This is a genomic window from Chryseobacterium gregarium DSM 19109 (genome assembly GCF_000430845.1).
Taxonomy (GTDB): Bacteria; Bacteroidota; Bacteroidia; order Flavobacteriales; family Weeksellaceae; genus Chryseobacterium; species Chryseobacterium gregarium.
The window spans coordinates 173,014-230,684 of the sequence record NZ_AUMU01000007.1 but is presented as its reverse complement, the minus strand read 5'-3'; the positions used below and the strand labels follow the sequence as shown (position 1 = coordinate 230,684).

At 38.8% G+C, this 57,671-nt stretch carries 52 protein-coding genes, 1 tRNA gene and 1 pseudogene (2 of these 54 only partly in view); 6 read left to right on the top strand and 48 right to left on the bottom strand.

Annotated features, from left to right (window positions below; genetic code table 11):
• Window positions 1-3,427 carry the 5' portion of a metallophosphoesterase gene (locus H561_RS0109500; RefSeq protein ID WP_027386775.1) on the bottom strand. 287 nt of this gene lie to the left of the window's left edge, so only the first 3,427 of its 3,714 coding nucleotides appear in the window; it begins with the start codon at window positions 3,425-3,427; its stop codon lies beyond the left edge, outside the window.
• 26 nt (window positions 3,428-3,453) lie between these two features.
• On the opposite strand from H561_RS0109500, the gene H561_RS0109495 reads away from it, so the two are divergent.
• Window positions 3,454-4,629, top strand: a complete 1,176-nt coding sequence (locus H561_RS0109495) for a Pycsar system effector family protein (RefSeq protein WP_027386774.1) — start codon at window positions 3,454-3,456, stop codon at window positions 4,627-4,629.
• A gap of 55 nt (window positions 4,630-4,684) precedes the next feature.
• On the opposite strand, the gene H561_RS0109490 is transcribed toward H561_RS0109495, so the two are convergent.
• The 18 genes from H561_RS0109490 to H561_RS0109405 all read right to left on the bottom strand — a co-directional run bounded on the left by H561_RS0109490 (window position 4,685) and on the right by H561_RS0109405 (window position 22,841).
• A complete protein-coding gene (locus tag H561_RS0109490) occupies window positions 4,685-6,985 on the bottom strand; it encodes a GAF domain-containing protein (protein WP_027386773.1) in 2,301 nt (766 codons plus the stop codon).
• Between the two features lie 75 nt (window positions 6,986-7,060).
• Window positions 7,061-8,440 carry an NADH-quinone oxidoreductase subunit N gene (locus tag H561_RS0109485; RefSeq protein WP_027386772.1) on the bottom strand — a complete coding sequence of 460 codons (1,380 nt, stop codon included), beginning with the start codon at window positions 8,438-8,440 and terminating at the stop codon, window positions 7,061-7,063.
• Window positions 8,441-8,538: 98 nt separating this feature from the next.
• Window positions 8,539-10,032, bottom strand: a complete 1,494-nt coding sequence (locus H561_RS0109480; RefSeq protein WP_034761843.1) for a complex I subunit 4 family protein — start codon at window positions 10,030-10,032, stop codon at window positions 8,539-8,541.
• Between the two features lie 2 nt (window positions 10,033-10,034).
• Window positions 10,035-11,948, bottom strand: coding sequence for an NADH-quinone oxidoreductase subunit L (gene nuoL, locus H561_RS0109475; protein WP_027386770.1), 1,914 nt, complete (start codon window positions 11,946-11,948; stop codon window positions 10,035-10,037).
• A gap of 2 nt (window positions 11,949-11,950) precedes the next feature.
• Window positions 11,951-12,280, bottom strand: coding sequence for an NADH-quinone oxidoreductase subunit NuoK (nuoK, locus tag H561_RS0109470; protein ID WP_027386769.1), 330 nt, complete (start codon window positions 12,278-12,280; stop codon window positions 11,951-11,953).
• A 3-nt stretch (window positions 12,281-12,283) separates the two neighbouring features.
• The gene (locus H561_RS0109465) at window positions 12,284-12,781 is read right to left on the bottom strand and encodes an NADH-quinone oxidoreductase subunit J family protein (protein WP_027386768.1); all 498 of its coding nucleotides are present in this window, start codon (window positions 12,779-12,781) and stop codon (window positions 12,284-12,286) included.
• On the bottom strand, window positions 12,781-13,338 hold the full coding sequence (locus H561_RS0109460) for a NuoI/complex I 23 kDa subunit family protein (RefSeq protein ID WP_027386767.1): 558 nt from the start codon (window positions 13,336-13,338) through the stop codon (window positions 12,781-12,783). Before H561_RS0109460 ends, H561_RS0109465 begins: the two co-directional genes overlap by 1 nt.
• Window positions 13,339-13,480: 142 nt before the next feature.
• Window positions 13,481-14,545 carry an NADH-quinone oxidoreductase subunit NuoH gene (gene nuoH, locus H561_RS0109455; protein WP_027386766.1) on the bottom strand — a complete coding sequence of 355 codons (1,065 nt, stop codon included), beginning with the start codon at window positions 14,543-14,545 and terminating at the stop codon, window positions 13,481-13,483.
• A gap of 90 nt (window positions 14,546-14,635) precedes the next feature.
• Complete coding sequence (locus H561_RS0109450; protein WP_027386765.1) at window positions 14,636-15,634, bottom strand: 2Fe-2S iron-sulfur cluster-binding protein; 999 nt, start codon at window positions 15,632-15,634, stop codon at window positions 14,636-14,638.
• 42 nt (window positions 15,635-15,676) lie between these two features.
• Window positions 15,677-16,480: a hypothetical protein gene (locus H561_RS0109445; protein ID WP_394330849.1), complete on the bottom strand. Its 804-nt coding sequence runs from the start codon at window positions 16,478-16,480 to the stop codon at window positions 15,677-15,679.
• Between the two features lie 40 nt (window positions 16,481-16,520).
• Window positions 16,521-17,879: an NADH-quinone oxidoreductase subunit NuoF gene (gene nuoF / locus H561_RS0109440; protein ID WP_027386763.1), complete on the bottom strand. Its 1,359-nt coding sequence runs from the start codon at window positions 17,877-17,879 to the stop codon at window positions 16,521-16,523.
• Window positions 17,880-17,975: 96 nt separating this feature from the next.
• On the bottom strand, window positions 17,976-18,485 hold the full coding sequence (locus tag H561_RS0109435) for an NADH-quinone oxidoreductase subunit NuoE family protein (RefSeq protein WP_027386762.1): 510 nt from the start codon (window positions 18,483-18,485) through the stop codon (window positions 17,976-17,978).
• 92 nt (window positions 18,486-18,577) lie between these two features.
• Window positions 18,578-19,801: an NADH dehydrogenase (quinone) subunit D gene (gene nuoD / locus H561_RS0109430; RefSeq protein WP_027386761.1), complete on the bottom strand. Its 1,224-nt coding sequence runs from the start codon at window positions 19,799-19,801 to the stop codon at window positions 18,578-18,580.
• 60 nt (window positions 19,802-19,861) lie between these two features.
• Complete coding sequence (locus tag H561_RS0109425) at window positions 19,862-20,356, bottom strand: NADH-quinone oxidoreductase subunit C (protein WP_027386760.1); 495 nt, start codon at window positions 20,354-20,356, stop codon at window positions 19,862-19,864.
• Window positions 20,357-20,361: 5 nt separating this feature from the next.
• Window positions 20,362-20,922, bottom strand: a complete 561-nt coding sequence (locus tag H561_RS0109420; protein ID WP_027386759.1) for an NADH-quinone oxidoreductase subunit B — start codon at window positions 20,920-20,922, stop codon at window positions 20,362-20,364.
• Between the two features lie 100 nt (window positions 20,923-21,022).
• Window positions 21,023-21,394: an NADH-quinone oxidoreductase subunit A gene (locus H561_RS0109415; RefSeq protein WP_027386758.1), complete on the bottom strand. Its 372-nt coding sequence runs from the start codon at window positions 21,392-21,394 to the stop codon at window positions 21,023-21,025.
• 120 nt (window positions 21,395-21,514) lie between these two features.
• Window positions 21,515-21,691, bottom strand: coding sequence for a hypothetical protein (locus tag H561_RS24175; protein ID WP_170207312.1), 177 nt, complete (start codon window positions 21,689-21,691; stop codon window positions 21,515-21,517).
• A 7-nt stretch (window positions 21,692-21,698) separates the two neighbouring features.
• Entirely contained in the window at window positions 21,699-22,841 is a 1,143-nt protein-coding gene (locus H561_RS0109405; protein WP_027386757.1) for a hypothetical protein, read from the bottom strand.
• A gap of 111 nt (window positions 22,842-22,952) precedes the next feature.
• Between H561_RS0109405 and H561_RS0109400 the strand changes: the two genes are divergently transcribed.
• Window positions 22,953-23,663, top strand: coding sequence for a zinc metallopeptidase (locus tag H561_RS0109400; protein ID WP_185095975.1), 711 nt, complete (start codon window positions 22,953-22,955; stop codon window positions 23,661-23,663).
• A gap of 236 nt (window positions 23,664-23,899) precedes the next feature.
• Here the strand turns inward: H561_RS0109400 and H561_RS0109395 are convergent, their stop codons facing one another.
• The 11 genes from H561_RS0109395 to H561_RS0109350 form a co-directional block, all read right to left on the bottom strand.
• Window positions 23,900-24,496: an IMPACT family protein gene (locus H561_RS0109395; protein WP_027386755.1), complete on the bottom strand. Its 597-nt coding sequence runs from the start codon at window positions 24,494-24,496 to the stop codon at window positions 23,900-23,902.
• Window positions 24,497-24,578: 82 nt separating this feature from the next.
• Window positions 24,579-24,743, bottom strand: a complete 165-nt coding sequence (locus tag H561_RS23935) for a bacteriocin-like protein (protein WP_155845773.1) — start codon at window positions 24,741-24,743, stop codon at window positions 24,579-24,581.
• A gap of 12 nt (window positions 24,744-24,755) precedes the next feature.
• A complete protein-coding gene (locus H561_RS24555) occupies window positions 24,756-24,938 on the bottom strand; it encodes a bacteriocin-like protein (RefSeq protein ID WP_449384737.1) in 183 nt (60 codons plus the stop codon).
• A gap of 255 nt (window positions 24,939-25,193) precedes the next feature.
• Window positions 25,194-25,337 carry a hypothetical protein gene (locus H561_RS23930; RefSeq protein ID WP_155845772.1) on the bottom strand — a complete coding sequence of 48 codons (144 nt, stop codon included), beginning with the start codon at window positions 25,335-25,337 and terminating at the stop codon, window positions 25,194-25,196.
• 167 nt (window positions 25,338-25,504) lie between these two features.
• Complete coding sequence (locus H561_RS0109380) at window positions 25,505-27,565, bottom strand: YCF48-related protein (protein ID WP_027386754.1); 2,061 nt, start codon at window positions 27,563-27,565, stop codon at window positions 25,505-25,507.
• Window positions 27,566-27,623: 58 nt separating this feature from the next.
• On the bottom strand, window positions 27,624-28,649 hold the full coding sequence (ribD, locus tag H561_RS0109375) for a bifunctional diaminohydroxyphosphoribosylaminopyrimidine deaminase/5-amino-6-(5-phosphoribosylamino)uracil reductase RibD (RefSeq protein ID WP_027386753.1): 1,026 nt from the start codon (window positions 28,647-28,649) through the stop codon (window positions 27,624-27,626).
• 63 nt (window positions 28,650-28,712) lie between these two features.
• Entirely contained in the window at window positions 28,713-30,518 is a 1,806-nt protein-coding gene (locus H561_RS0109370; protein WP_027386752.1) for a DUF349 domain-containing protein, read from the bottom strand.
• 76 nt (window positions 30,519-30,594) lie between these two features.
• Entirely contained in the window at window positions 30,595-31,332 is a 738-nt protein-coding gene (locus tag H561_RS0109365) for a shikimate dehydrogenase family protein (RefSeq protein ID WP_027386751.1), read from the bottom strand.
• A gap of 63 nt (window positions 31,333-31,395) precedes the next feature.
• Window positions 31,396-33,216 carry an endonuclease gene (locus tag H561_RS0109360; RefSeq protein WP_027386750.1) on the bottom strand — a complete coding sequence of 607 codons (1,821 nt, stop codon included), beginning with the start codon at window positions 33,214-33,216 and terminating at the stop codon, window positions 31,396-31,398.
• Between the two features lie 49 nt (window positions 33,217-33,265).
• A complete protein-coding gene (locus H561_RS0109355; RefSeq protein WP_027386749.1) occupies window positions 33,266-34,471 on the bottom strand; it encodes an ABC transporter permease in 1,206 nt (401 codons plus the stop codon).
• A gap of 3 nt (window positions 34,472-34,474) precedes the next feature.
• Window positions 34,475-34,834 carry a ribosome-binding factor A gene (locus H561_RS0109350; protein ID WP_027386748.1) on the bottom strand — a complete coding sequence of 120 codons (360 nt, stop codon included), beginning with the start codon at window positions 34,832-34,834 and terminating at the stop codon, window positions 34,475-34,477.
• A gap of 89 nt (window positions 34,835-34,923) precedes the next feature.
• Between H561_RS0109350 and mce the strand changes: the two genes are divergently transcribed.
• The 3 genes from mce (at window position 34,924) to H561_RS24495 (ending at window position 35,608) form a co-directional block, all read left to right on the top strand.
• On the top strand, window positions 34,924-35,322 hold the full coding sequence (gene mce, locus H561_RS0109345) for a methylmalonyl-CoA epimerase (protein ID WP_027386747.1): 399 nt from the start codon (window positions 34,924-34,926) through the stop codon (window positions 35,320-35,322).
• 61 nt (window positions 35,323-35,383) lie between these two features.
• Window positions 35,384-35,457, top strand: a tRNA-Ile gene (locus H561_RS0109340).
• A gap of 82 nt (window positions 35,458-35,539) precedes the next feature.
• Entirely contained in the window at window positions 35,540-35,608 is a 69-nt protein-coding gene (locus H561_RS24495; protein ID WP_394330848.1) for a hypothetical protein, read from the top strand.
• A 126-nt stretch (window positions 35,609-35,734) separates the two neighbouring features.
• Here the strand turns inward: H561_RS24495 and H561_RS0109335 are convergent, their stop codons facing one another.
• The 4 genes from H561_RS0109335 to H561_RS0109320 form a co-directional block, all read right to left on the bottom strand.
• On the bottom strand, window positions 35,735-36,469 hold the full coding sequence (locus H561_RS0109335) for a PIN domain-containing protein (protein WP_027386746.1): 735 nt from the start codon (window positions 36,467-36,469) through the stop codon (window positions 35,735-35,737).
• Window positions 36,470-36,626: 157 nt separating this feature from the next.
• Window positions 36,627-37,184, bottom strand: a complete 558-nt coding sequence (locus H561_RS0109330) for a hypothetical protein (RefSeq protein WP_027386745.1) — start codon at window positions 37,182-37,184, stop codon at window positions 36,627-36,629.
• Window positions 37,174-39,816: an Eco57I restriction-modification methylase domain-containing protein gene (locus H561_RS0109325; protein WP_027386744.1), complete on the bottom strand. Its 2,643-nt coding sequence runs from the start codon at window positions 39,814-39,816 to the stop codon at window positions 37,174-37,176. The genes H561_RS0109330 and H561_RS0109325 overlap by 11 nt, the downstream gene beginning before the upstream one ends.
• A gap of 451 nt (window positions 39,817-40,267) precedes the next feature.
• A complete protein-coding gene (locus H561_RS0109320; protein ID WP_027386743.1) occupies window positions 40,268-40,684 on the bottom strand; it encodes a helix-turn-helix domain-containing protein in 417 nt (138 codons plus the stop codon).
• A gap of 179 nt (window positions 40,685-40,863) precedes the next feature.
• On the opposite strand from H561_RS0109320, the gene H561_RS0109315 reads away from it, so the two are divergent.
• Window positions 40,864-41,418, top strand: coding sequence for a hypothetical protein (locus H561_RS0109315; RefSeq protein ID WP_027386742.1), 555 nt, complete (start codon window positions 40,864-40,866; stop codon window positions 41,416-41,418).
• 609 nt (window positions 41,419-42,027) lie between these two features.
• Here the strand turns inward: H561_RS0109315 and H561_RS0109305 are convergent.
• The 14 genes and pseudogenes from H561_RS0109305 to H561_RS0109230 form a co-directional block, all read right to left on the bottom strand.
• The gene (locus tag H561_RS0109305; RefSeq protein WP_027386741.1) at window positions 42,028-42,456 is read right to left on the bottom strand and encodes a hypothetical protein; all 429 of its coding nucleotides are present in this window, start codon (window positions 42,454-42,456) and stop codon (window positions 42,028-42,030) included.
• 152 nt (window positions 42,457-42,608) lie between these two features.
• Window positions 42,609-43,229: a hypothetical protein gene (locus tag H561_RS0109295; protein WP_155845771.1), complete on the bottom strand. Its 621-nt coding sequence runs from the start codon at window positions 43,227-43,229 to the stop codon at window positions 42,609-42,611.
• Window positions 43,230-43,449: 220 nt separating this feature from the next.
• Window positions 43,450-44,037: a hypothetical protein gene (locus H561_RS0109290; RefSeq protein ID WP_155845770.1), complete on the bottom strand. Its 588-nt coding sequence runs from the start codon at window positions 44,035-44,037 to the stop codon at window positions 43,450-43,452.
• Window positions 44,038-44,041: 4 nt separating this feature from the next.
• On the bottom strand, window positions 44,042-44,956 hold the full coding sequence (locus H561_RS0109285; protein WP_228372247.1) for an RHS repeat-associated core domain-containing protein: 915 nt from the start codon (window positions 44,954-44,956) through the stop codon (window positions 44,042-44,044).
• A gap of 36 nt (window positions 44,957-44,992) precedes the next feature.
• Window positions 44,993-45,406, bottom strand: a complete 414-nt coding sequence (locus H561_RS0109280) for a hypothetical protein (protein ID WP_027386737.1) — start codon at window positions 45,404-45,406, stop codon at window positions 44,993-44,995.
• Window positions 45,407-46,059: 653 nt separating this feature from the next.
• Window positions 46,060-46,734: pseudogene (locus H561_RS24490) on the bottom strand (RHS repeat-associated core domain-containing protein); the annotation flags it as partial.
• Window positions 46,735-46,910: 176 nt separating this feature from the next.
• Window positions 46,911-47,474, bottom strand: a complete 564-nt coding sequence (locus tag H561_RS0109265; protein WP_027386734.1) for a hypothetical protein — start codon at window positions 47,472-47,474, stop codon at window positions 46,911-46,913.
• Window positions 47,467-48,405, bottom strand: coding sequence for an RHS repeat-associated core domain-containing protein (locus H561_RS0109260; protein ID WP_262486236.1), 939 nt, complete (start codon window positions 48,403-48,405; stop codon window positions 47,467-47,469). Before H561_RS0109260 ends, H561_RS0109265 begins: the two co-directional genes overlap by 8 nt.
• A 94-nt stretch (window positions 48,406-48,499) precedes the next feature.
• The gene (locus H561_RS0109255) at window positions 48,500-48,922 is read right to left on the bottom strand and encodes a hypothetical protein (protein ID WP_027386732.1); all 423 of its coding nucleotides are present in this window, start codon (window positions 48,920-48,922) and stop codon (window positions 48,500-48,502) included.
• Window positions 48,919-49,842, bottom strand: coding sequence for an RHS repeat-associated core domain-containing protein (locus H561_RS0109250; protein ID WP_262486235.1), 924 nt, complete (start codon window positions 49,840-49,842; stop codon window positions 48,919-48,921). The genes H561_RS0109255 and H561_RS0109250 overlap by 4 nt, the downstream gene beginning before the upstream one ends.
• A gap of 53 nt (window positions 49,843-49,895) precedes the next feature.
• Window positions 49,896-50,336: a hypothetical protein gene (locus H561_RS0109245; protein ID WP_162143026.1), complete on the bottom strand. Its 441-nt coding sequence runs from the start codon at window positions 50,334-50,336 to the stop codon at window positions 49,896-49,898.
• Window positions 50,337-50,431: 95 nt separating this feature from the next.
• Complete coding sequence (locus H561_RS22330; protein WP_051349349.1) at window positions 50,432-54,037, bottom strand: DUF6443 domain-containing protein; 3,606 nt, start codon at window positions 54,035-54,037, stop codon at window positions 50,432-50,434.
• 6 nt (window positions 54,038-54,043) lie between these two features.
• On the bottom strand, window positions 54,044-57,445 hold the full coding sequence (locus H561_RS0109235) for a hypothetical protein (RefSeq protein WP_027386729.1): 3,402 nt from the start codon (window positions 57,443-57,445) through the stop codon (window positions 54,044-54,046).
• Window positions 57,442-57,671, bottom strand: the final stretch of a protein-coding gene (locus H561_RS0109230; protein ID WP_027386728.1) for a T9SS type A sorting domain-containing protein. The gene runs 1,381 nt beyond the window's last position; the window shows 230 of its 1,611 coding nt (coding positions 1,382-1,611); the start codon falls outside the window, past its right edge — the gene reads right to left on this strand; the stop codon is at window positions 57,442-57,444. Before H561_RS0109230 ends, H561_RS0109235 begins: the two co-directional genes overlap by 4 nt.

Sequence of the window (57,671 nt, the reverse complement as noted above, 5' to 3'; positions counted from 1 at the left end):
CCCGCATGGCATTGTTGCCGCCGATAGCCGCCGCCTGGTAAAATTCAAAATTATTATTGTTGATGATCATGGCATTGGTAGAATTGGCGAATACAAACCTTCCTCTTTTATCAATTCTGTGGAATACATTCATCGTTCCCTGGAAGGTAGCGAAGTTCTGGCTGAATTCTGAAATATTGGCTTTCCAGCCAGCCTGTAGAGCCAGTTCCAAACCTAAGGTCGGGAATGCTTTGTTATCCAAATTTTTAAAGCTGAAGGTATAATTGGCACCTGCAAACTGCTGGCCGTTGAAAACTTCAGGATTCACATCGGGTGAAACGGCAATAAACCGGTCATCATTTCTCTGTACTTTGGCATGCTCAAAGCTCAGCTGGAACTGGTGCCTCAGATTCAGCCAGCTTGTTGTGGAAACTGATGGCGCAAACTTGAACTGCGAAATCCGTACCCGGTTATAATCTCTTTCAACCGCATCTTTATCGTACTGCGTTTCGTTGCCCAAACCGAAAAATGTTCTTGCGAAAAACGGAGTGGTATAAGAAGCGTCAATTCCGGCATCCCAGCCTCCGATCGCTTTTTTGAAAATCCCTTTATAGCCCAGGTTAAATCCGCCTGTTGCTGTATAGACATTGGCTCTGAGGCTGTGCTTCTGGGTATACGGGTCACGGATAAAGTTATTGACCGTATAATTGGCGACAAAACCTAAAATTACTCCGTCATCCGGGTTGAAATTGGCATTCGGATACCCGGCAAAGAAATTATATTTCGGGTGTTTCCAGTTGTAGGTATTGACATCGTAATCGTCGGTAATATGCTTGGCTGCAGTCTTGGCGTTATAGGTGTTTTCCTGTGATTTAAAATCATAGATCTTTACATTACGACCTTTTTCCACATTGTATGTGTCATTATTGTACCCTCCGATCAGGCGGATATTGGTTTTGGATTTCCCGTCTCCTGAGACTTGATAAACATCATTGTCCTCCAAACCGTAAATCCACAGTTCTTTGGTTTCCTTACCATCATAGGTTTTTTCAAAAACCAGTTCTTCAGACTGGTCTTTGTTGATTTTATATTGTTTTACCTCAACCGAATTTTCATTTTTAACAACCACAAATTTATCAGGATTCACGGTCCCGGCCAGCTGTACTTTTTCCTGTAGAATATGGTAATATTTTACCGCAGAATTTTCAATACCGGCTTTTCTCAACTTCACTTTTCTCTGGATATCAGTGATGGTCTCATCCTGCACTTCTTTGGGAAGGTTTTTAAAGGCTTCATCAATATCAGTATCGGTCAGGTTCTGCTGAATGTACTGGGCCTGGGTAATCCAGTCCTGTTCTGAAGAACCTTTCAGAAGAATCATATCCAGCGGATATGGCTCCATATTCATCCAGCGGACGTTTTTAATTTCATCCTTAAATGATTTCATATGCCTGATTACCGGAATATTCATCACCACCTTAAAAGCAGCCCCGTCATAATTGCTGAATGCCTGGTCATGGTCTCTCGGAATAGGCTTGTAGATAATTTTATCCCCTTTTTTGTATTCCGCCCATTTCCACTGGTCTTCGTGACGGTCCCAGTCGCCGATCATCATGTCAAAGATCCTGGCCCGGATATACTGTTCCTGGTCGACGGAGTACTTGCTGTCTTTCCTCAGGTTTTTCAGCACGTCGTCGGTTGACAGGATATCGGAAGCATTGTCAAGGGATCGCAGGGTTTTCGGATCAGAAGAAAAGCGCTCTTCAATCATATAAAGCTCATCACCGTAATTCTTATTGTACTCACCCAGGGCTTTTTGCTTCGGGACGTAATACAATTCCGGGTTGCTGTGGAAAAGATCTATTTTCTCAGCCATATTGTTCACAGAAAATACAGTAAAAGGATGGCTTGTGGTATAAAAATCAAGTAAGAACCTGTCCGGGAAGGTATTATTCAATTCATTCCCGAAGGTGCTTTTTTTGAACGCCATTGCATTAAGGAAACGCACTGCGCTCTTCTTTACGCCGCGCATCACGAATTCCTGGCCGTCTTTTGATTTAAGACGAAGGCTGTTCGACTGGTTGCCGCCGCCTTCCCTGAACGGTTCGTAACCGCCGTTCAGTTCAGAAAGATTGGCTGTTCTGGCATTCACCGGGAGTGCGTAATATTTCCTGTAATGGTTCCCCCAGAGCCAGCGGTAGATCTTGCCTTTGCTGGTCATCTTTTCGGTATAGATCGATGACGATTGCATTGGAGAGAAAGCAGCCGGATAATTATTTACATAAAGCTCCGGTTTGGAAATTACTGAAATCTGCGTCAGCTTCTCCAGTTCATTGTTTTTCGTTGAAAAATATTCAACATCAGAGCTCAGATCTTTTCTCAGGTTCAATACGGCAAAGCCGCTTCCGCCGTATGAGAAATCGGTATTGTTAACGATGGTTGACGGATCGGTCTTGGAGCCTGCGCCGCTGATGATCTGCCTGATATTGTTGTTTTTGTGGTACTGTAAATTATGGTCGTGCCCGGAAACCAGGATCACATTTTCTTTATCCTGAATAATACTTTTGATCCGGTTGGCAAATTCTGTGTAATGGACATTGCTCAGGTCCTCCATACTTGCTCCTGAAGCACTTCTCAAGGTGGTCGCTATCGTGGCAAGTCCGGGAACCGGAAGCCTTCCCTTGAATGCCGAAAGATGGGATTTTGCCGAGTTGAAACCCGCATGAACCCCTGAACTGATGACCGGATGGTGCAGGGCTACAATAATTCTTTTATCCTGATTTTTTATGATCAGGTCTTTAAATTCAGCGTAGAAATCATCCCGGGTTTTGATATCACAGCCTTCATTGATGCCCGGCTGTTTATCCCAGTTGATCAGTGCCCATTCGGAATCTACCACAATCAGCTTGATGTCTTTGGTAAGATTAATATCATCAATCGGACAGGAATTTTTAGGGAGAAAAGCTTTTTTATCGTTCAGGTAAGATTTTACAAATTTTTCCTGTGCTTTTAAGCCTTCAAGGCCGTTGTACCAATCGTGGTTTCCCGGAATCACCAGGGTCTTTCCCTTGAAGCTTTTTACAATGGCAAGCTGGTCTTCCAGTTTCTGCCGGGCCAGCTCATATCCCTTGTCTGAAGGGGCCGGCATCCCGAGCGGATAAATGTTATCCCCTAAAAAGATCAGCATAGAATTCTGACCCGCACTTTCAAGCTGGGTTTTCAGCAGGTTCAGAGTAGTCTGACCCTGTTTCTGATCTGCATTTCCCGCATCTCCTATCAGGAAAAGTTTGAAGTCATTTTCGGATTTTACAGCAGAATTTTCTATCTCTGATAAGTTTTTGCCTTTTTTTACGTTATAGGTTGCGCAGGAATAGAGCACTCCTGCAGACAATACGACCCTAAGGACAACAGACGTATTTTTTAAATGAGTTTTCGAGGATAAATTCATAAATTTACAATAACAAAATTCCGGCCATGAGCATTTTACAGAAAGCCAAAGATTACGTTGAGATCTTATTCAAAGATAAGTTATCTTCGGTATATTTTTATCATAATTTTATACATACTACCTATACGGTAAACAAAGCGGAAGAAATCATGAAAAGTACCCCTGTTTCTGCGGAAGACCAAGAGAAAGTGCTTTTAGCGCTGTGGTTTCATGATACCGGTTACATCAAATGCGCGCAGAGCCATGAGGAGAACGGCGTGGAGATCATGAAAGATTTCCTGGGTAAAGAGAACTTCAGCGAAGAATACATCAATGAGGTCGCCCGGCTGATCCTTGCGACACAGATTACCTATAAGCCTCAGAATATTCTTGAGGACATTGTAAAAGATGCGGACTGCAGCCATTTTGCAAGCCATGATTATAATGATATTTCCGATGCCCTGAGAAAAGAATGGGAACTGACCAATGTACGGTGTTTTTCCAATGATGAATGGAATGCGGGGAATCTGGATATGCTGAAAAACAAGCACCGGTTTTATACAGACTATGCCAAAAAGAACTGGCAGCCGCTGAAAGACAAGAACATCAAAAAGATTGAGAAAAAACTCGAAAAGGAAGACAGCGGGAAAAAAGAACCTTCCGAAAATAAAAAAGATAAGGAAAAGGAACCGAAATCCGACCGCAGCGTAGATACCTTATTCAGGATTACACTGAGCAACCATACCCGGTTGAGCGATATTGCCGACAGCAAAGCCAACATTCTGCTTTCGGTAAATGCGATCATTATCTCGGTGTGTCTGTCCGTATTGGTGCCCAAGCTGGATACGCCTAAAAATTCACATCTTATCATTCCGAGCTTTCTTTTACTGTTATCAAGCGTGATCACCATTATCTTCGCCATTTTATCAACCAAGCCCAATGTAACTAAAGTGAAATTCACGGCTCAGGATATTGCCGACCGGAAAGTCAACCTTCTGTTCTTCGGTAATTTTAACAGGATGCTTTTCGATGATTTTAATGATGCGATGAAAGACCTGATCAACGACCGGAATTATATTTATGATTCGATGGTAAAGGATTTGTATTTCTTAGGGAAGGTCCTTGACAGGAAATACAGGCTTCTGTCCACAACCTACAACATTTTTATGGCCGGAATTGTTATTTCAGTGCTGTCTTTTGCGTATGCTTTTCTTACCCTTTAAATTGATTTTGATTTAAAATATATAAAAGCCCATCCTGTACGGATGGGCTTTTTATTTATGCCAGTGAAACCCGCAGGGCAAGAAGCCCGGTAATACCCTGCAGGTCTTCAACTTTTAAAAATTCGATGTCATTCTGAAGAATGTTTTTTTTCTGAAGTTTGCTGATGTATTCCAGGTATTCCCTTTGGTTTTCCATACCGAAGTAGACGATGGTAATTTTTCCCGGACAGGTAATCCTTTCCGGTGAGCCTTTTATGTGTGCTTTGTCAAGCCGCTTTTTAATAATCTCATAATAAGAATTATAAGCTCCGTCCACATCAAACCGTTTTTCATCCATCCGGAACCGGATATCGATCTTTTCATTATATACAAAGATCAGTGAAGCAATATCCAGAGGAATTGAGAGGTCTTTCTTAAAATTCCGGAATTCACGTTCCATGCTGCAGATGGTTTTCAGCTGCCAATACCTTAATTTTTGAACCACTTTTGAAGTGTAAGGCAGATCCGGAGCAATATTCTGGCCCGTGTATAAAGTATGTTCTACACCGTCGGATTTAAACCGTTCGTAGTAATGCGGAAAGATCAGCTGGGCGTCCGTCTGGCCTTCGTCCAGCATATCCGCGAGCTTCCTGTTGACCAGGGTAATGGAGTCATCCAGGCTTTTCCGGTTGCCGTAAAAAAGATCGGTCTGTGTAAATACCTGAGCAAAATAATCCTTGATTTTTGCTTTTGCCTCACTTGAGGTCTTGATCTCCAGTTTCGCCTGCAGAAACGGATGGATTTCGTCTCTCAGCAGCCTCTGAAAACGCTGTTCGCTGTCCGCTTTTATTTCATTATTCAGTTCATTTTCGAAAACTTCCATCGCCAGGATGTATTTCTCCGAATCTGCTGTGATCAAAGAGAAAATCCCGTGCAGGCAGTCGATTTGCTGGTTGAGATCTTCCAGCATAAGGTGAAAGCGCTTTTCCGAGGACGAACGGATATCTGAAAAGCCGAAAAGCGGTGTCAGGTTTTTGAAAGAGATCTGTTTTAAAGTATACATCTTCTTCCCGAGCGAAGCATTAAAATATTTTTCAGCTTCATTCCTGAACTTCCATACCACACTGTCATGGATGGTGGTGTATTCCCTCTGGATAATGGCTTCGATCTGATAATTTTTCTCAAAACTGAACCGGTTCAGCGAGAATAAAATCATATCCGTAAAAAACTCCATCTTTTTAAGCTTTAATCCGTTGAAGCTGTTTTTGACCGGTGAGGTAAATTCCATAATGGCCAGCAGTTCATTGTCTCTCATGATCGGGATGACCATGAAGCTGTTAATGTGGTTGTCTTTCAGGATCTGGAAAGACGGAAGAGACCGTATTTCATGGTCTAAGTTCTCCACATTGGAAATAACAAAAGGCTTTGAATTATAATTGATATTGCTGAAGGTGCTTTTCCGGGTTTCCTCGTCAAAAGCATTGATCCAGAAATCCAGGATATGGTGGGTAAAAAGGTTTTCGTAAATCGGAAGCTTTTCCAGGCGCTGGTCTTTTGTATTGAAGAGCATTAACCCGAAATTGAGTTCGGGCACATCGAAATAAGACTTGAATATTTCAATCAGGTTTTCATCAGGAGAGAGGTTTGCCGGATCAATACTGATCATACTGGACTTCAGATCCGATAAAGCGACTTCCGAAGTGCAGTCAACCAGAGAAATAATGGTAAAGCCTTTCAGGATCCAGGATTCATAGGGGAAATATTTTTTCCACAGTGTAATGTCGTCCAGGTTTTCCAGCAGCATGTCCAGGATTTCATCTGACGGTACCTTTGTGCCTTCTGTTGGATACACTTCTGTGAAATCTGCATTTACCGTGATTTTGTAATGCTTCATGATTCCCTGACGGTTCGGTATGTCATAATAGAAAGGCAGTGTGCTTCTGATATCCCTTTTGAAATAGCTCTGTACGATCAGGCAGCAGCAGAATACGTAAAATTCATCATCATCAATATTCCTAAGTTCCATTTCAAAATCTTTCCCGGCATCTTTAAGGATGTTTTTAAACCGCTCGGTATAATTGAACGTAATGTCGGAAAGAGGGATACTGGCCGCTTTTATCTCATTATTGGTAAGCCCGGTGGGGAAGAGGTCGGCAAGTAGCAGGCTGATGAGGTTTTCATGCTTTTCCAGAAGGGAAACGTCTTCAAAACCGTCTCTGAGCTCCCGGAAGTTTTTTGTTTTATCAATTAATGATTCAGCATAGCTGGCACGGTATTCCAGGCGGTCGTTGTACCGGATATGTTCCAATACATCCAGATATTTTTTAAACGATATGTAAACCTTAAATGGAGCGTCTTTTTTATAAAGATTTGCCAAAGCTGAAATTTAGAGTAAAGTTATAAAAAAACCACAACTTAGATGTTGTGGTTTGTATGATTTGTGATGACTTTTTTACAGTCCGAACTGTCTTGCAAATAAATCAGGATAGACGCCCAGTACAATGATTGAGGCAATGATACATACGGCCACAATATTATAGGTTATGGTTACTTTCTCTGAAGATTTGAATGAGCTTTCTTTGAAGAAGAACATCGCAATGATCAATCTCAGATAATATGCGATTGAAACCGCGGAACCTAAAACCGCGATCAGAACCAGGAAAGCAGCACCGTTCATCGCCTGGGAGAACAATGCAAATTTACCCATGAAACCGGCCGTAAGTGGAACTCCTGCCATCGAAAGCATGGAAATGGCCGCTACGGTTGCCAGTAAAGGTTCAGATTTTGCCAGCCCTTTGAAGGCTCCGAAAGAGGTTTCCCTTTTCAGTTTTTCCACATAGATCAGACACATGAAAACACCTACCGTCGATAAGGCGTATGCAAATAAATAAAATGCTAAATTATAAGGCGAAAGGGTGGTAATCCCGAAGAATACCAATCCGATATATCCTGCATGGGAAACGGAAGAGTAAGCCAGCATCCTTTTGGCATTGGTCTGGGCAAGTCCCATCACATTGGCCAAAAGCAAAGTAATAATCAGGAATACCCCAAAAACATTGATCCATTCATTGGTCACTCCCGCAAATCCGATTGTCATCAGTCTGAACAGCGCGAAAAATCCGGAGATCTTTACCACGCTGGCCATAAAAGCCGTAATCAGGGAAGGTGCTCCGTAATATACATCCGGGCTCCACATGTGGAACGGTGCCAGTGCCACTTTGAATGCCAGTGCACAAAGGACCAGCAATACTCCTAAAATGAACATGACGTCCTTAGGATTTGACATTCCGAAATCATGAATGGTATATAAATCGAAACTTCCTGTGCTCCCGTAGATAAAAGCAATACCGAAAAGTAAAAAACCGGTCGCAAATGCACCCATCAGGAAATATTTAATGGAAGCTTCGTTTGATCGCAGATCTGTTTTATTGGCTCCTGCCATTACGTATAACGGGATGGAAAGGATTTCTATTCCAAGGAACAGCGTCACCATATTCTGGAACCCGAAAAGGATGATCCCGCCGCATAGCGCGAAAAGCATCAGGGCATAAAGCTCAGACTGATGGCTCCTGTGGTTGCTGAACGCAAAACCGCCCAGAAAGAATAACAGTAATGTGGTAACAAGGGATATCTTCGTGAACAATGCGGTATTGGCAGTATACTCATACATATGCCTGTACTGTTCAAAGAATGCATTTTCAGGCATGAAGCTTACAAATAATGCGATGATTAATCCCAAAATTCCAATGTACCTTGCGAATTTCCCCTGTTCGAAAACCCCCGAAAATAACGCAACAACTGCCGTTAGGAAAACAATAATTAAAACACTCATAATATAGATTTGAGATGCGAGATATGAGACATGAGACAAAAATTCTGATTTCTCATTTCCTGATCTGCTAATTTTTTAATTTTTAAATATTTCAATTTTTAATTGGCCATAGAACTGTAGATAAACCTTACCGAGCTGCTTACCATATCGATAACCGGCTGCGGGAAAATGCCCAATACAATGACAAAGACCGCTAAACTGGCCAGTACGGAAAATTCCACTGCAGATAAATCTTTCGCGGTACTTAAAACCGCTTCATCACCCTGTCCGAACATCGCCCGTCCATAGAACCTCAATAAATAAACAGCGGCCAGAATAATCGTAAGGCCTGCAATTACTGCGGCGGTCCCGTTAAAGTCATACACTGATTTCAACAGGATAAATTCTCCGATGAATCCATTGGTCAACGGAACTCCCATAGAACCTAATATGATAATCAGGAACAGCACGGCAAATTTCGGAGCTACTTTCGCAAGTCCGCCCATCTGCCTGATGTCTCTTGACTTAAATCTTTTGTACAGAATATCACAGCAATAGAAAAGACCGGCCACGTTGATCCCGTGGGCAAAAGTCTGTACCAAAGCGCCTTCAGCCCCTTCAATATTGAATGTTCCTCTCAGCGTAACCACGGCGGAAGCGAAAATACCTGCCACCATTAATCCTACGTGAGAGAAAGAAGAATAGGCAATAATTCTTTTCATATCCGTCTGGATGATAGCAATCAGGGCACCGTGAACGATTCCTATAATGGCTAAAATAATAACGATCTGCCCGGAAATTCCGGCAATCGGAATCGGGGTGATCGGTAATAAATAACGCATAACCCCATAAATCGCCATTTTCAGCATGATCCCTGATAAAAGCATGGATCCCTGAGTCGGAGAATAGGTATAGGTATCCGGCTGCCACGTATGGAACGGGAATACCGGCAGTTTCACTGCAAAAGCAAAGAAAATAAACCAGAATACCACGGTCTGCTGCGTTTCATTCAGCTGGGCATTGTATAAATCGGTCAATGCAAATGAGGCGGAGTGATTATATACGTAAATCAGTCCGGCTAACATGAACAATGATCCTACAAACGTGTAAACAAAGAATTTTGTGGTAAATTCAAACCTTTTATTTTCCTGGCCCCAGAGTCCGGCAATAAACCAGATCGGAATCAGGGTAACTTCCCAGAAAATATAGAACAGCAATCCGTCTAATGAAGTGAATACTCCTATAAGGCCGAACTGCATCAGCAGGATCAGACCGTAGAATGTATTCCTGTAGCTTACATTTTCATTAAAAGAAGATAAAATAATAATCGGCGCTAAAATATTGGTCAGCAGTAAAAGAAGCATACTCATCCCGTCGATGCCGAAATGAAGCGTGCTTTTAATAAATTGTGACCACGGATAAGTGATTTCATACTGCAGCTGACTGTCTACGGTCGGACCAAAATCGAAATCCGAAAGAATATAGAAAGTAAGGAGCATCTGTACCAATGCAATTCCCAGTGCCAAATACTTGCTGGAACTGTTTTTCCAGGCAAAGACCAATCCCGAACCTACGAGAGGTAATAGTAATAAAGTTATTAACAAACCAGACATTGTTACGGTAATAAAAAGTTAACGATTAATATAATTCCCACTGCTAAAGACATGATCAGAATGTAATTCTCTACATTTCCGTTCTGTATACGTTTCATAGCTTTACCGCTGTCTTCAGCGCCTTCCCCTACGAAGTCTACAATACGGTCGAGAATACCTTTGTCAAACATCTTTCCTCCGCGTCCTAATCCTTCAACAGTTTTTACAATTAATGCATTGTAAAGTTCGTCAATATATAATTTTTTGGCAGACAGTTTTTCCCATCCTGCATACATTTCCTCCGGTAATGCCTTCTTTTTCTTATTCACATAAGTATTCTTAACCAGGAACCATACGGAAAAAAACATTAAAACAGTTGCGCCCAGCAATATCATTTCGGTACCGAACGGCACTCCCGAAAGAGTGGTCTCCATCTGATTGAAGCTCTCTTCGGTAAGAACCGGTTTCAGCCATTCCATTAATTTTGCATAATGCCCGTGCCCGATGAAATGCGGAAGATTGATTAAACCCCCTACGACAGAAAGAACAGCCAGTACGATCAATGGAATGGTCATATTGGAAGGGCTTTCATGCAGATGGTGTTTCTGTTCTTCAGTACCTCTGAATTCTCCGTGGAACGTCAGGTAATACAGTCTGAACATATAGGTTGCCGTAACTGCCGCTAAAACAAATAGCATCACCCAGTAAACAGGGTTTTTAGCAAAGGCTGCCACTAAAATTTCATCTTTGGAAATCATCCCCGATAATAAAGGGAATCCTGAAATGGCCAGTGTCCCGATCAGGAAAGTTGCGTGGGTAATGGGAATGTATTTTTTCAGACCTCCCATGAAACGCATATCCTGTTCGTTGCTCATCGCATGGATCACGGAACCTGCTCCTAAGAACAGCAATGCTTTAAAGAAAGCGTGGGTCATAACGTGGAACATGGCTGTGGTATAAGCCCCCAAACCTAAAGCAATGAACATAAATCCAAGCTGTGAAACGGTTGAGTAGGCCAATACCTTTTTTATATCGTTCTGGCGGAGCGCATAGAATCCTGCTAAAGCCGCCGTTAAAAATCCGATCAGTAAAATTCCGTCCTGAACGGTCGGTGCCAAAGTGAATAAGAAATTGGATCTTACCACTAGATAAATACCCGCCGTCACCATGGTTGCTGCGTGAATTAATGCAGAAACAGGAGTAGGTCCCGCCATTGCATCCGGCAGCCATGTATATAAAGGAACCTGAGCCGATTTTCCGGTAGCCCCGATAAATAAACTCGCGGTAATAAAAATAATGACATTTCCGTCCAGTTCAAATTTCCCGGCATTTTCTCTTACCGAAAGATAATCTACTGCGTTGGTTTGTGAGGCAATCATAAAGATACCGATCAGTAACGCAAGGTCACCGATTCTGTTCATGATGAATGCTTTTCTTGCCGCTTTGCCGTATTCTTCATTGGTATACCAGAATCCGATCAGTAAATAGGAACATAAACCTACGCCTTCCCATCCGATAAACAGGATCAGATAGTTGCTTCCCATGACCAGTAATAACATAGAAAAGATAAATAAGTTCAGATAAGTAAAGAACTTAAAGAAACCTTTATCGTGACTCATATATCCGATAGAGTACAGGTGGATCAGAGAACCGATTCCCGTGATGATCATCACCATCATTAATGACAGCTGATCGATCTGAAACCCGAAATTGATCTGAATTCCATTGACCCTGAACCATTCAAAAGCTTTTACAATTACCGGCTGGCTTTCAGAATCGAAATTCATGAAAATGCTTACCGCGATACAGAACGGAATAAAAACCATTGCCGTAGCCAGAGAACCCACCACTATTTTTGGAAGGCTTTTCCCGAATAAACCGTTTATAAGAAACCCTAAAAGTGGTAAAAGTATGATTGCATATACTAGATTTTCCATTCTTATCCTCTTAATTTATTAAATATACTCACATCAACAGAACGGGTATTTCTATACAGCATAGCAATAATTGCCAGGCCTACCGCCACTTCCGCAGCAGCCACCACCATAATGAAGAAAACTAAAAGTTGTCCGTCGCCGTTCCCTCTGTAGGCTGAAAAAGCAGCCAGTAAAAGGTTTACCGAATTCAGCATAAGCTCCACACAACCCAAAATAACAATCGCGTTTTTTCTCAGCAATACACCCAGCACCCCCAGACAGAACAATACTGACGAAAGAATGATGAAATAGTTCAGAGGGACGCTTTGTATAAATGTATTTACTTCTCCCATAATTTATAAATCTTTTTTACCGATTAATACCGCACCTACAATACCTGCCAGAATCAGGATGGAAGCAAGCTCAAACGGCAAAACATATTCGTTGAATAAAAGTCTTCCCAGATTCTTTGTCAGACCTACGCCTTGATCTGCATTCTCCACCACTAAGTGGTTGTCCTGAACGCCTCTGAAGACCCCTAGAATCCCAATCAATAAAAGGCCTGCTGTAAAAACCCCGACAAATTTTAAAGTATTGTTCTTCTTGCTTTCGTCTTGTTTATTAAGGTTAAGCATCATCAGGATATACAGGAACAGTACCATGATGGCACCGGCATATACAATAATCTGGATAATCGCGAGGAACTGTGCATTCAGGAGAATGTACATGCCCGCAATAGAAAACATGGTTACAATTAATGACAGAATAGCATAGAGGGGATTTCTTGCGAATACAAAGTATACCGCACTGGCCACTGCTAAAAACGCCACCAAGAAAAATAAAAACTGATCCATTATTTTACCGCATTTTTTTGTTTCTCGGACTGTCTTTCAGTGATGTCAATCCTTTCGTTTATTTTTTCCACCAATTTATCTTTTCCGTAAATGAAAGAACCTCTGTTGGTTTCCACATCCACCAGTCTGTCGGTAAGATAAATGGCAGACTTCGGACAGGCTTCTTCACACATTCCGCAGAAGATACATCTCAGCATATTGATTTCATATACGGAAGCATATTTTTCTTCTCTGTACAGGTTTTTCTCTTCCTTCGTTCTTTCAGCAGCCGTCATGGTAATGGCTTCTGCAGGGCAGGCCACCGCACAAAGTCCGCAGGCCGTACATCTTTCTCTGCCTTCCTCGTCTCTTTTCAGAACGTGCTGACCTCTCCAGATATCTGCTCTCGGCTTCTGTACTTCCGGATAAGAATATACTGCGGGAGCGCCTTTCAATACGGTCCTTACAGCATGCTTAAAGGTGATTCCCATCCCTGTAAAAATAGCAGGAAGGTAAATCTTTTCAGCAAGGGTCATTTCTTTATTGGAAACAACTTTTGATCTGTTCGTAAGTTTCATTTAATTATAGATGTTAGATGTTAGACATCAGATTTTAGACTCATCTTGCCTGTTATCTTATATTTAATAGCTATGAAGCTAAGGATAATTTTGATGTTATCAAATTTACACGTCAGCTTATTTTTCAAATTTTATAATTGCCTTAATGGGCAAACGCTAAAATGACAGCGCCCGTAACCAGAAGATTAACCAATGCCATCGGGATCAGGGTTTTCCAGCCTAAGTGCATCAACTGGTCATACCTGAATCTCGGAAGCGTCCATCTGATCCACATAAAGATCAGGATTCCGGTTACCGTTTTTGCCAGGAATGCCACAATGCTCAGGATTCCCGCAATATTTTCGCCCCAGTGCTGGGTTACCCACTCAATCCCCGGATAATTATACCCTCCGAAGAAAAGCACTACCATAAAAGCATTGGAGATAAACATATTTACATATTCACCGAACATGTACAATCCCAGTTTCATGGACGAGTATTCCGTAGAATATCCTGTTACCAGCTCAGATTCGCATTCCGGTAAATCGAAAGGGTGCCTGTTGGTTTCGGCCAAAGCGGCTACAAAGAATATCAAGAAAGCAATTGGCTGGTAGAAAATATTCCAGTTCATCCCGGAAACCCACGGGATGAATCCCCAGAGTTTTCCTGTAGTCTGATTTTCAGTAATGACCTTTAGATCCAGACTTCCCGTCATCATAATGATAGAAAGCAAAGCCAGACCCATGGCCAGTTCATAGGAAATCATCTGTGAAGAAGCACGGATGGCGCCTAATAATGAATATTTATTGTTGGAAGCCCAGCCTCCGATCATAATTCCGTATACGCCGATGGAAGCCATTCCGATAATGAAAAGCACTCCGACATCGATGTTGGCCACCTGAAGATCAAAGGAAGTCCCTCCGATGTTTAAACTTTTCCCCCACGGAATCACCGCTCCCGTGATCAGTGATATAAACATCACCAGCGCAGGCCCCAGTACGAAAAGGAATCTTTCTGCATTTTGTGGAGTAAAATCTTCTTTGAAGAAAAACTTTCCACCGTCGGCAAGAGGCTGCAATAAACCGAATGGTCCAGATCTGTTAGGCCCGATTCTGTCCTGCATGATGGCCGCCACTTTTCGTTCCGCCCAGGTAGAGTAGGCTGCAATCGTTAAAGAAAGCAGGAAAAGCGCCAGTACAAGTATCAATTTAAATGTAAGTAAATCCATTTTTTATTTTAGATATTAGATATGAGAAGTTAGAAATTAGAAGTTAGATTTAATCTGTTATCTAATGTCTGAAATCTGATGTCTTTAAAATTATTTTTCGTCTTTTTCACTGATTTCCTTAGCCAGCGGATTGTCTAAAACCCTAAGTTCATCTTTAGGCTTTTCGTAATGGTTCAGTGAGATCACCGAATGCCGGTCGATATGTCTAGGACCTTCAATATTCCAGTCGCTTAAGTTCTTTCTTTCAAAACGGCAGGTATCACAGATGAATTCTTCCACTTCGCCCCACTGGTCTTTTCTGGCTGTTACCCTTACAATTTCATCCCCTTTCATGTAAACCGTCGCTTTTCCAGAACATTTATCACATTTGCATGAAGCGTTCATCGGCTTGGTAAACCATACTCTGCTTGCAAAACGGGCAGTTCTGTCTGTTAAGGCACCTACCGGACAAACATCAATGATGTTTCCGATAAAGTCATTATCCAGTGCTTTATTCAGATAGGTTGAGATTTCTGCGTGGTCTCCCCTGAACAGAATGCCATGTTCCCTGGTATCGGTCAGCTGGTTGGCTGTTAAAACACATCGTGCACACAGGATGCAGCGGTTCATGTTCAGTTTGATATTCGGGCCGAGATCATCCGCATCATAGGTATTCCTTTCAAACTCCGTCCTGGTGTTTTCATTACCGTACTCGTAACCGAGATCCTGTAAATGACATTCACCGGCCTGGTCGCATACAGGACAGTCCAAAGGGTGGTTAACCAATAAAAATTCAGTTACCGCTTTTCTTCCTTCCTGGGCTTTATCAGAAGTAAGGTTTTTTACTTCCATGCCGTCCATCACATTCGTTCTGCAGCTTGCCACGAGTTTGGGCATAGGGCGCGGATCTGCTTCGGATCCTTTGGATACTTCCACCAGGCATGTTCTGCACCTTCCTCCGCTTGCTTCCAATTTGCTGTAGTAGCACATTGCAGGAGGTACCGATTTTCCGCCAATCTGTCTGGCAGCTTCCAAAATAGAAGTTCCAGGCATAACTTCGGCCGTCTGTCCGTCTATAGTTATTTTGAATTTTTTAACCTCTTCGCTCATATTCTATGCTTTTGCTTTACTGCCGGAGCAGCGAAGCGCTGTTTAATTATACTTCTTCGTATTAAATGTATACCCGATGCCAAAATCAAGCTCCCCGTACACAAAATCCTGTGAAGCCTTATCCGGCTTATTGTTAAGTGTTGTTTTGATATCCGGCATATTGATGTAACCGAATTTACCTTCTACCTGAACCACAATATGCCTGATGGCCACCAAACTAACGGCTGCTCTTGCATCAGCCCCGAAACCTGCCAGATGAAACCGGTCGCTTCTTTCATTGCCCATCAGCTGTACATTGGATTTAGGCAATAATGCTCCGATTCCGGCTCCGTAGCTGACAAAAAGATCAAAATTCTTCTTATTGAGAATATTATGATATTTCTGAGCTCCGATGTTAATATAATTCAGACCGTCAGTATGTTCAAATGTCAATAATTTGGCATCACTTAAGTCTACTTTTCCATTCTGTACCAGAGAAGCGTATTCAGGATTATTGATGTATCCCTTTACGTTTACGGTCTGGTCCTGATCCATTACATATTTCATGTGGTCCATTCCTAAAGTAATCCCCAGATTATCTTTAGGAAAATATGTAATTCTATAGTTCACCTGCGGAATTGTAATCGAGGAAGGATTAAAATACGTTCCCCAATCAAATCTCGTCTGTCTGTCATGGGCTACAACGTTATTCAGCTGAAAATCATACCCATCCCCTTTAAAATGGATATCTGATTTTGAATATACTGAATTGTTCCACCCCCAGAATACCATCACTGATCCCTTTTTAAACGGATCTACTTGACTTTTTTGAGCTTTCACGCCCAATACTGCTGTTACTGCTAACAACAATAAACACTTTTTTATCACCTATACTTTTTCTTATTACCTAAGGATTAACTGATGGCGCCGGGATAGGATCTGCATAATTTGCAAGACCGTAGTTTTGTGTCAGACACAGTTCCGGATTTTTAACATGCCATTCGAATTCATCCCTGAAATGGCGGATGGCCGCCGCTACAGGCCACGCTGCCGCATCCCCCAACGGGCAGATAGTGTTACCTTCTATTTTTCTCTGGATGTCCCAAAGCAGATCGATATCTTCCATTTTACCCTGTCCGTTTTCGATCTTCTTTAAAATCTTGTGCATCCATCCCGTACCCTCACGGCATGGCGTACACTGCCCGCAACTTTCATGATGGTAAAATCTTGCTAAAGTCATGGTATGTTCTACGATACACTGGTCTTCATCCAGTACGATGAAACCTCCTGAACCCATCATGGTTCCGGTAGCAAAACCGCCGTCTGCCAAAGATTCGTAGTTCATGTATCTCGGTTCTCCGTTTACGGTTTTAAGGAGTAAATTGGCAGGGACAATCGGCACTGAGCTTCCTCCGGGGATGCATGCTTTCAGTTTCTTTCCGTCTTTGATGCCACCGCAATACTCATCAGAATAAATGAATTCTTCTACCGTAATGGTCATGTCAATTTCATACACGCCCGGTTTGTTGATGTTTCCGCAGGCCGAAATCAGTTTCGTTCCTGTGGATCTTCCTATGCCGATTTTAGCATATTCTGCTCCTGTAATATCAATAATCGGAACAATGGCGGCAATAGATTCAACGTTATTGACAACCGTCGGTCTTTCCCAAAGTCCTTTTACAGCTGGGAACGGCGGTTTCAGTCTCGGGTTTCCTCTTTTTCCTTCAAGGGATTCAAGCAACGCCGTTTCTTCACCGCAGATATAGGCACCTCCGCCTCTCTGAACGTAGATTTCACAATCGAAACCGGTTCCTAAGATATTTTTACCTAAAAATCCTGCTGCTTTGGCTTCTTCAATCGCTTCTTCCAGAATATCAGGAATCCATGAATATTCGCCGCGGATATAAATATAAGATACATTTGAACCTAAACAGTAAGAGGAAATCAGCATTCCCTCAATCAAAAGATGAGGAAGGAATTCCATCAAATATCTATCTTTGAAAGTCCCCGGCTCAGATTCATCGGCATTCACTACAAGGTGTCTCGGAACGCCTTCCGGTTTTGCCAGAAAGCTCCATTTCATTCCCGTCGGGAACCCGGCTCCTCCACGTCCTCTGAGTCCTGAAGTTTTTACTTCTTCAAGAATTTCATCAGGGGTCATTTTCAGGGCTTTTTCTGCTGCTCCGTAACCTCCCTGTTTACGGTAGGTTTCCAGGTAGCGGATGCCTTCTATGTGTGCATCTTTAAGTAAAAGTTTTTTACTCATTTTTATTTGCTTATTGCAATCAGCTTTCGGCTTCTTGCATTAATTAATGTTAAAATTTAATTATTTAAAATCTAAAATGCAGAATTTAAAATGGTATTAATCCAAAGCAAGCTGTCCTTCCCTGCAAAGATCAAGAATTTCGTCTACTTTTTCTATCGTGAGGTTTTCATGAAAGAATTTTCCCAGCTGCAGCATCGGAGCGTATCCGCATGCGCCCAGGCATTCGGCAGGCTTTAGGGTAAACATACCGTCTGCTGTGGTTTCTCCGTCTTTGATATTCAGCTTGGTCCTGATGTGGTTAAGGATCTTCTCGCTCCCGGAAACCATGCATGGTCCTGTTCTGCAAACTTCCAGAACATATTTCCCTACCGGCTTCATATTGAACATGGTGTAGAACGTAGCTACCTCATATACTTCAATAGGCTTGATGCTCAATAATTCCGCAACATAATCCATTACCCGAACGTCTAACCATCCTCCGAATTCTTTCTGGGCCAGGTGAAGTACAGGCAGAAGGGCAGACTTCTGTCTTCCTTCAGGATATCTTGCCATAATTTTATGTACCTGTGCTAAACTTTCCGGTTTAAAAGCTATTGTTTCGCTCATTTTCTTTATTTGTAAAATGTACAGTGTACCATGTACAGCGTACTTTCTATTTATTAATCTTTAATACATTTTACTTTGTACTCTGTACAAAATTATGCGTCCAGTTCCCCCGCAATAATATTCATGCTGCACATCGTAACGATGGCATCAGAAATCACAGAACCTGTAATCATTTCAGGATAAGCCTGATAGTAAATGAAACAAGGCCTTCTGAAGTGAAGCCTGTATGGGCTTCTTCCTCCGTCGCTTACCATGTAGAATCCTAATTCACCGTTTCCGCCTTCCACGGCATGGTAAACTTCACCTTTCGGTACGTCGGTCTCTCCCATTACAATTTTGAAATGGTAGATCAATGCTTCCATTTTCTGGTATACATCCGCTTTTTCAGGAAGGTAGAAATCCGGAACATCCGCATGGAATGGTCCTTCCGGAAGATTTTCGTAAGCCTGTTTGATAATTTTGATCGATTCCCAGATTTCCTGCTGGCGAACCATAAACCGGTCATACGTATCACCGGCAGTTCCTACAGGAATAATAAAGTCGAAATCTTCATAAGAAGAGTAGGGTTGTGCAACTCTTACGTCATAATCTACCCCTGTAGCACGTAAATTCGGACCGGTAAAACCATAGCTTAAGGCTCTTTCTGCAGAAATTGCTCCTGCTCCGATGGTTCTGTCCATAAAAATTCTGTTTCTTTCTAATAAAGTACCGAATTCTTTGAATCTTGCCGGGAAAGTTTTAAGGAAATCCTGTAATAACTCATGAAACTTTGGCGTGAAATCTCTTTCAAAACCTCCGATTCTTCCCATGTTGGTGGTCATTCTGGCCCCGCAGATCTGTTCGTACAGATCATAAATACGCTCTCTTTCGATGAACATATAGGTAAGTCCGGTAATTGCTCCGGCATCCATTCCGGTTACCCCGTTACAGATCAGGTGATCCCCGATCCTTGCCAGCTCCATTAAAATCACACGCATATAGTCTACACGCTTGGGAACTTCAACGCCGATCAGCTTTTCAACCGTCATGTGCCATCCCAGGTTATTGATGGGCGCAGAACAATAATTCATACGGTCGGTAAGGGTTGTAATCTGAGCATAATTCCTTCTTTCGGAAATTTTCTCAAATGCCCTGTGGATATAACCCACGGTCTGTTCCGCATGAAGGATCCTTTCCCCGTCCATGGTCAGGACATTCTGGAAAATCCCGTGTGTGGCAGGGTGGGTAGGTCCTAAATTGAGGGTGTATAACTGCCCGTCAATCTGTTCCTTGCTTTCGTATTGGTTAAGTATATTGGATAATGAGTTATCTTTCATAATTTAAATGCTTTGGGCTCTAGGCTTTAAGCTTATCGCTTGCTGCTTATTGCATTATTTTTATCTTCCGAACATGGCATCGTCCTTATCGGTCCTCGTGCCGTCTTCAAGGCGGTATTCCTTCAGCATCGGGTGGTATCCCAGATCTTCCATATTTAAAATAGGCCGCAGGTCCGGGTGCCCTTTGAATTTAATTCCGAAGAAATCATAGGTTTCCCTTTCCATCCAGTTGGCTCCGGCATACAATTCCACCAGAGAGTCAACGTCAATATTTTCCCTGGACATAAAGATTTTCAGACGCAGTCTGAAATTGGTCATCATGTTATGAAGGTGATAGACTACCCCGATTTCCTTATCAGGAAATTCAGGATAATGGATTCCGCAGATATCGGTAAGGAAATTAATTTCCAGTGATGAATCTTTAAGGTAATGGATGATTTTTTTGATGTCATCCTTTTTTACTTCAACAGTAAGCATTCCATACGGCTCAGAACTTGAGACCACAGATTCGGGAAATTCTCTGGTGATGGCTTCTAATACAAATTCGTTCGTCATTCCCGCTAGTTGCTAATATTGTAAGAGTCTAATAATTTCTGGTATTCAGGCATATCCCTTCTTCTGATGCTTTCGCTTTCTGCCAGAGCCTGCACCTGCATCACGCCTTCAATAATCTGCTCCGGTCTTGGCGGGCATCCCGGAACATATACGTCAACCGGAATAATTTTATCAATACCCTGCAACACGGAATAAGTGTCAAAAATACCTCCGCTGCATGCACATGCCCCAACGGCAACCACCCACTTCGGCTCAGCCATCTGGGTGTATACTTCTTTCAGTACAGGTCCTAATTTTTTAGCGATCGTTCCGCAAACCATCAGCATATCTGCCTGTCTCGGTGAGAAAGAGTTTCTTTCCATACCGAATCTGGAAGCATCGTAAGTAGGGTTCAGCGTCGCCATAAACTCGATACCGCAACAAGAGGTTGCGAATGGCAACGGCCAAAGTGAAAACTTTCTGGCCATCCCGATGACGCTGCTCAGTTTCGTTGCGAAAAAGCCTTCTCCTTCAAATCCTTCGGGAGCAGGTGCGTCTGTTCTTATTATTGGTTTGTTATCTGACATTTGATTGATTTAAGATTAACTTTTAGATTGAAATTCAGTGTTAAAGTTAGCTCTAATGCCTGGCTTTCTATCTAAAATGATCATTTAAAATTTCTATCCTTTATTTATCCCAGTCTAAGGCACCGCGTTTCCAGACATAGAAAAATGCCATAAAGAAAATCGCCACGAACATGAGTACGGCCAGGAATCCTTCCATTCCGAATTCTCTGAAGTTTACGGCATACGGATAAAAGAATACGATTTCAATATCGAACAGAACGAACAGTACCGCTGTCAAAAAGTATTTAATCGAAAACGGCGTCCTTGCATTCCCCTCTACCGGGATTCCACATTCCCAGCTTTGGTTTTTTACGGAATCCCCTTTTTTCTGTTTCGGGCCTAAGAAATGTGCTCCAAGCAGAGAAATGGCTACGAATCCTATCGCAACACCTGCCTGTATAAGGATTGGAATATAACTTTCAGGTAAATTCATTTTTGCATTATTATCTCAATTTGCAAATTTAGGGAATAAAGAAGAAAGCATGAAATTAATAAGCTTAAAAGTGGAATTAAAATAGCGTAAACAGGCAATTTAGAATCAATAAAAATAACATTATTTCCTCGTTTTCCTGAGGAGGGAATAGGCCATAAAAGAAATATAACCGAACAGGATGCTTGCATAGATAATATTAACGGCAGTATTCATCCGGTCGTTGCCGGATGGTAAAAACAGGTTGAAAATGACAAACCCGGCGATTAAAATACCAAAAATAATAAGTTGCGGCTTCATAGTATGTTTAGGCTGGTTGGTGATCTCCGATGTTTAATGAATAGGTTCTTCTTCTCTTGTGATTTACCGGATTGTAATCCTGCCACAGCACCTGTACGCTTTTATTCTCTTCCAGTTCAGGGTTGGTTTCGGCAAAATCGATTCCCATGCTGGTAAACCGGATGAAGATCTCTTTAAAAATAATCGCTGTAACGCCACGCCGCTGATATTCGGGATGGATTCCGATCAGGTAGAAATTAGCGCGGTCGTTTTTTTTGCTGGCCTGCAGAAAATGCCACCACCCGAACGGGAACATTTTCCCTTTTGATTTCTGTAAGGCTTTTGAATAGGAAGGCATGGTAATGGCAAAGGATACCAGCTCCTGATTTTCATCAACTACACAGATGACGTAGTTTTTATCGATAAACGGGAAATATTTTTCTTTGTACGTTTTTATCTGCTCCTCGGAAATCGGGGTGTAGGTAGAAAGTGTTTTATAGGTTTCGTCCAATAGCCTGAACATCGGTTCCACATAAGGTAAAATCTCTTCCTTTGATTTAAAATGAAGAACTTTTAATTTATATTTCTGAGCAATCAGCCCACTGAATTTTTCCACCCTTTCCGGTAAAACTTTGGGGAAATTCATTTCAAATTCCACCCATTCCTTTTCTTTTGTCAGGCCCAGTTCCTCAAGGTGTTTCGGGTAATATTCATGGTTGTAGATCCCGATCATGGTAGCCAGTTTATCAAAGCCCATGGTCAGCATTCCCGCTTTATCCAGGTTGGTAAAACCCATAGGCCCTTCAATCTTGCCGATATTGTGCTCTTTAGCGTAATCAACCGCTTTTTGAATCAAAGCTGCGGAAACTTCCTGGTCATCAATGAAATCGATCCAGCCGAAACGGACTTTTTTAATGCCTAATTCCTTTTCTTCCTTATGGTTGATCATTACGGCAATCCGTCCCACTACTTTATCCCCTTTTTTTGCCAGAAACTGTTTAGATTCCGAATAATTCAGGGCAGGATTCTCTTTGGGATCCCAAATCTTAAATTCATCTTTTATGAAAGAAGGCACGTAATAAGGATTGTTCTTGTATAAATCCATCGGGAATTTTACGAACTGCTTTAATTCTCCGGGTGTTTTTACTTCAATAACTGAGACTTTAGACATAGCTTTAAAAGGTAATTCTAGTACAAATATAATTAATAAAATTGTAATACTTTGGCATAATTATTACATCATATGGGGTGAAAATATAGTATAAGTTAAGTAAGGTAAAAGATGATAGGGTATTATATAATTATCGGGATTTCGATGCTCGTCAGCTGGTGGGTATCATCAAGACTTAAATCAAAATTCGAACATTATTCCAAAGTACATCTGCGAAACGGACTTTCAGGCAAGGAAATAGCGGAAAAAATGCTGAAAGACAGCGGCATCAATGATGTACAGGTGATCTCGGTTCCGGGTCAGCTCACGGACCATTACAACCCGGAAAATAAAACGGTGAATTTATCAGAAGCGGTCTATATGCAGCGAAATGCGGCAGCGGCAGCAGTGGCAGCCCATGAATGCGGACATGCCGTACAGCATAAGGTGGGATATTCCATGCTTCAGCTGCGTTCAAAACTGGTTCCTGTGGTTCAGGTAAGTTCTAATTTAATGCAGTTTGTCCTGATTGCAGGCATTATGCTTATGGTAGCGACCCGATCTGTAGACAATCCTACCGGCAACAGGCTGGTATTGGCTGTCGGGGTTATTATGTTTGCGTTTACCACCTTGTTTGCCTTCATCACCTTGCCGGTAGAATATGATGCAAGCAACAGGGCAATGAAATGGCTCAAAGATACAGGTACTGTTACGTCAGAAGAATACGTAGGCGTACAGGACAGTCTGAAATGGGCGGCCAGAACCTATGTGGTAGCTGCTGTCGGATCATTGGCACAGCTTATTTACTGGGCTTCTTTACTGATGGGGGGAAGAAGGGATTAATACCTCAGGTACAGACAGAATACAGCATCTCAGAAAGTTTTTCCGGGATGTTTTTTTTTATTTCATTCATATTTTGTTTTAGTTACTGTTTTCTTCCATAGGCATAGGCCAGGATGAATCATTCAGGATGCTTATTTTTTTTTGATTCTCAATGGAAAATATTAAACCATAAGCCTGATGTAAAAATAGGTTAGTAAATTAATTTGACTATCAATTACCCAAAGACCAGATAAGAATTATAGTTTATATTCCACAAACTGAAGGTTCGTAAGGGCATCAATAATATTTTCTTTGTCTTTTGTTTTGATTTTGGCTGCTATAACCGCTCTCTCCTGTGAATTGAAGTTGATGATCCTGGCTTCAAATTTCGAAAGCAGGGTAAAAATGGTGTTCTGCTGATTGAAATTAAAGCGGATCTCAATTTCTGTCTCCAGTTCTTTTGTCACGATACGGGCTTCTTCCAGTGTGATTTTGGCTGATTCTTTATAGGCTTTTACCAATCCTGAAACCCCGAGTTTTGTCCCGCCGTAGTACCTAACCACGATGACCAGAACGTTGGTGATGTCATTCGCCAGAAGCTGGTTGAAAATGGGCAATCCGGCACTTCCGGATGGTTCCCCGTCATCGTTGGCCCGGTAATTCTCACCCTGGATGCCTGTTCTGAAAGCGTAACAGTGGTGTGTTGCTTTCGGGTGTTCGCCCCGGACTTTTTCCAGTGCCTGTTTCAGTTCCGCTTCATCGGTTACCGGAAAGGCAAATCCGATGAACTTGCTCCCTTTTTCTTTGAATAGAATATTTTCGATAGGTTGGTCTATGGTTTTGTACTCGAACATCCTGCAAAGGTACTTTATAGAGTAAGTCCTGTCAAATAATTAAAATAAAAAAGAGAACATCTCTGTTCTCTTTTTTTATTTATCAGCATGGGAAAGTTCCGTCAAGCCAGGGTGGCGGGCAGCTCATACTTGAAGGGGTAGCACAGCATTTCTGTAAATTTGGAGGATAGTAAGAACAGCATTGCGGGGCATTTCCTCCTGCTGTATTTTTCAATTCTTCTCTCCGGATTTTTTTCAGATTTTTCATAGTCAATTTTTTTTAGAGTTCAATGGATGGCGTTGCACAGGCTTGTCCAAGAGGAACACATTTACCATTACAATTGTAGGTAGTATGAGGATTACAAGGACAGTATAATGTTCCGTCCAACTGGTAATAGCATTTTTCAATTGCCCCCTGAATTGATTTCAATTCTCTTTTTGACAGTTTCTTAAAATTTTTCATGATAGTAGGTATTAAATTTTTCATGAAGTTAAATAATTAATATCAATAAACAGTGAAAAAATATCAAAATATGTATGTTAAAGTTTTGACTTTTATGATTTTATAATGTTTATGGCTGATAGAATGCGATTATATTGTCTGAAAAGGTTTTAATTTTCTTTGGTGTCAAGGGAAATTCAGGTGCTTTTATCCCTTTTATAGGCTACAGACTGATGGTTCGTAAGGGCTTCAGTATATTTTCTTTGTCTTTCAATTTTATTTTGGCTGAAATAACCGTGCACTCTCTTCAGAATAGAAGTTGATGATATTTGCGTTGAATTTCGAAAGCAGGATGAAAATAGTGTCTTGCTGATTGAAATTAAAACGGATTTCAATTTCGGTCTCCGGTTCTTTTGTCATGATGCGGGCATTTTCCAGTGTGAGCAGCTGATTCTTTACAATCCTGAAATCCCAGTTTTGCTTGGCCTTAATACCTTATTTCGATGACTCTGAATCTTAAAGTAATTGATTCATAAAACTTCCGGTAATATAAAAAATAAGCCATCCGATTTCGATGGCTTGCGGTATTATTTTTTTATGATTTTTTGTGTAAACCATTTTCCGGCAGATTCAAATTTGATAAAATAAATTCCTTCGCTCAAATGTGAAATATTTATTCCGTTATTTTCTTTGGTGAATTTCATAATCCTTCCATTGGTATCGTATACCTGAACCTTATCTAATATTACAGGTGTTTTGAAGAAAACAGAAGATGTTGTGGGATTTGGATATACTAATAGTTTCGGATCAGTATTGTTTATTCCTGCGCTTTCATTAGCAGACAATGGTACAGCCGGAAGTTCAAGTATATATATATCCGAAAGGTCTCCCACTGCTATCACTTTATTATTAAAAAACTGGATGGCATTCAAATTTGTATTATATGAATTAAAATAATTGGTTTGAGGAACAATAAGCTGTGACGTGGCACCTCCATCAATGGTTCTGTAAAGATCGAAATTGATATCTAAATCATAGCCTACGTTTTCATTAATAAAATGGAATCGCGGACTGGTGGAATCTGTAGTTTCAATCCATGAAGTTCCTGCATTATTACTCGTGTAAAATTCATTAGCATTAGTAGCAATATTAATTTTATCAGCATTTACGATATTTATATAAATTACCGATGCTCCTAAATCAAAAACAGAATTCCATGTAATTCCACCATCGGTTGTTTTATACAGCTTCTGATAAGCACCTGCATACCCGATCATATCGCTGTAAAACTGAATAGTTTCCACTTGTCCCAATTCTGTAAATTGAAAAGCAGATGAAGGGGGTGTTATTGAATATATTCCATTGGTTGTAACAACATACGGTGAAGAAGTGCCGAAAAGAATGTTTCCATTATTTTTAAGCCAAAACGCGGATGGGTAGATCGGAGGACTGGTTGAGCTGAAATTTCCCCAGGTCTGCCCAAAATCAGAGGAGAGGGCATAGCTTCCGTTTCCGATGAGGATCCCTTTCCCATTTTCTTTTAGTTGTACCCCTTTAAAAGCATTTAAAGTAAAAGTAACTTTTTGATTGGCCCAGGTATGGCCGCCGTCAGTTGTCCGGTAAACTATGCTGTAGTACCCTGTAGAACCGCTTCCGGCAATAACTCCCTTATCGTCATTAGCAAAAGAAATACTTTTCAGTACAGAAGGGTAAATTCCGGGAACAAGCAGGCTCCAGTTTACGGCATCGGATGATTTATAAATATTAGACTCTCCGCCTACAATAATATTTCCGTTTAAAAAGCCAATAGAATTAAGTGAATTATAAGGATAGACATTTATTAATCTTTGATCTGACCATGTTTGCCCCATATCCAAAGACTTGTAAATTCTGTTGTCACCTCCTACAATGTATAATCGACCTGTCTGAAATTTTATATCATTTAAATTATAAGTCGCGGAGATGGTGACGGGTGCCCAGTTTGTGCCTTGGTCTGTGGTTTTGAAAAGTTTACCATTATTTCCTACAATGAAAGCGTCCGTATTATTAATGAAAAGAATTTTATTGATGCTCGTTGAGCTTAAGCTGGTAGCTACCCATGTGGCACCCTGGTTGGTTGTCTTATAAACTTTTCCATTGGCTGCACACACAAATCCTTTATTTTCATCTAAAAAAAAGATATCATTTATGTTACTTTGTTCCGGTAATGAAACAAAAGAAAAAGTAGCGCCGGAATTTAATGTTTTATAGATAACGCCTGAATTACCACCCAGAAAACCTACTGATTCATTTACAAAATAAAAGCTTCTTAGGAATGCAGCATTTGCCGGTTTATAAACAGAGTTTTCGAAACCATCTGTTGTTTTACGGATGCCGGTTTGTGTAAGTACAAATCCAGTGTTGTTATTCAGCATTTGGATGTCTCTGTATATTTCGTTTCTCAGGTGTTTTTTCCAGGTTGTTCCGCCATCTTTTGAAGAAGCTACGACTCCGGATTGTGACTGATCAAGCATATATAGGGTCTGATCAGGCGTTACTTCCAGATTAGTAATTATAGAAAAAGATTTTACAGGGGTTAAAAATTTCCATTCCTGTGCTTTAAAAGAAAAAGAGAATATGAGAAATAAAAAAATGAAATATTTATTCATACGGAAGTTATTAGTTTGTAAATATATAATAAAGGTAAAATTATATTAAAAATAAAGGTTAAATGAATTTGGTGAAGAAATTAATAGTATTGTCCCTGAAATTTTCAGTCTGATTCGGTTTAAAATCAAAATCAGGTGCTTTCGTGCCGTTCTCCAGGTTCAGGTTTTCATTTTTAATCACGACCGCTTCATCCCAAAGATTGCCATCAATACACTGCTGCAAGGTAAACCTTCCGCCTTCAATGATCACGGACTGGATCTGTTCTTTATATAAAGCGTCTATTAAGTCCGGCAGGAAATTTTCCCTGCTGATCTTAATGAACTGAATATTGTTTTCCGTTCCTTCTCTTACTGAATTAAAAACCAGAGTCCTGGCTTCATTGCTATACAGATTGAAATCTTCCGGGACCTTCAAGTCGAAATCAATTAAGATCCTTACCGGGTTGATGCCGGTCACATTTCTTACCGTCAGGCCCGGGTTATCATTCAGGGCCGTTTGCGTTCCTACTAAAATAGCATGTTCATCCGACCTCATCTGGTGGACAAACTGATTGACAAGGGAATTGGAAATGGGGTAGGGCCTGAAATCTTTATCCATAAAGCCGTCTGCGGATTCCGCCCATTTCAGGATGATGTACGGCCTTTTCTTTTCGTGATAGGTGAAGAACCTTTTATTCAGCTCGGTACATTCTTTTTCCAAAATGCCTGAGACTGCTTCAATCCCTGCTTCCTGAATAATCTTTTTGCCTTTCCCGTTCACCTGATCATGGGAGTCCATCGCTCCGATGACGACCTTTTTAAATCCCAGCTCTTTAATCTTCAGGGCGCACGGCGGTGTTTTCCCGTAATGGGCGCACGGCTCCAGCGAAACATAGATGGTAGATTCCGGGATAAGGCTTTTATCGGCCACGGAACGGATCGCATTGATTTCCGCATGGGGCTCACCGGCTTTATGGTGGTAGCCTTCCCCGATGATTTTTCCGTTGTGTACAATCACGCTTCCCACCAGAGGATTGGGGTAGGTTTTGCCGGCAGCTTTCCGGGCCAGCTCGATGCATCTGCTGATGTAAAATTCGTCCTGCATACTGAATGAAATAAAAAAGCGGAGTCAAATTGCTTTGCTCCGCCTTGTGTAGTTTTTTTATGGTTATTCTCCGGAGATGATGTTGTGGAGATTCTGTTTTAAGGTTTCCAGATGGGCTTTTTTGTCATCAATAGAATTAAAGGTATCCCGAAGCAACGGGTTTTCTTTCGACGGATTCTTGAAGAAAGCCAGGTTGTTCTCCAGCTTCACGATTTCAGCTTCAAGGTCAGAAATCTGATTCTTGATTTTTCTTGCCTTATCCGTTAACTGGTTTTCAGAGAGGCCTTCTTCTTTTAAATCAAACTCATTGATTTTGTTCAGCTTCAGCTTCTCTCTCAGCGTTTTGTTGAATTCGGAGTTGATCGAGATTTTATCTCTCGGAACTTTCCCGATATTGTTCCACGCCGTCTTGATGGCCTCGATTTTCTCAATGCTTCCTTCTTCATCGGAAACGGTTTTCAGATCTTCAAGAATGGTTTTTTTATTTTTGTAGTTCTCTTTCCAGTTATCCGTGGAGGCATTGCTTTTCTCCCTGTAGTTGTTGAAAAACGTGTTGCAGGCATCCCTGAATTCATCCCAGATCTTATTGGTCATGCTTTTCGGTACATGCCCTATTTTCTTCCAGTCTTCCTGGAGCTTTTTGAATAACGGCACGGCAACATCCCATTCTTCATTGTTCTGGTTGTCTTTCGCGGTCTGGATCAGTTTCAGCTTTTCTTCCAGATTCGCCTGCTGGGATCCTTTGAGCGATTTATAATAGGTATTCTTTGTGGTATTGAATGTTCTCAGGATCGTCTTGAAATCATTCCAGTTCTGGTTGGAAAGCTTTCTCGGAACGCTTCCGGTTTTCAGGAATTCTGAACGGAGGTCTTCCACCTGTCTGATGGCATTCTGCCAGTAATTATGGTTCGGGGTTTCAGCCGGCTCGGTAAGCTTTTTGATTTCGGCAATAATCTGGTTTTTCTTTTCCAGATTAGCGGCCTGTTCCGTTTCTATGGCTGCAGAAAGCTCGGATTTCCTTTCGTGGATCTTGTTTGAGATTTCTTTAAATTCTTCCCACGTCTTTTCACGGAATTCTTCAGAAACAGGTTCGGCCTCTTCTTTCCAGAGCTTATGAAGGTACTGCAGTTCGTTAAGCGCTTTCTGGATTACAGGCTCATGTTCAAGCTGCTTGGCACGCTCAATGATATGCTGCCTTTTTTCCAGGTTGTGGCTGTATTCCTGCTCCAGGAATTCCTTGTTGAGATCCAGCATCTGGTAAAACTGGTTCAGGTGGTGGAAGTAGTTGTTGTTAAGGATCTTGAATTCCGATTTGGCTACCTGACCGGCCTTTGACCAGTCTTCTTTGATTTCTCTTATCGATTTGAAAAGATTGGTTCCCGGCTCCGAGTTGGTATAAAGGTTCTTAAGCCGCTCAATGATATTCTGACGGTATTCGAGGTTTTTATGCTGTTCCTCTTCCTGGCCTTTCTGGTAAGTATCGTATTTTTCCCTGAAAATATTGACCAATGCAGAAAACCTTGACTGGGAAGGATGTTCGTAACTGAAGTTTTCAGGCGCGTTCCCGGCTTCCGCGTACTCATGCTTTTTGTCTTCCACTTCATCATGGATGTAATGACTTGCTTTCTCCTTCAGCTGATTGAATTTCTTAAGGTTTTCCCCTGCATCCGGCGCATTGATCATCTTCTCCATTTCTTTCAGGGCATCACTCAAAGAGAGTTCTGCTTCTGCATGCTCTTCTTCGTGTTCAGCTTCTTCTTCATGTCCGTTTTCGGTAGAAGGGACCGTGTTTTCCGGTGTTTCTTCCTGCGGCTGTTCGTTAGAATTATTCTTCTCTTCGTTCTCAGAAAGGTTGTTTTCTGTAATCATAGCAAATCGTTTATGTGAGTGGCGTTAATTAAGATTAAATATAGGGCTAAAATGCCAATCAAGGGACTAATTTAGGTTATTTTTTTTGAAAATTCCAAATTTCCCAGGCTTTTTCTGCTTGCTGTTCAAGCATATAATATCCGTTCACCGTTTTCGCCCCTTTTCCGGAAGCGTTCATGATGAACCGGGTGTAAGTCGGATTGTAAATGAGATCGATCACGAGGTGGTCTTCGGAAATGCCGTCAAAAGGAAAATCCAGGCAGTCGTTTACATGAGGGAAAGTCCCTACGGGCGTGCACTGAATGATGATTTTATGGTTTTTGACGGTTTCTGTGTTTAAATTTTCAAAATTCAGCTCTGACGTTCTGGAGACTGTAAGAAGGCTGATTCCGTGTTTTTCAAGCACATACTGCACGGCTTTGGCCGCGCCTCCGTTTCCGAGGATCAGGGCCGTATCATGATGGGGCTTCTTATGAAGCAGCAGGGTTTTCTCAAAACCGAAAGCATCCGTATTGTACCCTGTTTTTTTCCCGTTTTCAATCAGGATACAGTTGACGGCACCGATCTTCCGGGCTTCATCGCTCAGCCCGTCCAGATAACCGATAATCTTCTCCTTGTAAGGAATGGTCACGTTGCATCCCAGGATCCCCGGAGTGGAAAAAATATCCTGGACCCCGTCAATGTCCGCCACATCAAAAATATCATAGGAATACCCTTTCAGCATCAGCTTCTGAAACTTGTTTTCAAAGAACTTTTTCGAGAACGAGTAGGCGATGTTCTTTCCGATCAGGCCTAATTTTTTATTGGAATCCATACTTTCAAAAATAAAAAAAAGACCGGGAAAAACCGGTCTTTATGATGAAATATTTTCAGGGGTTTATTCTACAATGAATTTGGCGGAGAAATTTTCGGCAGTCAGGATATAATTTCCTTTCACCAATCCGTTAAGGTGGATCTTGCCGGTGTTTTTGAATGGGTTTTCAATCGTCTGGATCAGCTTCCCTGAAAGGTCATAGATCCGGGCTTTTGAAATTCTGCTCAGGTTGTCGCCTTTCACATACAGCTCATTGTTTTTTACAGGATTCGGATAGATCGTAAAGCCTGATTTGTCTTTCGCAGCTTCTGTAGTTCCTAAGGTAGCGGAGCATGTCCAGCTTAGGTCATCGATCGAAATTCTGTTGTTATTGACAGGATTTACGATACTGATGACGATATTTCCGCTTACGTTAATATTATTGATGGTGACCAGAGCGTTTGACGTACCGGTGTAAGGGATGGTCCCCACTGTGATGCCGTTAACCTTAACATCCAGGCTGCCTGAAGTTCCCGAGAATTCCAGTTGGGCCCTTGCTGTCAGGCTTTGGATTCCTCCGCTGATGGTGGAGCTCGTCAGGTTTCCGTTTCTGATGGTAATGGCTCTGTTGCCTGATCCGTTGATGTCCTGGTCGGTTCTGGCATCGGTAGCCGTCCAGGTGATGTTATTATTCGTCCAGGTTCTTGTTGCGTAGCCTGATGCACTTGCCGGGATATTTTCAAAATCTTCCGTACCGCAGCTTGTATTGCCTCCGCCTGGCTGTCCGCCCGCAAGGGTCGTACCCGATGCCGTATTGCTGGCAGCAGAAGTATTTCCTGAAGCGTCTTTTGCGATGATGTAAAAAGTGTACGTTGTAGAAGGATTCAGTCCTGAAACCGTCGCCGTTGTTGCTGACACGGTTGAATATAAAACGCCGTTTACATAAATTTCATATCCGGCAACCCCTGTATTATCCGTAGATGCCGTCCAGCTTAGTGAAATAGAGTTTGAAGACGGGTTACCGGCTGTTAAGTTCGCCGGAACGGTAGGCGCCTCGGTGTCGGCAACCACATTCCCCCATATCTGGGCCACATATTCCGGATGGTCGATAAAAGGGTTTCTGTTCCCCTGGTATACATACGACGCATTGTTTCTGGCAATTTCAGTCTGGGAAACCGGGTCTGCGGCGCTCCAGGCTAAAAGCTGGTTAAGCTCCCAGGTCTGTAATCCCGGAAATGCAGAACCGCCAAGCATATTTCCGGATGAAAAGCCGGAAAGCTGGGTTTCATATCTCGTTACAAAATAAAAGATCATTCTGGCGATATCCCCTTTAAAGGCATCAATCGGTTCGAAAACCGTTCCTGAATACCCCGGGGAAACTGAAGTCCCTAATTTTGATCCGTTCTGGGAAGTGTAAGATACAGGACCAACGGTTCCGAAAGGGTAATTTGATCTCATGCCGTTTACTTTTCCGTCTGTAGCACGGATGAAATGGATGTCCGATTTCATCGGGAAATTTTCACTGAACAGGCTTTGCGGCACCACGTGCTCCCTGTTGTAGCAGTCTCCTTCATTAGCGTAGCCTGAACCGCCGCATTGCGTGCTGCCATAGGTGAAATTGTAAGGATCTGTCCCGTTCGGGTTTTCAGAGTACATGTCCATAATCGTTCCGTCGTTTTCATAACCGGGAATTCCGGAAATGTTATCACGGTCTGTCGTCTGGTAACCGGTCCAGAGGCCGCCATAGCCATGGTCAACATGCCCGGCTGTGATAATCTGTTTTAATTTGGATTTAAGGGTTGCCCCGGTAAGTCCTGATGTTCCGTCATAGTAACCGGCAGGAATCTGAGCAAAGGCACTGATGAACGCCAGGCTCATGAAAAAAGAGAGTAAAGTCCGCTTCATTTTTTTTGTTTTTGGACGACAAAGTTACGAAAAAACGAAAGCGTGTATGTTAATTTTTGGTAATGTACTCCTTGCTGATTTTGGAGAATACCCATGAAATACCGAACCCGAAAAGGGCGGCCGTAAGGGAAACCGTGAAATAATTCTTTCCGACGATCTTTACCGGGAAAGGCAGGGTTTCATTGGCTTTAAAGAATTCCGTGTACTGCTGGAAATAGCAGAGTGCCGTTCCCAGGATCAGCCCGGAAATAATGCCGAGCACGACAATCAGTATCCCCGTATAGAAATAGATCTGCCTCAGGTGGCTTAGAGGGAATCCTAAAGAAATCAGTGATTTTGCCTGTTCCTTCTTATCCAGCTGCAGGATGATGATGGCCCCTGCCAGGTTGAAGGTGGTAATGAAAATCACCAGGGCAAAGATCAGATAAATAAACAGCTTTTCCGTATTGATCATTTTCCAGAACGCCGCATTTTCTTCTTCCTTGGTCTTGATTTCTATATTTTTACCGAGGGTGGAAAGAAGCTGTTGCTTCACCGCTGCCGTATTCTCAGGATTCCTGAGCCTGATCACGATCTGGTAAGCGGAATGTTTGGGCAGGTTCAGAAGCTCTTCCGTCAATTCAACAGGGGAGATGATATAATTGTCCAGTTGGTCTTTTCCGGGAAAAACACCGGTAACCAGGATGTCTTTCTTCTGGTAAATGTCTTCTTCCTTATTGATGATCCCTGTGCCGGCTTTGGGCATGAAAACCGTTGCATAGGCCGTACTGGAAGGCACGGGAACCGACAGCCTGTTGTCCAGGGAATTTTCCATCAGCACTTCATTGGAATACTTGAAGCTCGGATAGGTTCCGTAGAATACGTCCTTATTGATCGGATTCACCTGGGTATAGGCGGAATCAACGCCTCTCAGATAAGCGATGTCGCCTTTCCCGTTGTAGCTGATGTATACTTTTTCCTCAATGACCCTTGAGAAATGGCTGACTTCTTTATTGCTTTTAAGGGCAGCGCTGATCTTATCGAAATCCTTCAGCGTTTTCCCCGCTGTGCTTTTGATGGTAAGGTCGGCATGCAGGTTGGAGATCAGGTCCTTGTTGAGGTCTTCGAGCCCTGAAAAAACCGATATGATAACAAACATTGCAGTGACCGCCACGGTCATGGCACCCACGGACAGCCACGTAATGAACGTAACGGCCGTGCTCCCTTTCTTGGATAAAAGGTAACGGGACGCGATATAAAATGCAATGTTTTTCAAGGCTTATAAAATAGGATTGTCGCCTTCGCCTCTCAGTTCGCGCTCCAGCTTTTCAACATCATCAAGAGCGGTATCCAGGTAGAAATTCAGGTTGGGAATCACCCGCACCTGCTTGGCCATCTTCTGGCCGAGGAAGTTCCTGTACTGGGCTTTGTTCTCATCGATCTCTTTCATCACGGCAGAACGGAATTCCTTCGGGAAGATGCTCAGGTAGATTTTGGCAATCCCGAGATCCGGCGTTATCTTGACATCCGAAACGGATACCAGGATGCTCTGCTTGCTTTCTGCAGCCTGTTTGCGGAACAGCTCCGCGAAGTCTTCCTGTATGATCTGTGCTACTTTTCTTTGTCTGTTGCTTTCCATAAGTCCTGCAAATTTAGTATTTTTGTTTGAATCCATCATTTGAAATACCAAGCTTTATCAAATTTACGACTTAATTGATGGAATTGCTTATGAAATTAGAACATATCGGCATTGCCGTGAAATCCCTCGGGGTTTCCGATGCGCTTTTTGCGAAACTTCTGGGAAAGGAATCTTACAAACAGGAATCCGTGGAGCGGGAAGGGGTCGTCACCTCATTTTATGCTGCCGGGGAATCCAAAATCGAACTGCTGGAAGCCAGTCAGGAAGAAAGCCCCATTGCTAAATTCATCGACAAAAAAGGGGAGGGCATCCATCACCTCGCTTTCGGGGTGGAAGATATCCGTGCAGAAGTGGAGCGGTTAAAAAAAGAAGGGTTCCAGTTTATCTCCGAAGAACCCAAAGAAGGCGCTGATAACAAGCTGGTTGTCTTCCTTCACCCGAAATCCACCAATGGGGTACTGGTAGAATTGTGTCAAGAAAAACCATAAAAAATTTTGTAATGCCGGAAATTTTACTATTTTTGCAATCACAAAATTCAACCGATTTTGAGGTCCTATAGCTCAGTTGGTTAGAGCACCTGACTCATAATCAGGTGGTCCCTGGTTCGAGCCCAGGTGGGACCACTTTTTAATCAAGCACTTACAGAGATGTAGGTGCTTTTTTGTTTATTAATACTGAAAGTTTCTGTAGAGAAATAATGGAGATATAAACTTTTGGAATCTTTACAAACTCTTTACGCAAGCTAATAAGAGCAGTTATATAGATGCTTTTTAGATAGAAATTTGAATGCTTTTGATTTTACTAAAGGTATTCAACAAAGTTTTAATGGTAGTTGTTCTGATTATCATTGATTTTTGAGTTAATTACAGCCCCACTTTAGGGGCTGTTTTATTATAAATCTCATTTACCTCTTGAAATTTCATATTGCATTTCAGCCCACGTTTGTACTTGGTATTCTAACCAATCATCAAAGTCTTCAATTAGCTCTGTTGATAGGTGAAATGCCTGCCCAAGTTCAGTTACGCTTTTAATTCGTAAAGAATCAAAACCATCCAATATTTCAGGATATATATTTTCTTTACCATCAATGCAAAAGTCTTTAGGGTTATTTGAAACATATATAAGATCATATTTATCTGGATAGTTAATTTTTTGAATATGCTCAATAAAATTTCGCAGAATTAAAGTATCATTAAAATTATTTTTATTATTTGAAAATGGTCCCTTTTTAGTAATTGCCAAATTAGCTACAAACATTTTTTGTTCATCATTAATATCAATTTTTTTAGCAGAAAATAATAATTGCTCAACTTCTTCGACTCTTAATTTAGCCTTTTCTAAACGCTTTTCTTCGGTGTCAAGTTTTTCTAAGAAAGTGAGCAATTCCACCTTTTCTTTCGCAGGTAAAAATTTAGCGAGACTTTTTGCGGATTTAAATTCTTGCTTTATTGACTCACAAAGACTCTTAATAGTGGATTTTTTATTTCGTTTCCATTCTTCAATTACGATTTCATTTGTAAGTAACTCAAACTCATTATTCGCAATTTTCTCTTTTAGAGATTCAAAAAGTGGATCAAATGTTTCTTTAGTTAAATAAATCCAAATATTCGTATCTAATGCTAACTTGCTTGCCATTGTTATATTGTTCTAAAATTTGTTCGATTAAATCTTATCTTTTTCCTGATTACGTAATGGTTGCTAATCTAAATTTAAATTCATTTAGCTTGTTATTATATTGAATTTTTCAGATTTTAAATATTTGTTTATTATAGTTTTTTATATATGATAGTTATTATTGTAGCAAAATTTGATTAACTAACATATTTATATGATTTTTAAAACACTTATCCATTTCTGATATTGATGATAATGCTATATCGTAATCATTAATATTTAATGCTAAATGAGCATGCGGAATTTTAAGATCTGTAGTTCTTTTTATATGTAAATGAGGACTCCTTTTGTAATCTCCATGAGTTAAATCAGGATCACATGGATCAGTATGAAGTAAAATATACTCCTTATTTTCCCTTTCTTCAATGGAGTAAAGATGAAAATATATTTTATTTAAGTAAAATTCATTTTTTTCCTTCCTATCCCATATTTCGAAATAACTCGCATTAAAATTTGGATTGATTGTTTTAAAGGTTTCTTGCACATTTCCACTGATAAATTGTCCTACATCTGCAATTACATTTTCAGTAAAACAAAAAATAATCTTACTATCTGTTGCAGGCACTCTTTTAGCATGCGTATGCTTATTTGCAACAACAAATTTTAATGTTTCTTTAATAGATTTAATTCTTGACTGCAAACTTTTTTCAGTTTCCAAAATATATTTAATCGCCATAAATACCTAATAATTCTTTTTCAATAATGGTTAATTTATAAAGATCACAAGATATTTGATTAATTCTTTTTTCAATTTCAAAATGTTTAGAACTATTCTTTTCATTAATTCTTTTCTTTACTTCAAGAATCATTTTGCTAACCAAGCTTGAATTTTCCATTAATGTTGGGTCTGGTGTTGGTACGGTTTTTAATAAACTGATTGGGAATATATTATATCCACTGGATTGTTTTTGAGATTGTAGCGACAAACACCAATAACATGGAATTGAATTCAGAATTCCCAAAAAATAATATAGTAAATCAATATCAGCATCTTTATCTTTTAATGTGAAGTAAGGAGAACGCGATGTTATATATTCACCATTTATATCTATTGAGAATTTTGGTGATATTGTAAGATATGGTGAAACAATTTTTGGTGAACTAGCATCTAGAGCATTACCAGGTGAGTGCAATTTCCACCATAAAAATTGAGAACTTTTTACTTTACCTCTTTCTTTTAATAGATCTTTATTCTTATTCAAATATTTCCAAGTTTCAGTATACTCTGCTAATATTTCTTCATCAATTAATTGATTGTCTATAAATGGATAGAATATTAATTCATCACTGTTTTTTTCAAATGAAAAAGAATTAATTTTTTTGTCAGGTAATAGTTTTTTATATATTGGAAGTTCTTTTTTACTGACATCTTTAGAATTGCGTATAAAAACACTGTCTTTTCCTGTAACTACACCTTGGGTTAGCTTTAAATAATCACTAATTTCTTTATTTTCCTTAATTTTTGCAAATAGCTCAAATTCTCTCTTATTTAATATAAACCATTCACTATCTTTTTTAAAATAATCAGTCGCTTTATAAACTTGATATATATTTGTATCATTTTCACTCTCATTTAGTAGCTGATTTAAAGCTTCTCCTACAGAAGCACGACATTTTAATAGCCAAGTATTTTGGGTATTAAGGAACTCACTATTTTTCTTTCTTACAATGAGTAGCATTGTATAAGTATTGACATTTTCAAATACATTTATCGCCGACAAATCAGCAACAGATTCAATGTAACAATTCTCTAAAACATAATTTCTTAAATTTTTTGATGATTGAGATACTAAAAAATTATGTGGAATAACAAAAAGACCTAATCCACCAGGCTTTAATAAATCAATTGATAATTTTAAAAAAGCATGGTATGTATCAATTTTCCCATTTTTTATTCCACCCATTATCTCTTTTAAGAACTCAGCCAAATCTGTAGATTGTTTATTTTGATTTATATAAGGTGGATTAGATATGATCACATCCACATTAATATTTCTGCTAATAGCTCTCTTAATTAAACTTAATGCATCGGTATTTAAAACTTTTGGTCTATTTGTATGATCATTGAAATTGTAATTTAATAATGTTAATGATAAATTAGTAGCTAAACAAGCATTTTTATCAATGTCAACTCCAACGACACTGTTAAATAATTTATCTATATCTAATTCATTATCATTGTCCAATCTTCTTTCAATCTCATTTTCTAAAATAGTTCTTAAAAAAATACCAGATCCAACTGCAGGATCTAATATCTTAAGGTTATTAAATTCAGAGTATGTATAAGATTTTGAAATATATTTAGAAAAAAAACGAGCTACATATTCTGGTGTATAGAAAGCCCCTGCTTCTTTATTTATTGTTTCAATGGGAAAGTCTGAGAATCCAAATAAATTCTCTTGCAAATGATATGAATTATCTACACTTAATAGCGAAACATATTTTTGATAAATTCTACTTAATGCTTGTTTAGTTATTATAGAAAAATCATACTTAAATCTATTATTTTCATTTTCATAAAAGCTATTAAAAATTCTTTTTAAATCATAGTTAGATAAGTTAGTAAATATTTCTAATTCTTCTTTTTTGACAACGAATTTTGGCATTGTTATTTCTAATTTGCTTTCAATCAGTTTGATGATTTCCAAAAATGTTTTGTCTTCATTTTCAGCTGTAATTTCAACAAGAATTTTGGATTTAAAATCAATTAAATTTCTTCTTTTCTTAAAATCTTCTATTGAACGTAGAAAAATTATGGAATTAAAAAAATGTGATAGCGAAACCAAACTTACATCATTATTTAGTTCTGCAGATATTACTCTTTTCCAAATTGATATATTTTCTATCAAAACATCATCTAATGCTTTAATATTTGAGTTAGGTTTTCTTTCAATAATCTTATAAAAGGCATCTACATTTAATGAATCTTCTTCATTTCCAACTTCTATCTTTCTTGTTTCTAACCTTCTTTTTTCTCGATTTAATATGTAATAATAATTTATATATCTGTCATCGATTGTAATATGCCAATTAACAAGATTATTATATGATAACGATAATAAAGTTTCTTCTTCAACAGAAGTAAGTTCTTCATTTCTTTTGTTTAGGAATGAAATGATTGCTGAATTTTGTAAGCCATGTTCAATGACTAAATAGCCATTAGCACTTTCGTTGTTTGACGGTGGAATAAAATAACTCGGATTCCAACCTAATTCTTTTGCAAAGTCTAAAATTAAAGTTTTTGAATTTGAAGGTAAGGAATTAGATGTGAGTATATTATGTATTTCGCTGACTGTTTTCCTAAGCATGATTTGTTTTCAATAAGACCTAAATATAATCATTCCAATTAAAAGGAAAAATTTTTTTCTAAAAAATTGAGCTTAAATAATTTATTTACGCATTAATCCCTTCATAAATACTCCCACCCATCTTTAGAAAAGGAAGACCTTTTCCCACCACTTATAAGAATACAAAAATTTACAGGAACAATTATAAATTCAAATTGAAAGCTAGGTTTGTTTGTGCTGTATGATCTCAATTCTGTGATATCATTTCTAATTCAAAAATTAAAAAAATGAAAAATTATCGATTACAAGAAAAGAGTATCAGAGAACAAGGAATCTTACAGATTAGCAATGGACTTTCTTTTTTCCCTTTGAAATAATTATTTACTTCAGTCATTGATACAACAGTGAAAACAAATACGGCTCAACCATTATAGTTAAGCCGTATCAATGAAAAGTAATTATCCCGAATTACTTATGTTTTATTGTTAATAAGCTTCTCAAGCCTATCCATCATTTCATCCTTTTCTTTCAGCATTCTTTCATATAAGGCAATTTTCTCATCGTATAACTGTACAACTTTATCAATTGGATTAAAACTACAATGAGGATTAATGGCATTCAATGTTGATTCATCATTACTTGTAAATGTATTTGATATTACATTAATAGCAGCCTCTTCATCAAAGTTCTTAAAAGCTTCAACAGGAATTTTCAAAGTCTTAGAAATGGCTTGCAACAGATCATCTTCTACAATATCTTTCTGCTCCAGCAAAGAAATTTTCTTTTGGTTCCATTCTTCACCAAGGTCAAAGGCCAAAGCCTCCTGCTTGATGCCGAGCATTTCCCTGAAGCGTTTCACGTTTCTTCCCTGATGTATTTTCTGTTCCATAGGTTATCAAAATTTTAAAGGCTTAAAGATAAGCCATTCCTGTTAATTCGTCTGAATGAATGGTAAAGTTAAAAAATTATCCTTTAATATCCCTTCACTAAGATATTTTATTCCCTGAAAGTATAGCGTATTCAGGCATAAGGCCGGAATTTAGTCCTTACATTTTAAATCCTATCCTTATGAAAAAGATAAAAATACCGATGGAAACCAGTTTCTGGGCGGCCTGCGAAATAGAAGACCCTTTTGAACTGATCAGTGTTTTCTTTACCTATTGTACGGTAGACGACTATAAAAACACACTCAGTGAGATGATGCTGTATGTCTACAAAGCTGAGGTCTGTAAAAAAGACCGTCCGGGAGACGTTTTTGATTTCCATACTGCCGCCAGGTCATTTATAAGGGCCGGTTATCTGCTGACCTTCAAAGCAAAAAAATGGAAAGTAAAGAAAGCTCCCGAAGAATGGCAGGTCATGAGCCAGGCTTCCCTGACGAAAGAAGAATATGAAAATCCGTTTCTGGTATTTGCAAAAGCATTTGAATGCAAAACGCCGGAAGAATATGATTTTTTCCTGAATGAGATTGTTCATGTGTCGCTCTCGCCTTATAAGGAAGAATTTAATTATGACCTGGTCACTCCATACATTTACCTGGTAAAAATGCTGGATGCCGCGCAGGTCATGAGTGAAAGAGGGGTGAAAAAGATCAAGAATAAAGTACCGGGTAACCCCGGATAATATATTCTTTTCCGGGATAGAATATCTGTTGCTCTTTGTCAAATTTACTAAGAAAAATTATTAATATGAAAAAGAACACCCGCTTTAGCAAAGATAAATAGCTTGTAAGCATGAAAACTCCTGGTTTTGTTTTGAAGACATGGATCTGACAGCGATCCTGAAATGGATAAGCATACGGATATGACGGTCTGGTTTACCTTGGTTTGCTTATGTATTGGGCTGTCTTTATATACGATGAAAGTGGTTTTGAACCTAAGAACGATCCGCTATGAAAACACCTAAGAAATCTCCATTTTCATTTCTCACCAATGAATTCTTGGAAAATAAACTGGATCAGCTTGTAAAAGATTATTCCATTGTTCATATCTTTTACATCTAAATGGTCCTTGTACTGGTAAATATACTGATCTTTTAGGTAATCGTAAAACCCTTCTGCGGTTGGGAAATGCTGAATATCAGTTTTTAATAATCATATGATTAAGTGAAATAATGAAACACCACCACAAATTGCAGTGGTGGTGTTTACAGGTTACAAATCCGTGAGGTTAGGCGTTTTTAAAAATTATTTTTAATCCCAATACAAAATATATCTGGACTTTAATCCAGTTTCTATCTGAAAGAATATGCTTTGTTAGTATATGTTACAATATATTTCATATTCTCCTTTTTAACATAAATGAACTTATAAAGTTTCACATGATTAGCATCTAAAATAATTTTTTTAGTATCAATAATGATGGTAATGTCTGCATTGTTTTGTATTACACATGAACCCGCAACCCCTAACTGTTCAATGGTTTTCATTTTACTATCAAGTATGATTTTCTCATCGACAATAACTTTAACGTCATTATTATCAAAAGTTCCCATAAAATAAATAATTGATTCTTCTTCTCCTAATTTAAGCTGTTTTATTAAAAGCTTTGAAGAGCTATCATTTTTATCAATTTCTAACTTTCCCTCATAAACAGATTTTACATTCGAACAACTCGTTAAAAAGAAAATCAAAAGTATTGCTGTCACTATATATATTTTCATTACTTAGGTTTTTTTTGTTGATCTTCAACCAGTTTAATTACTTGTGTTCTTTGAGCAGGACTAATCTGGGTGCCACTATCTCGTAATTCTGCTTTGTTATTGTCATCAGAGTTCATCAGATAAATAATATAACGTTTGCTTGCAAGGAAATTTTATTGAAACTGTTCCAATCTATTATTAATTAAAGTATAAAAAATATATTTTCCTTTAATCCTTCTAATGATATAATAATCATTACGTGAGTAACGGGCTAAACTATCATCTATTTTTTCACCATTTAACTTAGCTTGAATATACAGTAGTTCATTTTTAAATTTCCCTTCTTTTTCTTCATATAATTTTCTCTCCAAAATGATGTTATCGCTATTATTGACTTCGTCATAGTAGGTAAATTCTACTACATTAGTTTTTTCTGTTTGAAGCAACGTAACAGTAGGAGCAGAAATATGGATGTCGTATTTTTTCCAATTATAAATAATAAAATCATCTTCATTAAGCAATGATTTTTGTAAACTGACAGTACCATCTATGAAATTGTCAAAGATAATGCCCCGATCTTTACATCCATTAATCATTAATTCTATAATTTCCTTATTTTCACCTATATTTTTAATCTTATTAACTTCCGAGTCATTAATACAATCCTGATATGCATTTTTCTTTTTATTATCAAAGAACTTTTTAATCTGTTGATTTTGGGCATAACATGATTGCATACATAGAAAAGTAATAAAAATTACAAAATAGTTATTTCTTTTTTGTCTGTTTAACATTATAATAATTATATCTTCTTTTTAAAATTGGTGAATCTGCCGTGCCATATACTGACCTTGCAGCATTTGATCTATCATCTATAGGTATATTATCTAAAGCTTTTCCAAATTGATTATAGTAAAGACTATTTCCAGTACAATCAATCAAAACCGTTTGTAAATCTTACACCTTCAACAGCTTTCGAATTCGTGAATAGGATTATCCACTTATAACTACAGATCATTTAATTCTAAAAAGTTCAATCATTTTGATTTTACCATCATTTTGTTCTATCGTATGCCAATGTGAATTATTTCCAATCAATCCGGTATTTTTATCATCAACATATTTCGATTTACCTGTTTTTAAATATTCATCAATCTTTTGTATATTATCAATATCAGATTTACTGACTTCAAATTCTTCATCTTTATCAATTAAATTATCATCGGTGTAATGCCTAATACCATAATAATTGTTATCAATCTTTAAAATAGTTTTTGTTCTATAAGGTATATATGAATTATCACTAATATAATTGATAATTAAAAAGTCTTTTTCATAGGAAGTCTTTTCTAATATTTTTAAAGTATTATTTTCATAAAATTTAAGATATTCATAATGAGCAATACACTGATCATAAATATTTTTAGTGATCCATTCTTCAGTTTTTCCCTTTATAAGGTCTTCACTTTCTTTACGACATTTATAAATATCTTGATTGTTAATTTTAAAAAATGGAACAATATTCGTTTTTAAATTTCGATTGTTTTGAGCATTACAAGAATTTGAAACAAGTAATATAGCACATATAAAAAAGGTTCTCATTTCGTTATTTTTTGGCATTATTATAATAATTAAATCTATTGTTTAGGGGCTTTCCACATCCTATACAATCCAAGTATGCATTTAATGGATCACTTGATTTCATATCAAAACGTATATTTTTTCCGTAATTATTATAATATACACTATTTCCGGTACTGTCAATAAGTATAGTTCTAGGATCGACTCCATTAGCAACTTTATTCTTCAAATTGACAGCATAAGAAACCCTTAATGGCAATCCATTTTCTGCTCTGATCTTATTTTCTACATGACTTGCATAGATTTCGCCTGCGCTTATTGTTGGATCAGCCCAGCTCCCGAATAATGTATATTTAGAAGGATCCATTTTATGTGCTAATTCATGTCCGAGATTTACAAAGAATGGAGATTCCTGTAATCCATTTGTTTGTGGTAATTTTCTTGACATTGTTGGATCCAATTTTATAGGGTCAGACTTTTCTACTCCAGCCTCAAAACTGTTTTTTTCGTACATGAGACTTACGTCATGATCTGCATTATCAAAGTAAGAAACTAATTCTTTTCCCGTATCTCCACCATTTTCTAGTGCAGATAAACCTGCGACAATTCCTATAACATTATCAGATAAATGAACATTTTTATCAATTGCCACCCATTTCCCATCTACTTGATGCTGTGTTTGACCATTGGAATAACGGTATTGATTATCTCCATCCGTAATATTTATCCATAAACCATCAGGATCAATAAATCTAATAGGATTATTTATAGCATAATTGTAGGGAGAAAAATTATGACCCTTTTCACCTAATGGATCTATTCTCGTCCAACGCCCTATATACGGCATATAATTCCTCCAACCGTAATCATACATCCCGCTTTCCGTTTGGAGTTCCTTCCAGTTGTACTGATAATTATAGTGACCTTGCCAAAAAGCGATTTCTTTTATCTTAAAAGAACGAGCGAAGGGAATGTATCATTGTTGGTTAGGATTCAATTTATAATGCTTCAGTATGATGTTTTTTGAAGAATCCTTCAACTTATATGAAATACCTTTATCTTTATATCTCCAAAATTCTAATCTGTTATCTGCAAACAATGTATCTTTCTTGGTAATAAATGCAAATACATAATAGCTATCATCAGGAATAATAATATTATTTTTTGTATATATTTCCTTTTTAATTTTTGAAATCTCTTCATTAATCCTTTTACTTTCAATAAGAGTTCTCGCTATATTATTATTCTCTAAAAAGAAAAATTTCAAATCAGAACCTAAGACATATTTGCCATTATTAGTCGTACCATTATAATAAAATAATGTAGTTCCTTGATTACTGCACGATGTAGCAACAATCAATAACATTAGTAATAAATATTTAATTTTCATAATTATTTTGGAGTTGCAGGTGGTTTAATTTTTGTTGAAGTCACACTTTCTACTGTATAAGGTATTATTCCATAATTAGTTCTTTTATCTTCTCCAAGTTTCACATTCATCTGATTCCCCAAATTTGTTGTTGTATACTCTTCTTCTTGATCTGGAAATCCTAAATTTCGATTATCTGGTGTTATTATCGACTTATCAGTATTATTATCATATTTATTACGATTCCTTTCTCCATACTTTTTTGGATTTGAAAAAAGGTTATATCCATGAATCATTTCATGACCAAGTCTAGAAGAAGGGCTGTTATAACCAATATTTCCTTCTTCCAATGTCGATTTTGTACCGTCCTTCCTAAATCTTATACCTTCTGATGTGTTGAATTTTACGGATTTACTATTAGGGTCGAATTCGTTTTTCTTGCCATTTTCTATCTGTTCATTAATTATAAAAGTATTTTTTTTATCATTAATCATTTCGTCCATAATGCTCACAGTTTTAGCATTCTTACCTTCACCAATAGTAACATTGAGAGCACCAGTAGAATATAAATAATCTAACGCTTTGTAAGTGTTTCTATCAAATTCATTTTTAATTTTACTGTAATCTCGATTTTTTTCATATGAATAAATATTATCACCAAACCTAATATCTCTACCATCTGGGTCAATAAACATTATTGGATTGTTAACTGCGTAATTGTAAGGGCTATGTCTTCTATGTTTCTCCGCCAGCGGATCCACAACTCCCCATCTACCTATATCACTCATATACATCCTGGCCCCATAATCATACATTCCCGTCTCCTGCAATTCCTTGCCGTTGTACTTGTAATTCTTATAAGCCGAAGCCGGGCTGAAGAAAGAAAACCCTGTTTTCAGATGGTTCATCCCGAATGGATAATAATCATTGCTGTCTGTGATTTCAAGAGCGCCTGCGCTGCTTCTGCTAAAGCTTACCCGTACTGAACTTCGTTCGTATCCTTCGTAAAAGCTTCTCTTTTACTTGTCTATCTAAGTGGTCCTTATACTGGTAAATATACTGATCTTTTAGGTAATCGTAAACCATTCTTCTGTAGGAAAAAACTGAAGGTCACGGGTCTTCGATGCCAATGTCGCTGTAGTAGCCATAGGCTCCACAGAAAATGCCTGCATTTCAAGGGCTCGTGAGGTTTCCAGGTTAGCCATCCTTTCAGCGCTCATCCCGATGATCCCGATATTTTCGGTTTTCAGGTACTGGAAGCCATCCAGGTAATCAGTCGTCTTTTTAACGATGGAACCGTCCACGGTGGTCGTGTTTTGTTTCTGCAGTTTGCTGCCGTCCGATCCGTATTTGGTGTTAACAGTAACCGTTTCCTATTCTCTACCGCAATTCAATTTCTAATTATAATTTAAAGCAAAAACCCTCGCAAATTGCGAGGGTTTTTTATCTTCAAAGGAACGAGCGAGACGCTCGCACCAGCTGGGGGATTTATTTTCTATCTAACTGATTGCTAATCTTAATGAATTTACCAATTATTATATCCAATATCCTTGAAATCTTTTCCTATTTTAACTTTACTTTTTATATTATTAAATATTTTATATGCACTGTCTTTCTCTTCTGGAAGATAGAAGTTTATTAATTCATTCTTATTATCAAATAATAAACTCCATACATATTCTTCATCAAAAAAACTTACATTATTTATATCAGGATTTTTATTTGTATATACTTTAGCTGATTTTTTAATTGATGTCATTAAAAAATTAATATCATTAATATTTTTGCCTACAAGTAAAATTTTAACATTTCCATACTTGATAATAGCTCTTTTAAAAGAATCATTCTTATTTAGATCTAAATTTATGTCACCTGTTCTAAGATCTAAATCAATATTTTTATTTTTTAATTCATCTTCTATATATATTATTGTCAGGAAATTATTTTTAAGATTAACATCTTTTTCTAAAACATTTTCATAAAAAGCATTTATGAAAGGATTCAACATTCCCTTTTTTTTTACAATATTCTGAGAATAAGCAGTTATGTATAATATACAAAAAAAAGTAAAAAGAATTTTTTTAGTCATAATAGGCACTTTTAGAATTATAATTCATATATTTTCCCTTCAAATAGGTTCTAAATTTAACATTTTTAAAGTCAGGATCTACAGTGTTATGATAATCAGCATTTCCCCTAGCTCCTTCCACATCTGACTTTCTTGGAATAAGCATATTATTTTTTACGTTCAGCATATACCCGCTAGGGAGATGATTACTTGGATGATTATGATCATGATTAGTTAATATACTAGGATAAAAAGAATCACCATTAATATTAAAATTCTGCATATATTGTTTCGGATCAACAATTGTTTTTGAAGGTAATCCCAAAGTTGACACAACTGAAAATCCTCCTTTATTGGATGTATATGTTGAATTTGAAAACTCATTTGTTCCATTATTATACATATATTCTGCAACTTCTGTTGCTTTTTCCTGATTGTTTTGAAAGCTTAATGTTGTTAAAGTATTTGAGCTTTTTCCTTGACGATCTGTAAATGTTTCAGATAAAGTAATCTCCTGTTTATTTGCTTCAACATAACCTTTTTGTCCAACTTCAACACCTTTTGCATCTGCTTTTAAAGTTTTACCATCGGTTTCAAATTGATTCTCTGTATAGATTATATCCGTATTTGAATCTGCAACTTTTGTTAACTTTCCTAAATTATCCCATTTGAAAATATCTTTTGCCTCTCTTCCATCAGGATCAATAAATCTCAAAGGATTATTAAAGGCATAATTATATGGTGACCAACGACGAGAAGTTTCCGCCAGCGGATCCACAAGACCCCAACGTCCGATATCCGGCATATAGAACCTTGCGCCGTAATTATACATTCCGGTCTCCTGTAGCTCTTTGCCGTTGTACTTGTAATTTTTATAAGTTCCTGCTCCAAATAGAGTATTTCCATTCTTCAGATGGTTCATCCCGAAAGGATAATAATCGTTAGCATTTATTATTTCGAGGACTTTTTCCTAAAAATAAACAAGAGCACAATAATATGCTCTTGTAGTAATTTTATTTTAATTTTTGTTACTTATCAAGTTAATACTACTTATTAACCTTTACTTCGTTGTCTATATAAAGACCACAAATATTTAAACAATCTTCATAAAAAACTCTATTCATCTTGCTTGTCCAAATTATTTTTCCATCAACTAACTCTGTATGTATACTTTCTTTTGGCTGATGCTCTGGCATATAAACTGAAAGCGATTTTTTTAATTTAAAAGAATAAATTTTGCCCGCCTGTAATTTGTATTTATAAACATTATTTTTATAACTACAGATTTTAGGCATAGAGAATACCCCTTTTCCTGTTTTATTTTTAAAATATACTATAAAACTATTCTCTGTGCAATCAATTTTTTCAACTTTTGCAACCAAAGTAATTTCATTTTCTTGTAACTGAAAAGAGCTGCTAAGAAAAAAATATATAAAAAAACTTAAAAATATTATTAATAATTTTCTCATTGTAAATAAGTTTTAAAACGACCTAAAGATGTTTTTACTTTAGTTTTGCTATTAGTATAAATATATTCTTCTGTAGAATACCTTCTACCATTGTCATCACTCCTTTTTTCTCTAATTTGTTTACCCGTATAATCTGATCCGGGATCTTTAAACCTTGGATCCAATTCTTTTGCTTTTTTATGCGCTGTTGTATATCCCTTTGCATTATTTTCTGGGGAACTTGCCGCCGGACTTCCAGGACTATTAAGGATTCCCATATAATCTTCAAGTGCCTCATGTAAAGTGCCTACTCCCCCAGGTAAACCTAAAATTTCATCTAATTTTTTATTTACCATTGGATTTACAACATTAACACCTATCATTTTCCCATTTCCTGCCATCTTATTTCCTCCATAAGCACCTCCTTGGTAAAAAGTGTCATTATCAAGCCTATAATCACCATCTGATTTTAAAACAACAATATTACAAACGTCCTCCGTAGCTTTTAAAAAAGTAGATGACGCTTCTGTTAGTTTTACTCCTTTAACAGCTTCAGCCGTCACTTTTCCCGCTTCATCCATTTTTAAAGTTAACTGCCCTTCTACAGAAGACTGTAACTCAGCCAATACTTGACTTTTATACTCTCCTGTAATAATCACATCCTGATTTTCCATACCATCAGGATCAATAAATCTCAATGGATTATTAAATGCATAAGTATAAGGACTATGTCTTGTCATCTTTTCCGCCAGCGGATCTATTACGCCCCATCTTCCGATATCACTCATATACATTCTTGCACCATAATCATACATTCCCGTTTCCTGCAATTCTTTTCCATTGTACTTATAATTCTTATAAGCCGAAGCCGGGCTGAAAAAAGAAAACCCGGTCTTCAGATGGTTCATTCCAAACGGAGTATAAGAATTGTATCCTAACAAAATTAGCAACTCCAAGCAATAGGCTATCTAAATTTGAGACAGCCTATTGATATTTAAAAGTTTGCATTAAATGTTTTTGCACTTTGAGTAAATATAGGAACCTTTTCAACTTTTATATTATAAAGTAATATTTTGTATTTTCCATTTGTATAAATTTTTGATATTCTCCCAACATTCTCTTTCAATAAATATTCTTCTTTATATCCTCTTTTCTCCCAGTAATTATTCAAATAGTTTCCAATATCATTAGGTTCAATTTCTAATAACTTCCAATCATCAGATTCTTCTTCATTTTTATAAGCAGAATATATGTAGATGATTTGTTTATCATCATATTCAAAGAAAAAATTATTATCGCTCTTTGTCCAATTTATTATACCCTTGGGTAAAATTATTGAAAAATTGGTTGTATAATATATTTCATGATCTGCAGAAGCATTTACTTTATTTATATACTTAAATTTATTTTCATTGTTACCATACTCAAATATCATACTATTATTACTTATACTGTTTTTGGGTATATCTACATATGAAGTACAAGAACTGATTAATAAAATCAATAAAAAAAAGATTGAATATTTCATAATTATTTGTTTATTTTTTCCATTGCTTTTTTAAATGACGAATAATCTATTTTAATAATAGAACCACCCGTATTATAAAATCCTACTGTAGGAGTATATGTATTGGGAGAGGGAGTTCCTCCTATTTGACCAGAAGGTAATGATCCTTGATTTTCAGTCCATCCTAAAACCATAGATGGCTGTGTATTATTGGACATATTTTTAGGATCTTTGTCTGTATCTGACGGAGAAGGCACCCCATAACTGGTTACATTTCCATCGTTATCATAATGTAAAGGATGTAAATGTGCATCAGAAGCTGTTTTATCACCTTTTTCTCTCAAATCCTTCTTAGCATCTGCCCATTCTTTAGATCCTACTTCTCCTGCTTTTTCTCCCATTACTGTTTTTGATGATTTCCCATTCTGTCCAAACAAAAATCCTTTTTCAGTTCCTGTTTTATCTGTTTTACCAAAAGTATATATATCGTCAATTTGTTTTAATTGATCATTAGATACCTGATTAATAACATGACCTGCGCTAATTGCGGCATCTGTATCAGCTTCCTTTTTACTAGTAGTTAAAACTACTTTTTTATCAAGTTTCCCATCTTCAACATGTTTGGTAAGCTGACCTTTTAAATTATAATAATCTGTAAGGGGACTTCTTCCATCCGGATCAATAAAACGAATAGGATTATTGAACGCATAATTATAAGGACTCCATCTTCTCATCTTCTCAGCAAGTTCATCCACAACACCCCATCTTCCAATATCCGGCATATAGAATCTTGCTCCATAATCATACATTCCTGTTTCCTGCAGTTCCTTGCCGTTGTACTTGTAATTCTTATAAGCCGAAGCTGGGCTGAAAAAAGAAAACCCGGTCTTCAGGTGGTTCATCCCGAAAGGATAATAATCATTGCTGTCTGTGATTTCAAGAGCGCCTGCGCTGTTTCTTCCAAAGCTCACCCGTACGTTTCCTAAGTGATCCTTATACTGGTAAATATACTGATCTTTTAGGTAATCGTAAAACCCTTCTTCTGTAGGAAAAAACTGAAGGTCACGGGTCTTGGATGTCAAGGTGGCGGCTGCCGCCATAGGCTCCACAGAAAATGCCTGCATTTCCAGGGCTCTTGAGGTTTCCAGGTTAGCCATCGTTTCAGCGCTCATCCCGATGATCCCGATATTGTCCGTTTTCAGGTACTGGAAGCCATCCAGGTAATCCGTTGTCTTTTTAACGATGGAACCATTCACGGTGGTCGTGTTTTGTTTTTGCAGTTTGCTGCCGTCCGATCCGTATTTGGTGTTAACGGTAACCGTTTCAATTCCTTTGGCGTAATTCAATTGATCGGGAAGGTTCAGAAAGTTGTAGGCAATCTTACTGATTCCTTTGTCCGGCATTAAGGTCATGTTGCCGTTAAGGTCATATTTTATTTCCTGCCCGCCACCTTCATAGCCTGTCGGGTTGTAAGCATAATCATTAATGTTCGTCAACTTATTGCTCTTGTTTCCTGATGCATAAACATATTCCAGCTTATCAATCATTGTTGCTGTTGTTCCCGATTCTACCACGGAGGTTCTGAACAGGTTGGTGATGTTCCCGTTCACGTCATAGTCGATGGATTCTGTGTTTTCCTTGCTGTTTGGGTTGTTTGGGTTCTGGTAATAGCCTGCGCGGAGCCGGTTCAGCGGGTCATAGGCATAGCCGTACCTTTTTGGGGTTAATGAAGGATTCTGACCCAAAGTCTCTACCGCACGCCAGTCCACTTCCGCAATATTCCCGTTGTATTTTGCCGCTACATTTTTTCCTGAAAATAAAACAGAATCAGGATTGGTGATCCCATCTTTCCCGGTATATTTTATCGTATAGGCAAAGAGCTTCCCGTTCAGATTGGATACCGTCATCTCGGCTTTATTGATATCGGTGAGCCAGCCCCGGATATTGTAGGCATAATCAATGCTCTGTAGATTATTTCCTACCTTCTTGTTGCTCAGTTGGGAAAGTTCATTGTAGGTGTTTTCTGTCAGCAGCTCTTCGGGATTGGCGTCTACTTGGTGGAAGTGCTGTTTCAGCCGGTTCTGGCTGTCATACACAAAACGTTCCTGTACGGTTACCCCGACTTCGCCTGTCTTCCTCATGTGATAGGTATTGGCCTTTTGAGGGGCTCCCGCAAAATCCAGCAGGGATTCCGTTTTAGTATACCCTCCCAGGTGGTTGATGGAATGGGTGAAAACCGCCCTTCCCATCGTGTCGTAATAGGGGTAGTTTTTGGTCCACTTGTTATCCTCGATGTTCCTTACATAGGAAGCGGTCGGAAGGCTGTTGGTAGAGGCATCGTTCTCTGCATTGGTTGCCTGGCCCATAGTATATTGTCCAAGGACCGTTGCCGGGATGGCCGGGGCTTCCGGCGGATAGGTGTCATAATAGTTAATCCCGAGCAGGATCGTCCCCGTGGAAGGATACGCCAGGTTCCTGTAATATATATTCATGCCACTGATCACTACAGGATTCGGGACACGGTCTTCGTTATTCAGGGTAGTGGCAGGCAGGCTGTTTAAATAGTCCTGCGCCGCCGTGCGTGATTCGGTATTGGGGTAGAAGCCGGTAAGAACGGTCCGGTTGTAACCGTCATACTTGGTGAACAGCCAGCCCCTGGTGTTAAAGGTGTTGACAGCGGTTCTTAAGATCCCGTCCTGGCTCAGTACCAGGCGGTCCTGTTTATCATAGACCATCCATTCCCAGTCCTTGCCCGGAAGCTTTTTCTCTACCAAACGGCTCCTTCCGTCATAGCGGTACTGGTAACACAGCTCATTGAGGACAGCTTCCGTTACCTGGTTATTGGCCTGACTGATCTGCTGCACGGCTTTGGGGGAAAGCACATAGGCCAGCTGATTATAGTCGTTGTAGACATAATAGGTATCCACATTCTGGCCGCCGTCATTCCTTCTGACCAGCAGGGTCTGTCCCTGTCCGCTCTTAAACTCCGTGATCGGGTTCCCGTCTTCATCGGTTACGGTGTTCTTATACAGTGTGGCAGCCGGATAATACCCTGAATTCTCTGTAGAAATTGACAGTACGGAAATACCGGTGGATACGTTGTTAACGGTACTGGGAGTGGTAACCGCCCTGAATTTCTTTACCTCGTTTCCTAGGTTGGCATCATAGCCAAACTTTATGGTTTTCCCGGAGCTCATCTTCCAGGGCTCGCCCGGAGCAGCCTGCTGCAATACCCTGTCCAGCGGTGAGTTCTCCACCTCTTTCTCAGAATAGGCATTGCTTACCCCGTAATAGGTATTGGCAGTGCTTTCATTTACGATCCCGGTATGGATCATTGAGTTCTGGGTATCGGCAGGGACCGGAAGGATATCCTTTATCTTCCTCCCGAAGCCGTCATAGGTTACCGGGGTGACCAGGTCTTTCCCGGCAGGGGTGGATTTGACGCTGACGATCTGTTTGGCCCTTCCCAGGCCGTCAAAATAGGTGATGGCTTCAGAGACTTTCGTACAGTCATCATTAAGGCAGGTTCTGGACTGCACATAGTTCTCCGTATTGGTCTGGGCATAGGACATCGATGACAGCGCGATGGCCAGGACCGGAAGTGTTTTGGTTAGTATATCGGTTCTCATGGTTAATTATGGCTTGTAGTTGTATTTGTATTCGGCAGCCTTTTTATCGGTGTAGGCTCCCGCACTGTTCTTGCTTCTCACTTTGGTTTCCTTGAGCCTGTTCGCGGTATCGTAGGCAAAAACCTGGCGGATCCCGGATGGCGGGGTGATCGAGGTTACCCCGATCAGCGGGTCGTAGGTATAGGTCGTGACTTTCTTATCCGTCAGCTGGCTGTTTTTCCTGAAGCTGTTCAATGCTTCCAGAAGCAAACCTTCTTTGGAAGGGTCTGCCGCATCATTATCGGAAGCCGTGACAATGGCTGTCGGGGAAGCCAGAGAAGTCAGCTGGTCATAGGTGATCCCTTCAATCTTGGCAATGGGCTGGGTCTTGTTATAGCCCCATACTATCGTTACCGGAATGCCGTCCCTGGTCGTGTACTGAAGAATATTACCTTTTTCGTCATACTTGTCATAAGACACCTCTGTGGACATCACCCCCGTTAGCTGGTCTGCTGATTTTACAGATAACGGCAAAACCAAATTACCGGCCTGAGGCGTGGGAACCGAGGTAGGGTAAAGGGTTTCGGTCTTTCCTAAGGTTTTGGTCACGCCTTCTTTGGTCTGGGTAGTAGTGGTTTCCAAAGGAATGCCGATCATGTTCCGGTCGATCATCAGCTGGTTGCTCTTCTCGTGGGCGTAGCCGTAGTTGGTTTCGGTTACTGTGCCATCCGGAAGCTCCACCTTTTCTTTCGTCATCTGGTGATGGCTGGGATGCAGGCTTTTATATTCAGTTTTAGTGATTAATTCTTTTCCGTTCAAATAGTCCTTTGTTTCTTTAGAATAATCGGGATCATCAAAGTTTTTGAATTTATAGTAAAAAAAATCAGCCCCCAAGAAGGTAGGGGTAGTTACCCCCGCTCCTAAATAGATGAAATCCGAATTTCTTATAACCCTGTCATAATCCATTCCATAAACCCAACTCAAATTTTTACCGGTTAAATAAATATCTTCATATTCTAATGATTCCGCTTTTTTTCCGGAATAATCAGTAAAAAGAGGTTTCCCGTTACGGGGATCTTCAAAACAGGGTACTGAAGCTGATATCAATGCCCCGCCCAATCCTTGATTGAAAATACACGCCCCTATATAGCTACCTACTGAATAATTATTTAAGAATATATGTGAAATATTATTTCTTTCATTTGTAATAGGGTTTATTCTATACTCTTTTGCATTGGTATATGCTATTAAAGAACCATTTCCAGTCTGCATAGGAAACCTGCTTTGTGAAGTTACAAATGATTTTTCGGGTACTCTTTGCAGGAAATCCAATTGAATTGAGGACAAGCCTGTTTCAATACCATTGAATTTATAATCATATTCCTTAATAATTGGAGCTTGCATATTTTCAGTGTTTTCAATCCTCTTAATTCTTAAGCCACCAAAAGGGACTTCAAGGCCGACACCTGTATTTGTAACTAAAGTAGAGTCCAGTATAGTATATGCAACTTCAATAGCCGCCTCATCCTGTAGATAATTAAAATATTGTGATTGCGGTCTGATTCTGCCGGAATATACTTCCATTTTTACTTTTAACCCATTTATCAGTTGATTTTTCGCGAATGAATGGGTCATTGAAAAACCATTTTGAAGCAGCGATCTGCCTAACACAACATTATTGTCATTGTCCAATACCGAATAATAAATAGAACAACTGTTTATATATGGCAAAGAATTTTCAGGATAGATACAATTTGTCGTAGTTGTGGTAAATCTCATGGGGATCATTTGTGTGGACACTGCAAAATCATTGGAATTGACAGGAAATGGCATTACATAAGTTTTATTCAATTGCTGCGTGTCATCTTCATGAGTAGAGAAGTACACATATTTATTTTTAGTAGGAATGTTATTATGCATCTGCTGCTCTGTTCCAGTTGCATCACCGTAATAAATCCCTCTGTTACTTTCAAATAAAAATTTGGTTTTTCCTCCTGTAGGATAAATGATTTCTTTTAAGATTCCTGCTTTTGCAGACGAAGGATCTACATTCCTTTTATTTGGTTCTGTAACTACTACATCAATACTTGGAGTAAGTCCGGTATTACCGATTTCTCCATTATAATATCCCCATAAGTCTCTGGCATAAGACAAACGGTTTGGTAGAGATGTATCATCATAATTAAATTGATAGGAAGAAGGTTTATCGGTATTTGCATAAATATTGATTTTCTTTAATATCAACCGTTTAGATATATCATTGTCATTTTCAAATCGGTTACATGTATAAGATGGATATGCGGGAGATGGGCTGATCATATAATCATAATCAAAACTAACTTTGCTTATTACATTGGTTTTATTCTTGATTTCAACATTATTTAATTTCCTGCCGTAAGTTGTAAAATCTAACCGAGAATCTTTATTGAAAATGGCTTCGCCAAAATCTCCCCAAATCCGACTGATAAATAAATTAGTCCCTCTTGTTTTTGAGTAATTTGTATACACTGTATTTCTTGAATCATTAGGATCAGGATGTTCAGAAAAGAGATCAACGGTTTTAGTTTGATTGATCAAATCACAATCTTCATATATAACCGGATCATATCCAAAATTTAAAATATGGTTGCTTGGACTTGTTATTTTTGACAATACCCATGTGCTGGTGTAAGGCTGATCCTTTTTTTCAGGTAAGGTTCCTAAAGAGTTTCCGCCTATACTATACGTATAAGAATAGTTAATGACATTTCCTTTTATGTAAAGATACTTATATCCCTGAGGGTTAATAATTTCCCAATTTCCATTAGATGTAATGTATTCAATTTTATAATCGGAATCAGGAAACTGCACAATATGACCAATAGGATGTTCAGCATCTCTTTCCTGATTGACCATAAATGAAATACTTTTTCCATCAGGAAGTGTTATCCGGTAATCATCAGATTCTAAATCCAGCAAATTAGATCGGTATAAGTTATCAATTTCATAGCATTGTGTACAACTGTTATTCACAGGAGTATTAGGGGTTAATACTTTTTTTATATTATAAACGTTGTTAACGGTATATTTAGTTTCATAGAAAAAACCATATGAAAAATCATCAGGAACTTGTCTTACGTTTCTGACCAGTGTAGGAACGGATAAGTTCCATCCTAAACCAACCCAGGATGCTCTTTCTCCGACTGTAATTCCTGTACTGTTATAAGATAACTTTATATCGAAGTTAATATCTCCCTCCTTAATGCTGTAAACGGGAACCGAAATATCGGGGCTTCCGGTATAAAGCGATACCGGAGTTTCAAAAGATTTTAAAATAGCGTTTGATTCGGGAGTCTGAGGAACAATATTCTGTATATAGTTTAGACCCTGGGCATTGATTTGTAAGAATGTGGCTATTATACTTATGAATAGCAAATTTATTTTTTTCATTGATTATCTATTTTTTTAATCAGTTTAGCGCTCGCGGTTTTGTTGGTATCTGTTTTAATCGTAACCAGATAAGCTCCCTGAACCAGTGCCTGGGTATTGATCTTCGTCACTTTGTTTTTCGTCTTCAGACTTTGCAGCTGCCTTCCGCCCATATCATATAAGTTAATATCAGCCTCCTTGAACTCAAACCCGATTTCCACATACGCGTAATCAATCACCGGGTTCG

Excerpts from the sequence above, each read along its gene's own strand:
- mce (WP_027386747.1), top strand. The coding sequence starts at position 34,924 with ATGAAATTAGAACATATCGGCATTGCCGTGAAATCCCTCGGGGTTTCC.
- H561_RS0109290 (WP_155845770.1), bottom strand. The coding sequence starts at position 44,037 with ATGAGAACCTTTTTTATATGTGCTATATTACTTGTTTCAAATTCTTGT.
- H561_RS0109320 (WP_027386743.1), bottom strand. The coding sequence starts at position 40,684 with ATGGAACAGAAAATACATCAGGGAAGAAACGTGAAACGCTTCAGGGAA.
- H561_RS0109360 (WP_027386750.1), bottom strand. The coding sequence starts at position 33,216 with ATGAAGCGGACTTTACTCTCTTTTTTCATGAGCCTGGCGTTCATCAGT.
- H561_RS0109335 (WP_027386746.1), bottom strand. The coding sequence starts at position 36,469 with ATGGCAAGCAAGTTAGCATTAGATACGAATATTTGGATTTATTTAACT.
- H561_RS0109460 (WP_027386767.1), bottom strand. The coding sequence starts at position 13,338 with ATGAAACTTACGAACAGATCAAAAGTTGTTTCCAATAAAGAAATGACC.
- H561_RS0109380 (WP_027386754.1), bottom strand. The coding sequence starts at position 27,565 with ATGAATAAATATTTCATTTTTTTATTTCTCATATTCTCTTTTTCTTTT.
- nuoK (WP_027386769.1), bottom strand. The coding sequence starts at position 12,280 with ATGGGAGAAGTAAATACATTTATACAAAGCGTCCCTCTGAACTATTTC.
- H561_RS0109485 (WP_027386772.1), bottom strand. The coding sequence starts at position 8,440 with ATGAGTGTTTTAATTATTGTTTTCCTAACGGCAGTTGTTGCGTTATTT.
- H561_RS0109435 (WP_027386762.1), bottom strand. The coding sequence starts at position 18,485 with ATGAGCGAAACAATAGCTTTTAAACCGGAAAGTTTAGCACAGGTACAT.
- H561_RS0109350 (WP_027386748.1), bottom strand. The coding sequence starts at position 34,834 with ATGGAAAGCAACAGACAAAGAAAAGTAGCACAGATCATACAGGAAGAC.
- H561_RS0109405 (WP_027386757.1), bottom strand. The coding sequence starts at position 22,841 with ATGTCTAAAGTCTCAGTTATTGAAGTAAAAACACCCGGAGAATTAAAG.
- nuoD (WP_027386761.1), bottom strand. The coding sequence starts at position 19,801 with ATGAAAGATAACTCATTATCCAATATACTTAACCAATACGAAAGCAAG.
- H561_RS0109400 (WP_185095975.1), top strand. The coding sequence starts at position 22,953 with ATGATAGGGTATTATATAATTATCGGGATTTCGATGCTCGTCAGCTGG.
- H561_RS0109265 (WP_027386734.1), bottom strand. The coding sequence starts at position 47,474 with ATGACTAAAAAAATTCTTTTTACTTTTTTTTGTATATTATACATAACT.
- H561_RS22330 (WP_051349349.1), bottom strand. The coding sequence starts at position 54,037 with ATGAGAACCGATATACTAACCAAAACACTTCCGGTCCTGGCCATCGCG.
- H561_RS0109365 (WP_027386751.1), bottom strand. The coding sequence starts at position 31,332 with ATGGATTCCAATAAAAAATTAGGCCTGATCGGAAAGAACATCGCCTAC.
- H561_RS24175 (WP_170207312.1), bottom strand. The coding sequence starts at position 21,691 with ATGAAGCCGCAACTTATTATTTTTGGTATTTTAATCGCCGGGTTTGTC.
- H561_RS0109480 (WP_034761843.1), bottom strand. The coding sequence starts at position 10,032 with ATGTCTGGTTTGTTAATAACTTTATTACTATTACCTCTCGTAGGTTCG.
- H561_RS0109415 (WP_027386758.1), bottom strand. The coding sequence starts at position 21,394 with ATGAATTTACCTGAAAGTTATATTCCAATCCTTATACAGGCAGGTGTT.
- nuoL (WP_027386770.1), bottom strand. The coding sequence starts at position 11,948 with ATGGAAAATCTAGTATATGCAATCATACTTTTACCACTTTTAGGGTTT.
- H561_RS0109295 (WP_155845771.1), bottom strand. The coding sequence starts at position 43,229 with ATGTTAAACAGACAAAAAAGAAATAACTATTTTGTAATTTTTATTACT.
- H561_RS0109450 (WP_027386765.1), bottom strand. The coding sequence starts at position 15,634 with ATGAGCGAAGAGGTTAAAAAATTCAAAATAACTATAGACGGACAGACG.
- H561_RS0109495 (WP_027386774.1), top strand. The coding sequence starts at position 3,454 with ATGAGCATTTTACAGAAAGCCAAAGATTACGTTGAGATCTTATTCAAA.
- nuoF (WP_027386763.1), bottom strand. The coding sequence starts at position 17,879 with ATGAGTAAAAAACTTTTACTTAAAGATGCACACATAGAAGGCATCCGC.
- H561_RS0109420 (WP_027386759.1), bottom strand. The coding sequence starts at position 20,922 with ATGTCAGATAACAAACCAATAATAAGAACAGACGCACCTGCTCCCGAA.
- H561_RS0109315 (WP_027386742.1), top strand. The coding sequence starts at position 40,864 with ATGAAAAAGATAAAAATACCGATGGAAACCAGTTTCTGGGCGGCCTGC.
- H561_RS0109425 (WP_027386760.1), bottom strand. The coding sequence starts at position 20,356 with ATGACGAACGAATTTGTATTAGAAGCCATCACCAGAGAATTTCCCGAA.
- H561_RS23930 (WP_155845772.1), bottom strand. The coding sequence starts at position 25,337 with ATGACAAAAGAACCGGAGACCGAAATTGAAATCCGTTTTAATTTCAAT.
- H561_RS0109330 (WP_027386745.1), bottom strand. The coding sequence starts at position 37,184 with ATGGCGATTAAATATATTTTGGAAACTGAAAAAAGTTTGCAGTCAAGA.
- H561_RS24555 (WP_449384737.1), bottom strand. The coding sequence starts at position 24,938 with ATGAAAAATTTTAAGAAACTGTCAAAAAGAGAATTGAAATCAATTCAG.
- H561_RS0109395 (WP_027386755.1), bottom strand. The coding sequence starts at position 24,496 with ATGTTCGAGTACAAAACCATAGACCAACCTATCGAAAATATTCTATTC.
- H561_RS0109370 (WP_027386752.1), bottom strand. The coding sequence starts at position 30,518 with ATGATTACAGAAAACAACCTTTCTGAGAACGAAGAGAAGAATAATTCT.
- H561_RS0109465 (WP_027386768.1), bottom strand. The coding sequence starts at position 12,781 with ATGGATCAGTTTTTATTTTTCTTGGTGGCGTTTTTAGCAGTGGCCAGT.
- H561_RS23935 (WP_155845773.1), bottom strand. The coding sequence starts at position 24,743 with ATGAAAAATCTGAAAAAAATCCGGAGAGAAGAATTGAAAAATACAGCA.
- H561_RS0109325 (WP_027386744.1), bottom strand. The coding sequence starts at position 39,816 with ATGCTTAGGAAAACAGTCAGCGAAATACATAATATACTCACATCTAAT.
- nuoH (WP_027386766.1), bottom strand. The coding sequence starts at position 14,545 with ATGGATTTACTTACATTTAAATTGATACTTGTACTGGCGCTTTTCCTG.
- H561_RS0109245 (WP_162143026.1), bottom strand. The coding sequence starts at position 50,336 with ATGATATTTGAGTATGGTAACAATGAAAATAAATTTAAGTATATAAAT.
- H561_RS0109305 (WP_027386741.1), bottom strand. The coding sequence starts at position 42,456 with ATGAAAATATATATAGTGACAGCAATACTTTTGATTTTCTTTTTAACG.
- ribD (WP_027386753.1), bottom strand. The coding sequence starts at position 28,649 with ATGCAGGACGAATTTTACATCAGCAGATGCATCGAGCTGGCCCGGAAA.
- H561_RS0109255 (WP_027386732.1), bottom strand. The coding sequence starts at position 48,922 with ATGAGAAAATTATTAATAATATTTTTAAGTTTTTTTATATATTTTTTT.
- H561_RS0109235 (WP_027386729.1), bottom strand. The coding sequence starts at position 57,445 with ATGAAAAAAATAAATTTGCTATTCATAAGTATAATAGCCACATTCTTA.
- H561_RS0109280 (WP_027386737.1), bottom strand. The coding sequence starts at position 45,406 with ATGAAAATTAAATATTTATTACTAATGTTATTGATTGTTGCTACATCG.